At 71.7% G+C, this 47,076-nt stretch carries 38 protein-coding genes and 2 pseudogenes (1 of these 40 cut by a window edge); 12 read left to right on the plus strand and 28 right to left on the minus strand.

Annotated elements, in window-relative coordinates:
- Positions 1 to 163, minus strand: partial view of a hypothetical protein gene (locus tag IE124_RS27065; RefSeq protein ID WP_189511289.1) — the 5' portion only. The gene continues 419 nt to the left of window position 1, outside the view; 163 of the gene's 582 nt are visible here — the first part of the coding sequence; its start codon is at positions 161 to 163; the stop codon falls past the left edge of the window.
- Complete coding sequence (locus IE124_RS27070; protein ID WP_189511291.1) at positions 160 to 1,119, minus strand: hypothetical protein; 960 nt, start codon at positions 1,117 to 1,119, stop codon at positions 160 to 162. The genes IE124_RS27065 and IE124_RS27070 overlap by 4 nt, the downstream gene beginning before the upstream one ends.
- Before the next feature lie 489 nt (positions 1,120 to 1,608).
- On the opposite strand from IE124_RS27070, the gene IE124_RS27075 reads away from it, so the two are divergent.
- The 3 genes from IE124_RS27075 (at position 1,609) to IE124_RS27085 (ending at position 5,518) form a co-directional block, all read left to right on the plus strand.
- A complete protein-coding gene (locus IE124_RS27075; protein ID WP_189511293.1) occupies positions 1,609 to 2,280 on the plus strand; it encodes a response regulator transcription factor in 672 nt (223 codons plus the stop codon).
- Positions 2,277 to 3,671 (plus strand): sensor histidine kinase, encoded by a 1,395-nt coding sequence (locus IE124_RS27080; protein WP_229832907.1) that lies wholly within the window; start codon positions 2,277 to 2,279, stop codon positions 3,669 to 3,671. Before IE124_RS27075 ends, IE124_RS27080 begins: the two co-directional genes overlap by 4 nt.
- Before the next feature lie 146 nt (positions 3,672 to 3,817).
- Positions 3,818 to 5,518 carry an alpha/beta hydrolase gene (locus IE124_RS27085; RefSeq protein WP_229832908.1) on the plus strand — a complete coding sequence of 567 codons (1,701 nt, stop codon included), beginning with the start codon at positions 3,818 to 3,820 and terminating at the stop codon, positions 5,516 to 5,518.
- A 3-nt stretch (positions 5,519 to 5,521) separates the two neighbouring features.
- Here the strand turns inward: IE124_RS27085 and IE124_RS27090 are convergent, their stop codons facing one another.
- The 3 genes from IE124_RS27090 to IE124_RS27100 form a co-directional block, all read right to left on the minus strand.
- Entirely contained in the window at positions 5,522 to 6,880 is a 1,359-nt protein-coding gene (locus IE124_RS27090) for a wax ester/triacylglycerol synthase family O-acyltransferase (protein WP_229832910.1), read from the minus strand.
- Positions 6,881 to 7,116: 236 nt separating this feature from the next.
- Positions 7,117 to 9,114 (minus strand): SpoIIE family protein phosphatase, encoded by a 1,998-nt coding sequence (locus tag IE124_RS27095; protein ID WP_229832920.1) that lies wholly within the window; start codon positions 9,112 to 9,114, stop codon positions 7,117 to 7,119.
- A 147-nt stretch (positions 9,115 to 9,261) separates the two neighbouring features.
- The gene (locus IE124_RS27100; protein WP_189511298.1) at positions 9,262 to 10,488 is read right to left on the minus strand and encodes a DUF6777 domain-containing protein; all 1,227 of its coding nucleotides are present in this window, start codon (positions 10,486 to 10,488) and stop codon (positions 9,262 to 9,264) included.
- Positions 10,489 to 10,718: 230 nt separating this feature from the next.
- Here IE124_RS27100 and IE124_RS27105 point away from each other — a divergent pair.
- From IE124_RS27105 to IE124_RS27115, 3 genes and pseudogenes are all read left to right on the plus strand, one after another.
- Positions 10,719 to 11,564, plus strand: a pseudogene (locus IE124_RS27105) (YndJ family protein); the annotation flags it as partial.
- A gap of 140 nt (positions 11,565 to 11,704) precedes the next feature.
- On the plus strand, positions 11,705 to 12,256 hold the full coding sequence (locus tag IE124_RS27110) for a DUF1990 domain-containing protein (RefSeq protein WP_189511300.1): 552 nt from the start codon (positions 11,705 to 11,707) through the stop codon (positions 12,254 to 12,256).
- 22 nt (positions 12,257 to 12,278) lie between these two features.
- Entirely contained in the window at positions 12,279 to 13,700 is a 1,422-nt protein-coding gene (locus IE124_RS27115; protein ID WP_189511302.1) for a lipase maturation factor family protein, read from the plus strand.
- A gap of 103 nt (positions 13,701 to 13,803) precedes the next feature.
- Here the strand turns inward: IE124_RS27115 and IE124_RS27120 are convergent, their stop codons facing one another.
- From IE124_RS27120 to IE124_RS27130, 3 genes are all read right to left on the minus strand, one after another.
- Complete coding sequence (locus tag IE124_RS27120; protein ID WP_189511304.1) at positions 13,804 to 13,974, minus strand: hypothetical protein; 171 nt, start codon at positions 13,972 to 13,974, stop codon at positions 13,804 to 13,806.
- 437 nt (positions 13,975 to 14,411) lie between these two features.
- Positions 14,412 to 15,896 carry an SDR family NAD(P)-dependent oxidoreductase gene (locus IE124_RS27125; RefSeq protein WP_189511306.1) on the minus strand — a complete coding sequence of 495 codons (1,485 nt, stop codon included), beginning with the start codon at positions 15,894 to 15,896 and terminating at the stop codon, positions 14,412 to 14,414.
- A gap of 60 nt (positions 15,897 to 15,956) precedes the next feature.
- Positions 15,957 to 16,670: a (2Fe-2S)-binding protein gene (locus tag IE124_RS27130; RefSeq protein WP_189511379.1), complete on the minus strand. Its 714-nt coding sequence runs from the start codon at positions 16,668 to 16,670 to the stop codon at positions 15,957 to 15,959.
- A gap of 269 nt (positions 16,671 to 16,939) precedes the next feature.
- Between IE124_RS27130 and IE124_RS27135 the strand changes: the two genes are divergently transcribed.
- A complete protein-coding gene (locus IE124_RS27135) occupies positions 16,940 to 18,049 on the plus strand; it encodes a DMT family transporter (protein ID WP_189511308.1) in 1,110 nt (369 codons plus the stop codon).
- Here IE124_RS27135 and IE124_RS27140 read toward each other — a convergent pair.
- The 5 genes from IE124_RS27140 to IE124_RS27160 all read right to left on the minus strand — a co-directional run bounded on the left by IE124_RS27140 (position 17,930) and on the right by IE124_RS27160 (position 23,388).
- Positions 17,930 to 19,342 carry a transglycosylase family protein gene (locus IE124_RS27140; protein ID WP_189511310.1) on the minus strand — a complete coding sequence of 471 codons (1,413 nt, stop codon included), beginning with the start codon at positions 19,340 to 19,342 and terminating at the stop codon, positions 17,930 to 17,932. The two genes, IE124_RS27135 and IE124_RS27140, sit on opposite strands and share 120 nt — an antisense overlap.
- Before the next feature lie 385 nt (positions 19,343 to 19,727).
- A complete protein-coding gene (locus tag IE124_RS27145; protein WP_189511312.1) occupies positions 19,728 to 20,072 on the minus strand; it encodes a GNAT family N-acetyltransferase in 345 nt (114 codons plus the stop codon).
- A 19-nt stretch (positions 20,073 to 20,091) separates the two neighbouring features.
- Positions 20,092 to 20,517 (minus strand): aspartate 1-decarboxylase, encoded by a 426-nt coding sequence (gene panD, locus IE124_RS27150; RefSeq protein ID WP_189511313.1) that lies wholly within the window; start codon positions 20,515 to 20,517, stop codon positions 20,092 to 20,094.
- Positions 20,518 to 21,704: 1,187 nt separating this feature from the next.
- The gene (locus IE124_RS27155; protein ID WP_189511321.1) at positions 21,705 to 22,154 is read right to left on the minus strand and encodes a CBS domain-containing protein; all 450 of its coding nucleotides are present in this window, start codon (positions 22,152 to 22,154) and stop codon (positions 21,705 to 21,707) included.
- Entirely contained in the window at positions 22,141 to 23,388 is a 1,248-nt protein-coding gene (locus IE124_RS27160) for a cation:proton antiporter (protein ID WP_189511323.1), read from the minus strand. Before IE124_RS27160 ends, IE124_RS27155 begins: the two co-directional genes overlap by 14 nt.
- Before the next feature lie 363 nt (positions 23,389 to 23,751).
- Here IE124_RS27160 and IE124_RS27165 point away from each other — a divergent pair, with 363 nt between their 5' ends.
- Entirely contained in the window at positions 23,752 to 24,057 is a 306-nt protein-coding gene (locus tag IE124_RS27165) for an STAS domain-containing protein (RefSeq protein ID WP_189511325.1), read from the plus strand.
- On the opposite strand, the gene IE124_RS27170 is transcribed toward IE124_RS27165, so the two are convergent.
- The 9 genes from IE124_RS27170 to IE124_RS27210 all read right to left on the minus strand — a co-directional run bounded on the left by IE124_RS27170 (position 24,027) and on the right by IE124_RS27210 (position 38,300).
- Positions 24,027 to 26,348, minus strand: coding sequence for a hypothetical protein (locus IE124_RS27170; RefSeq protein WP_189511327.1), 2,322 nt, complete (start codon positions 26,346 to 26,348; stop codon positions 24,027 to 24,029). The two genes, IE124_RS27165 and IE124_RS27170, sit on opposite strands and share 31 nt — an antisense overlap.
- Positions 26,349 to 26,455: 107 nt before the next feature.
- Positions 26,456 to 26,758, minus strand: a complete 303-nt coding sequence (locus IE124_RS27175; protein ID WP_189511329.1) for a hypothetical protein — start codon at positions 26,756 to 26,758, stop codon at positions 26,456 to 26,458.
- 6 nt (positions 26,759 to 26,764) lie between these two features.
- On the minus strand, positions 26,765 to 27,034 hold the full coding sequence (locus IE124_RS27180; protein ID WP_229832914.1) for a hypothetical protein: 270 nt from the start codon (positions 27,032 to 27,034) through the stop codon (positions 26,765 to 26,767).
- Positions 27,031 to 28,329, minus strand: a complete 1,299-nt coding sequence (gene nhaA, locus IE124_RS27185) for a Na+/H+ antiporter NhaA (RefSeq protein WP_189511331.1) — start codon at positions 28,327 to 28,329, stop codon at positions 27,031 to 27,033. The genes IE124_RS27180 and nhaA overlap by 4 nt, the downstream gene beginning before the upstream one ends.
- Positions 28,330 to 28,558: 229 nt before the next feature.
- Complete coding sequence (locus IE124_RS27190) at positions 28,559 to 30,100, minus strand: alanine/glycine:cation symporter family protein (protein WP_189511332.1); 1,542 nt, start codon at positions 30,098 to 30,100, stop codon at positions 28,559 to 28,561.
- A 519-nt stretch (positions 30,101 to 30,619) separates the two neighbouring features.
- Positions 30,620 to 30,844 (minus strand): hypothetical protein, encoded by a 225-nt coding sequence (locus IE124_RS27195; protein ID WP_189511335.1) that lies wholly within the window; start codon positions 30,842 to 30,844, stop codon positions 30,620 to 30,622.
- 24 nt (positions 30,845 to 30,868) lie between these two features.
- Positions 30,869 to 35,725 (minus strand): DNA repair ATPase, encoded by a 4,857-nt coding sequence (locus tag IE124_RS27200; RefSeq protein WP_189511336.1) that lies wholly within the window; start codon positions 35,723 to 35,725, stop codon positions 30,869 to 30,871.
- 97 nt (positions 35,726 to 35,822) lie between these two features.
- Positions 35,823 to 37,847, minus strand: a complete 2,025-nt coding sequence (locus IE124_RS27205; protein ID WP_229832915.1) for a flotillin family protein — start codon at positions 37,845 to 37,847, stop codon at positions 35,823 to 35,825.
- Between the two features lie 51 nt (positions 37,848 to 37,898).
- Positions 37,899 to 38,300, minus strand: a complete 402-nt coding sequence (locus IE124_RS27210) for a hypothetical protein (RefSeq protein WP_189511338.1) — start codon at positions 38,298 to 38,300, stop codon at positions 37,899 to 37,901.
- A 213-nt stretch (positions 38,301 to 38,513) separates the two neighbouring features.
- Here IE124_RS27210 and IE124_RS27215 point away from each other — a divergent pair, with 213 nt between their 5' ends.
- Positions 38,514 to 39,590 carry a PucR family transcriptional regulator gene (locus tag IE124_RS27215; RefSeq protein WP_189511339.1) on the plus strand — a complete coding sequence of 359 codons (1,077 nt, stop codon included), beginning with the start codon at positions 38,514 to 38,516 and terminating at the stop codon, positions 39,588 to 39,590.
- Between the two features lie 277 nt (positions 39,591 to 39,867).
- Here IE124_RS27215 and IE124_RS27220 read toward each other — a convergent pair whose 3' ends face one another.
- Positions 39,868 to 40,635, minus strand: coding sequence for an ABC transporter permease (locus tag IE124_RS27220; protein WP_189511341.1), 768 nt, complete (start codon positions 40,633 to 40,635; stop codon positions 39,868 to 39,870).
- Positions 40,636 to 40,665: 30 nt separating this feature from the next.
- A complete protein-coding gene (locus IE124_RS27225) occupies positions 40,666 to 41,595 on the minus strand; it encodes an ABC transporter ATP-binding protein (RefSeq protein ID WP_189511343.1) in 930 nt (309 codons plus the stop codon).
- 92 nt (positions 41,596 to 41,687) lie between these two features.
- On the opposite strand from IE124_RS27225, the gene IE124_RS27230 reads away from it, so the two are divergent.
- Positions 41,688 to 42,167 carry a GbsR/MarR family transcriptional regulator gene (locus IE124_RS27230; protein ID WP_229832917.1) on the plus strand — a complete coding sequence of 160 codons (480 nt, stop codon included), beginning with the start codon at positions 41,688 to 41,690 and terminating at the stop codon, positions 42,165 to 42,167.
- Positions 42,168 to 42,507: 340 nt separating this feature from the next.
- Here IE124_RS27230 and IE124_RS27235 read toward each other — a convergent pair whose 3' ends face one another.
- The 4 genes from IE124_RS27235 to IE124_RS27250 form a co-directional block, all read right to left on the minus strand.
- A complete protein-coding gene (locus IE124_RS27235; protein WP_189511345.1) occupies positions 42,508 to 42,819 on the minus strand; it encodes a hypothetical protein in 312 nt (103 codons plus the stop codon).
- Positions 42,816 to 43,112, minus strand: a complete 297-nt coding sequence (locus IE124_RS27240) for a hypothetical protein (RefSeq protein ID WP_189511348.1) — start codon at positions 43,110 to 43,112, stop codon at positions 42,816 to 42,818. The genes IE124_RS27235 and IE124_RS27240 overlap by 4 nt, the downstream gene beginning before the upstream one ends.
- A gap of 74 nt (positions 43,113 to 43,186) precedes the next feature.
- Positions 43,187 to 43,906, minus strand: coding sequence for a potassium channel family protein (locus IE124_RS27245; RefSeq protein ID WP_189511350.1), 720 nt, complete (start codon positions 43,904 to 43,906; stop codon positions 43,187 to 43,189).
- Positions 43,899 to 45,272 (minus strand): TrkH family potassium uptake protein, encoded by a 1,374-nt coding sequence (locus tag IE124_RS27250; protein WP_229832918.1) that lies wholly within the window; start codon positions 45,270 to 45,272, stop codon positions 43,899 to 43,901. The genes IE124_RS27245 and IE124_RS27250 overlap by 8 nt, the downstream gene beginning before the upstream one ends.
- A 130-nt stretch (positions 45,273 to 45,402) precedes the next feature.
- On the opposite strand from IE124_RS27250, the gene IE124_RS27255 reads away from it, so the two are divergent.
- Together IE124_RS27255 and IE124_RS27260 are read left to right on the plus strand one after the other, a co-directional pair.
- Complete coding sequence (locus IE124_RS27255; RefSeq protein ID WP_189511352.1) at positions 45,403 to 46,281, plus strand: alpha/beta fold hydrolase; 879 nt, start codon at positions 45,403 to 45,405, stop codon at positions 46,279 to 46,281.
- Positions 46,282 to 46,383: 102 nt separating this feature from the next.
- Positions 46,384 to 46,891 (plus strand): annotated as a pseudogene (locus tag IE124_RS27260) (NfeD C-terminal domain-containing protein).
- Positions 46,892 to 47,076: the final 185 nt, after the last annotated feature.

A 47,076-nucleotide genomic window follows, 5' to 3' on the forward strand; every position in this document is an offset into this window, starting at 1 on the left:
GGACCAGCTGGACGATCTCGATTCCCACCCAGCCGACCCCCACCGTGACGTGGAGGGTCAGGATCGCCTTGCGCCATCGCGGGGGCAGGCGCCGGCCCCTTCCTGTGGCGGGGGCGGGGGCGGGGGCGGGCTCGGGGTGCTTCGTGATCGCGGTGTGCGTCATGCGTCGAGCCTCCGGTCGTCGTCCGGGCCGCCGACGGGGGCGGCCTGGTGCGGTCCGTGGGTGGGTACCTGATCGATGGACGTGGTGGAAGCGGGGCTCTCCCGTACGGCCCGACGTGCGCCGAACGCCCAGAACACCAGCGCGGGGGCCGTCGTGACGCCCGCGCTCACCGCGGCCGTGGTGGCCGGACCGGCGAAGGTGAGGCCGACGGCGGCCGCGGTGGTGACCAGCGCGGCGCCGACGGCGTACACGGCGACGGTGAAGCGGAGCAGACGGAGCCGTTCCGCCTCCGGCCGCCGGGTGCGGCTCAGGAGCCAGGCCAGGGAGGGCAGCAGCAGGACGGCATGCATGGTGACGGCATGGGCCGGGCGCAGGAAGCCCGCCGACCGGTAGGCCTCGGCCACTCGGCCGGCGCCCTCCAGCGTCAGCCCGTAGGCGATCATGACCGCTCCCGCCGCCATGGAGCCGGTGAGCGCCACGAGTCCGGCGCGGAGCGCGAGCCGCATGCTGGGGGCGACTGTCGGCTGGGGGCGCAGGGCGGCGACGGTGAGTGCGACGACGACGGCGATGAGGGTGACGCCGCCGGCCGCGAGGGCCCGGGTGACGAAGGTGTCGAAGGGGGTCTCGGTGTTGAAGTGCGAGGGGACGCCTCGCCACGCCTGAAGGGTGATCAGACCGGTCTCCAGCAGGGACGCCGCGGTGAACGCGCTCAGGAGGAGGGCGCGGGTCCGCGCGGGGAGGGCGAGGAGCCGGCAGATCCAGGTGACGGTCAGGACGCTGACTCCGAAGGACAGCCCGAAGGTGATCGGCTTCCGCCAGGAGACGGGGGCGTCCCACGGGCCGCCGTCGAGCGCGAGGACGAGCGTGTGGGAGGCGGCGGACGCGAGCAGCAGAAGGGCCGCGCCGACGGGGATCCGCCGGACCGCGCGCGACCGTGCGGTCGGGGCGGTGGTCACGGGTTCACGACTCCGGTCGGTCGGGCCAGGGTGTCGCCTCGGAACGAGGTGACGCGGGAGTCCAATTGTGAGGTGACCATGACATCTCCAGTGGTATCGGCGAAGTGGGTGCGTCGAGGCGTCGCGCCGGGCGGTGCGGGCGGCGATCCCCGGCGTGCGACAGCCAGAATGCCGCCGCGTGGCGCCAGGGTCGTCCCGCGACGGGAGGCGGTGCCCCTACTCCACCGGGAGTACGGGTGCGGACGCGAACTCGTGGGCAGCGACCGGTTCGTCTCCCTGCGCACCGGACCTCACGGTCGACCCCATCGTGGCCACGGCAGACAGCCCCGCCATCCGCGCACTGGCCGAGACCGCCGCCGACGCCGGCCCCCGCTCCCCGCTCCCCGCTCCCCGCTCCCCGCTCCCCGCTCCCCGCTCCCCGCTCCCCGCTCCCCGCGACGGTGTCGCCGCCCGGACTCCGCGTGAACACGCGAGGCTAGGGTGTGTGACGTGCGCGTACTGCTCGTCGAGGACGACGAAGACCTCCGGTTCGGGGTGGCCGCCGCTCTGCGGGCCGCCGGGCTCGCCGTCGACGAGGCCGCCGATCTGCCCCGGGCCGACGAGGCGCTGTTCGTCACCGCGTACGACTGCGCGGTCTTCGACCGGATGCTGCCTTCGGGGGATGCCGCCGCCTACGTCGAGGAGCTGCGACGCGGCGGGCGCGACGTGCCCGTGCTGTTCCTGACGGCGCGCGACACCGTCGCGGACAGAGTGGAGGGCTTCGCGAGCGGGGGCGACGACTACCTCGTCAAGCCGTTCGCCGTCCCCGAACTGGTCGCGCGGGTGCGCAGCCTGTGCCGCCGCGCCGCCGCCGTGCGCCCGCCGGTGCACCACGTCGCCGACCTGGAGGTCGACACCGCCCGCCGGCACGTCCGGCGGGCCGGGGTGCTGCTCTCCCTCACCACCAGGGAGTTCGCCGTCCTCGAAGTCCTCGCGGCCCGCGGCGACCAGGCGGTCTCCCGCGCCGAGCTGATCGAGAGCTGCTGGGACGAGATGGCCGAACCGCAGTCGAACGTCCTGGAGGTGCTCGTCTCCCAGCTCCGCCGCAAGCTCGGAGCCCCGCCGCTGATCCACACCGTGCGCGGCGTCGGCTACCGGCTCGCGGCCGACGACGCCCGGTGAGGCCCGCGCACCGGCTCCGGAGGCTCACGCGCGGGGCGCGCGGGGCGCGGCCGCTCACGCCGACCGCGCGGGTGCTGCGGCTGCGCCGGCGGATCAGTCTGCTGTTCGCGCTGACGAGCGCCGTGGGACTGATCGCGATGGCCGTGCTCGCCGTGCGGAGCGACAGCGCCCGCTGGCGGGAGCAGCTCGACCACTCGATGGACGCGGACACCAGCTGGGCCCTCGGTCTCCTGGAGACCGACGAGAACGGGCGGCTGGCCACCGACGTCCTCGCGGACACGGTGAACACCGGCTGCCCGCCGCTGACCGTGCTCCTCGTGGCCGGCGACGGACCGGACGGCACGGGCGAGGCCCCGGGCCGCACCGGCGACGAACCGGGCCGTACGGACGGTGGCCTGACCGTCCAGCACGTGCCGTCCGCGCCGTGCCTGTCGGTGAGCCCTGGTGTGGTCCTGGAGGCCGGTCGCGCGGCGGTGCGGACCGGGGAGGCGCGCGGCTTCGACCGTCGTACGACGAACGGTGGGCCGGTACGGGTGTTCGCGCTGCCCTTCTACGCGCCGGAGGCGGCGGAGGACGAGGGTCCGCAGGGCGTCCTGGTGACGACGGCCGACGCGACGGCCGAACGGGACGACCACCGGAGGCTCGTATGGATCGTGACGGGCGGCTGCGCGCTGCTCGTTCTGCTGTCCGCCGCCGTCGGGCACGTGCTGTCGGGGCGTGCGGTCCGGCCCGCGCTCGCCGCGCTCGGTCAGCAGGAGGCATTCCTCGCGGACGCGGCGCACGACCTGCGGACCCCGGCCGCCTCGCTCCGGACGCTCGCGGAGACGGCGCTGCGCGGCGAGACCGACAGTACGGAGGTGCACCGGCGCACGCTGCGCCTCGCGGAGGGCATGGGCAGGCTGGTCGACGGGCTGCTCACCCGGGCCCGGCTGATGTCCGGCACGGCCATGCCGACCCGCCAGCCGCTGCGCCTGGACCAGTTGGCAGAGGCGGTCGTCGAGGAGGCCGCCGAGGGGGCCGCGGCGGGCCACCGCGTCCGCGTCGAGGCCGAGGAGACCGTCGTGGTCGCCGACCCGGACCTGGTGCGCCGGGCGGTCGGGAACCTCCTGGGCAACGCGCTCGCCCACGGCCACGCGCCCGGGGTTCCGGCGGACGTGCTGGTCACGGTGGCCCGGGACGGCACGCTGACGGTCGAGGACGCGGGTCCCGGCCTGCCGCCGGAGGTCGCCGACGCCCTGTTCGAGCGCTTCCGCAGCGGATCCGGGTCCACGGGCCTCGGCCTGTCCATCGCCTCCTGGGTCGCCCACGCCCACGGCGGCACGCTCACTGCCGGGCGCGGGCAGCTCGGCGGCGCCCGATTCGTCCTGCGGCTCCCGACGTCCGCGAACTGAGCCCCACCGCAAGCCCCGCCGCACGCCCGCCGCAAGCCCGCCGCCCACCGCCTCTCCGCTCCCGCTCCCAGCCCCAGCCCCGGCCCCAGCCCCGGACCCGGCCCCGGACCCTGCCGCGGCCCTCAGCAAATCCTCAGCATCCGCGCGTGATCCTTCCCTGGACCGACCACCCATGGGAGTACTCCGTGTTCACCGCCCCCACCCGCCGCCGCGCCCTCGTCCTCGCTCTCGCCGTGCTCGGCACCACCTCCCTCGCCGCCTGTACGGCCGGCGCCGGGCCGGACGGGAAGCGGCCGGGAAGTTCCGCCTCCGCCCCGGCCGACCCCGCCTCCCGCCCCGACCTGCGGCGCTTCTACGGCCAGAAGCTCGACTGGCGGCCCTGCGGAGCCCACCGGTGCGCCTCGCTCACGGTCCCTAGGGACTACTCCCGCCCCGGCGACGGCAAGACCTTCGTGCTGCCGGTGGCGAAGGCCGCCACCGCGGTCGCCGGGAAGCGTGTCGGCTCGCTCGTGCTCAACCCCGGTGGACCGGGCGAGCGCGGAGAGCGGCTGATCAGGGACGGCGTCGCCGAGGACATCGGCCGGAGCGTGCGCGAGCGGTTCGACATCGTGTCCTTCGACCCGCGCGGTGTCGGCGAGAGCAAGCCCGCGCTGACGTGCACGGTCGCGGCCGACTCCGATTCCGGCTCCGCCGAGGCCCCGGAGGAGGAAGAGGCCGGCGCCGCCGTGCCCCTCCACCCCCGGACCGCGTCCGAACGCGCCGACGCCCTCGCGAGCGCCCGGGCGACGGCCGCCGGCTGCCGCGCGGCAAGCGGTCCGCTGCTCCCCCACGTCGGGACGGACGACGCCGCCCGCGACCTGGACGTGCTGCGGGCGGCCCTCGGCGAGCGACGGCTGACGTACGTCGGCTGGTCGTACGGCACGAGCCTGGGCACCTCGTACGCCGAGCAGTTCCCACGCCGCGTACGGGCGATGGTCCTGGACGGGGCCGTCGACCCCTCGCTCGACTGGCGCCAGCGCATGACGGGCCAGGCCACGGGGTTCCGGAAGGCCGTGGAGGAGTACGCCGCGTCCTGCGCCGAAGCGGTCGGTGACGCCTGCCCCGGCTCGACGCCCCAGGAGATACGCGCGCTGATCGACCGTCTCCTGGAGCGGACCGGCCGCGAGCCGCTGCCCGTCGACGGCTCCGCGTACGGTCTCGACGCCCCCGCCCTGGTCTCGGCGCTCAGTCTGTCCATGTACACCCCGGAGGCGCAGTGGCAGGCCCTGTCCGAGGCGCTCGTCGCGGCCGGCGAAGGGGACGGGACGCGGCTGGCGGCCCTGGCGGCGGGCGAGGAGGAGAGCGAGGAACCCGGCGCTGAGGAATCCGGGGACCCCACAGGGACCGACGCGTCCGAGGGAGCGGCCGAGAGCGGTACGGACGGCGTGCCCGAGGACAACACCGACGCGGCCCTGATCGCGATCAACTGCCTGGACGTCCCCCATCCGCGAGACGCCAAGGCCTACTGGGACGCCCTCGCCCCCGCGGAGAGGGCGGCGGGGGCCTACGGCACCACGGGCGTGACGAGCGAACTGGTCTGTGCAGACCTGCCGCCCGGTGCCGGGCGCCCGCACCGGGTGAAGGCCGAGGGCGTGCCGCCGGTGCTGGTCGTGGGGACGGCGGGCGACCCGGCCACGCCGTACGGGGAGGCCGTGAGCCTGGCGCGCCAGTTCCCCGGCGGGATGCTGCTGTCGTTCGACGCCCCCGGTCACACCGGTTACGGCCGCAGCGAGTGTGTCGACAGGAAGGTCGAGGCGTACCTGATCTCGCTCACGAAGGTCCTGCCCGGCACGACATGCACCGCGTGACGTTCACGGGTCCAGCAGGTCGAGTTCGGCGGTGAACGCGGCGGCGAGCGCGTCGAGGTCGGGGACGGCCTCGCCGTCGGCGACGAGACCGATGTAAACCTGGCCCCCGTAGGGGGACATGGCGACGGCGAGGGACTGGCCGCGCGCGAGCGGCGCCATGGGGAAGAGCGCGCGCAGCGGGGCGCCGCCGAGGGAGAGCGCGGAGCGGGGCAGCGGCACCTGGGTGACGAGGAGGTCGAAGAGGAGCCGGGCGGCGCCGGAGGCCAGGGGCGCGCCGAAGCGGTGCGCGAGCGGAGGGAGCCGGTCGGCCAGGAGGGCGACGGCGCCCGCGCCCCTGGAGGGGCCGGCGGCCTTGTTCCGGTCCATCGCCAGCCGTACGGCGGCGAGTCGGGCCTCCGGGTCGGGTTCGGTGACGGGCAGGTCGAGGAGGTAACCGGAGAGGCTGTTGCCGGGTCCGGAGCCGGGTGTGCCGGGGCGGCGGCGGGAGACGGGCACGAGCGCCCGGGGGTCGGTGCCGGGCAGCGGCAGGCCGCGCCCGTCGAACCAGCGGCGCAGGGCTCCGGCGGCGACCGCGAGGAGGACGTCGTTGGCGGTGCCGCCCGTGGTGCGGCGGATCCGGTGGACGCGGTCGAGGGGCAGGGTCGCGGTCGCGAGCCGGCGCGTACCGCTGGATTCGGCGGTGAGTACGGCGGCGGGGTCGTCGAGGCGGCCGGCGCGGGCGACGGAGGAGCCGAGGACCGAGGCCCCGACCTCGACGGCCCGGCCGAGGTCCCCGAGCCGGGCCCGGGCGAGGCCGAGGAGGCTGCCGGGGTCGGGGAGCCAGGAGCGCGGGGGTACGGGGCGGGGGCGGCGCGCGGGGCGGCGGCCGGCGGCGATCTCGTCGAAGATCCCGGCACCGATGGCGACGGCCCGCATGCCGTCGGCGAGGGCGTGGTGGAGCTTGACGAGGACGGCGAAGGAGCCGTCGGGGGCGCCGGTGAGCAGGTACATCTCCCAGGGAGGCAGGCCGCGTTCGACGGGGCTCTCCATGAGTTCGGCGGCGATCCGGGTGGCCTCGGCGGGGAAGTCGGCGCCGGGGAGGGTGATCTCGCGGACGTGGCGGCTCACGTCGAAGTCCGGGTCGGCGCTCCAGGCGGCGCCGCCGACGGGGAGCAGGACGTCGCGCACGCGCATCCGGAGCCGCGGGACGGCGGCGGCGCGGCGGGCGAGCAGGTCCAGGACGTCCAGCGGCGGCTCGTGGCCCGGACCGCCGGGGACGGGCCCGAAGTGGGCGAGGGCGCCGAGGTGCAGGGGGTGGGTGGGCGATTCCAGATGCCAGAAGGCCAGGTCCAGGGGTGCCAGTAGCTCGGTGCTGCTGCTCAAGGGTGTCCTCACGTCCTGCGCGGAGAGGCGGGAGAACGAAGTCAATCGCGTACCGACAGTTACGGTCAAGTACGATCACTTCACGCTAAGTTAACATCTTCGGTTCGCCGTCTGTCGGCAGGCTCACCTCGCGGGGTTCACCCAGGCCGTTCATTCACCCAGACCGTTCGTTCAATCAGGCTTTCGCTCAATCAGGCCTTCGCTCAATCAGGCCTTCGTTCACTCAAGCCGTTCGTTCACTCAGGCCGTTCCGTTCGGTCCGGCACCTTGAACTCGCACCAGACGCACTTGCCGCCGCCCCTCGACTCGACGCCCCACGCGTCCGAGAGCTGGTCGACCAGGAGCAGTCCCCGCCCGGAGACGCCCGCCTCCCCCGCCTCGCGGCGCCGGGGCAGCGCGCTGGACCGGTCCTCGACCTCCACGCGCAGCCGCCGCTCGGGGCCGTTCAGCGCCCGCAGGGTCACGATCGCGCCGCCGTCGGTGTGCATCAGCGCGTTGGTCATCAGCTCGTCGGCGACCAGCTCGATCTCGTCGGCGCGCTCCCCCGCGCCCCAGGCCCGCACGGCGGCCCTGATCATGTGCCGGGCCGAGCTGAGCGCCTCCGGGTCGCTCTGGGCCACGTGCTGCTGGAACCGCCCGGCTCCGTGGGGGGCGAAGGCCGCCTGACGGCGCAGCAGCAGGATCGCCACATCATCCTCGCCGCCGCGGTCGGCGACCACGTCGCACAGGTGGTCGGCGAGCTGCTGGAGGTCGGCGGGGCCGCGCCGGACGAGGGAGGTCAGCCACTGGAAGCCCTCGTCGAGGTCGGCGCCCGGCTTCTCCACCAGCCCGTCGGTGTAGAGCATCAGGGTCTGTCCGGGGTCGAGCTCCAGCGCGGTCACGGGGTAGTCGAGCCGGCCGAACTCCGCGGAGAGCCCGAGCGGCAGCCCGCCCTCGACGGGGAGTCTGCGGCACCTGCCGTCGGTCTCCCTGACCAGCGGGTCGACATGGCCCGCGCGGACGATCTGGACGACGCCGGTGCCGAGGTCGACCTCGGCGTACGTGCAGGTGGCGAAGCGTTCGGTGTCGAGCTCGTGCAGGAAGACCGAGGCCCTGGCCATGACGGTGGCCGGGGGATGACCCTCGGCGGCGTAGGCGCGCAGCACGATCCGCAGCTGGCCCATGACGGCGGCCGCGTGGGTGTCATGGCCCTGGACGTCGCCGATGACCGCGCCGACGCGTCCGCCGGGGAGCGCGATGATGTCGTACCAGTCGCCGCCGATGTCCCGGCCGAGGCGGGCCGAGCGGTAGCGGACGGCCGTCTGCGCCCCGGGCACCTCGGGGATCCGGCGGGGCAGCATCGCCTGTTGGAGCCCCTCGGCGAGGTCGTGCTCCTGCTCGTACAGCATGGCCCGCTGGAGGCTCTGGGCGATGCTGCTGCCGAGGGCGACGAGCAGGGTCCGCTCGTCCTCGCTGAAGCCCGTCTTGTCGCTGTAGAGCAGGCCGAGCGCACCGATGGGCCGGGCCTGGGCGATGAGCGGCAGATAGGCGGCGGCCGTGATGCCGAGCCCGCTGATGTGCGGCCAGAGCACGGGGTAGGAGTCGGCGAAGTCCCGGGCCGAGTCGATGAACCGGGGCCGCAGCGTCCTGATCACCTCGCTCATCGGATACGGCTCGTCCACCCGGGTGAAGCGGGTGCCCGGCACGAAGGCGCCGTTGGGCCCTTCGGCGACGAGATGGATGCGCCCCGCTTCGAGGAGGCCCATGACGAGGCTGGCGGCACCGAAGTGTTCGAGGGCGTGCGAGTCGTTGAGCAGGTCGATGACGTCCTGCACGGTCCGCGCGTAGGCGAGGGCGGCCGTGGTGCCCTCGACGACGCCGGCACGCTGCCGGCGCCCCTCGTCGAGGCCGAGCCGGGCGGCGGACTCGGTCAGCTCGTGGGTGGCGTCGCGGATGACGCCCACGATGCGCACCGGACGGCCCGTGCCGTCCCGCTCGACCAGGCCCTGGGTGTGGGTCCACTGGTGGCTGCCGTCGCGGCGGCGGATCCGGAAGTACGCGCCGTACTGGTCGCTGCCCTCCTTGAGCGCCTGGGCCACCAGAGTGTCGAGGCGGCGGCCCTCGTCGGGCAGGACGCGGGAGCCGAGTCCCTCGGGCCGGCCGTCGTAGTCGGCCCGGTCCATGTCGAAGACCTCGAGGGCGGCGTCGTCCATGCTCATCGTCCCCGTGAGCAGGTCCCAGTCGAATCCGCCCATCCGGAAGGCCGAGCCGAAGTCGTGCAGGATCCGGGCTCCGGCCCTCTCGGCCGCCTCCCCGCCCCCTCTACCCGCGTTCATGGGGCCACGCTAGGCGCAGCTCCGCTCCCGCGCACTACGAAGATCCGTTTCACCCCTTCGCCCCCTTCATCCTTCGAAGGTCTCGGGCTGCTCCTGCCCCGTATCGGGCGGGAAGAGCTCCGGCGGCAGCTCCCCTTCCGGGGCGTCGGGCGGGGAGACGGGGGGCTCGGCGTACGGGTCGACATGGGGATCGGCGTACGGGTCGCTGTAGGGGTCCGCGTACGGGCCGGAGTCCGGTTCCTCGCGGGGCTCGGCGTACGGGTCGGAGGGCGGATCGACGGGGGGATCGGCGAACGGGTCGCCGGTCGGCCCGTCGGGCTGGTCAGGGGTCGGATCCCCGGACGGGGCGGTGTCCGGCCAGGAGGGCGTGACCGCGTCGGGCCGCGACGGCTCGGGGGTCGCGGGAGCGGGCGTCCCGGAATCCGGGGTGGCGGAGTCCGGGGTCGCCGGCGCCTCCGGGCCGACGGTGCCGGTGAGGTGGCACGCGTCAGGGTCGCAGTCCGGCTCCACGGCGGGCTTCCGGTCCTCGGCCCCGTCGCTGCCGGTCCGGCGCTCGATCCAGCTCCTGTCGGCGGCGTTCACGATGACGAGGCTGGCGACGACGGTGGTGGTCGGCCGGACGACGATCACGTACTCGGGGTCGAAGCCCTCCCAGGGCTCGCCCTGGTGCACGCCTCCCGGGGCCACGACCGGGCTGCGGAGCGGATTGCCGCAGGCGCAGCGGACGCGCGGGGAGCCGTACTGGTCGACGAGGACCGCCGTGCCGGACTGGAGGACGGACTGGAAGGGGGCGGCGCGCGCGCCCCGGTATCCGTGGTTGGTGACCCGGGTGTCCGCGCGCAGGACGACGGGAGTCAGTCCGCGCAGCCAGCCGGGGACGTTCGCCTCGGGGATGCCCGCGGCCTCGGCGAAGGCGCGCGTCCTCGCCTGGTCGCCGGAGAGGAAGGAGACCTGCTGCTCGACGTCGCAGCTGGCTTCCGAGCGGGTGCCGCCGTAGAGGCCTGGGGTGGAGCCGGTGATCTCGCGGACCCGCTGGACGGAGGCGGCGGCCGGGTCCCGCTCCGGGACGGCCACCCGGCCGGTGATCCGGGCGGTGGACGCGGTAAAGGGGTCGGGGCCCCGTGCGGTGACCGGCTGGAGGTGGACCTCGTGGGCGGCGGCGGCCGCGGGCTGCTCGCCGTGGCTGCCGCCCTGCTCGTCGGAGGTGCAGCCGGCGACGAGGAGAGCGGAGGCGAGTGTCGCCGTGATCGCGGTGGGGGTTCGCCGCGTCCGGCGCCGCTGAGGTGTGCGCACCTGGTTCTCCCGATGTCTTCGATCGTCGTCTCGACCCGGGGCCCGGCGCCCGGTTTCCGGCCAGTCCCTCATGTCTGTCGCAGCGCACGCGGCCCCGCAAGCGGAGGAAGGCCGACCGGGTCGGTCGGCACCCGCCCGGCCGAACACCTCACTTGAACACGTTCAAGAAAGGCCCTAGGCTCGACCCGACAGTTGAACGCGTTCAAGTCGGGGGGTGTCCGGTGTCCACGCTGTCGATCCTGGTGAACCCGGTCGTGATGATCGGCATGTTCTGGGTCGTACCGACGGGGCTCGCGCTCCTGGACGGCCCGAGGCCACCGGGCCTCGACCCGCTCCGGCGCGCCTGGCCGCTGCTCGCCGCCCCCGGAGCCCTCGCCCTGTGGCTGCCCCGCTCCGGGGTCGCGGCCGGACTGGCCGGCGTCTACGCCCTGGCCACCGTGGCGCTGGCCCTCCAGGCGCCGGCCCGCCTCGTGCTCACCCGCTCGCTGCGGCCCAGGGAGATCGCCGTGCTCAGCGCGCTGGCCGCCCCCTCCGTCGCCGGCCTGGCGCTCGTCGCCGAGCGGGCCTCGTACCCGCTCTTCGGCTTCGACCTGGACCTCCTCGCGCTGACCGTCCCGCACTTCCACTTCGCGGGCTTCGCCGCGGCCCTGGTCGCCGGCCTCGTCTGCCGCGCCGACGACGGCCCCACCGCCCGCTTCGCCGCGCTCAGCGTCCCGGCGGGCACGCTGCTGGTCCTGGCCGGCTACTTCGTCGACGACTGGGCCGAGCTCGCCGGGGCGGTCGTCCTGACGGCCGGGATGGCGGGGGTCGCCGTCCTGACCCTGCGCGAGCGCCGCGAGCTCGCGACAGGCCGGTTCACCCGCACGCTTCTCGCCGTCTCGGCCCTGGTCCTCGTCGTCACGATGCTGCTCGCGCTGAGCTGGGCGCTCGGCGAGGCCACCGGCCTGCCGCACCTCGGCCTGACGTGGACGGCCGCGACACACGGCCTGGGCAACGCCCTCGGTTTCACGGTCTGCGCCCTCCTCGCCCGCCGCCGCCTCCAAACCGACCACACCAGCCACACCGAACGCACGAGCCGCACAAGCCACACCGAACACACGGAACGCATGAACCTCACCAGCCCCATCAACCCCATCAAACGCACCAGCCCTACCGGCCCCACCGTCAACCAGCCGGCAGCACCCCTCCCGGCCCACCCGCGAACGGAGCTCCCGGCATGACCCGCCTCACGCACAGCCTCTCCCGCACCACCCGTCCCCGCCCGGGCCTCACCTACCGCGAGGTCGGCGCCACCCGCTCCCCCGAGGACCTCCCCGAGGGATACCACCACCTGCGGTACAGCGTGGTCGTCGGCCACGGCCGCGCCGCCTTCGAGGCCGCCGGTGCCGCCGTCACCACCTGGCGCACACACCGGGCCTCCGGGGCGACCGTGCGCAGCGAAGCGGTCCGCGCCGAGCCGGGTGTCCGCCTGGAGGTGTCGGTGGGCATGGGCCGCGTGCGGCTCGGCGTCCCCTGCGCGGTGATCTGGACGGCGTACGAGGAGAACCGGACCGGCTTCGCTTACGGCACCCTCAGCGGGCACGCGGAGTGCGGTGAGGAGTCCTTCGTCGTCGACCTCGCACCCGACGGCACGGTCCGGTTCACGGTCACCGCGTTCAGCCGGCCCGCCGCCTGGTACACCCGGCTCGCCGGCCCGCTGGTCCCCGTGCTCCAGCGGGCGTACGCCCGCCACCTCGGCCGGACGCTCCGGCGTCTCGTCAGGGCGTGATCCCGGGCCGATACTGGAAGCGATGGAGTGGTTCACCGCGCCCGACCTCTGGCTGAGCCGGATCGTGTTCCAGCGGGGCCTCGCCGGGCTGTACTGCGTGGCCTTCCTGTCGGCCGCCCTCCAGTTCCGGGCGCTGATGGGCGAGCGCGGCATGCTCCCCGTGCCGGAGTACGTGCGCCGGACCCGGCCCCGCCACTCCCCCTCGCTCTTCCACTGGCGCTACTCCGACACGCTGTTCGCGACCGTCGCGTGGACCGGGGCCGTGATCGCCCTGGCCCTCGTGGCGGGCGCCGGTGACATGGTGCCGCTGCCGGTGTCGATGCTGCTGTGGTTCGTGCTCTGGGTGCTCTACCTGTCGATCGTGAACGTGGGCCAGACCTGGTACTCCTTCGGCTGGGAGTCGTTGCTGCTGGAGACCGGGTTCCTCGCGGTCTTCCTCGGCAACGACGACACGGGACCGCCCGTGCTCGTCCTCCTCCTGCTGAGCTGGCTGCTCTTCCGGGTCGAGTTCGGCGCGGGTCTCATCAAGATCCGGGGCGACCGCTGCTGGCGGAACCTGACCTGTCTCTACCACCACCACGAGACCCAGCCGATGCCCGGCCCGCTGAGCTGGTTCTTCCACCACCTCCCGCGCCCCCTGCACCGGGTCGAGGCGGGGGCCAACCACGTCGTCCAGCTGTTCGTGCCGTTCCTGCTCTTCACCCCGCAGCCGGTGGCCACGGTCGCCGCCTGCCTCATGATCGCGACGCAGCTGTGGCTGGTGCTCTCCGGGAACTTCGCCTGGCTGAACTGGCTGACCATCGTGCTCGCCGTCTCGGTCGTGGACGCCTCCTCGCTCACCGGGGCGCACCCTCAGCCGGATCCGCCGCTCTGGTACGTGGTCGTGGTCGTCGCGCTGACCGCCTTCGTCCTGTACCGGAGCTACCGCCCCGTGCGGAACCTGCTCTCCCGTGACCAGTCCATGAACCGGTCGTACGACCCGTTCCACCTGGTCAACACGTACGGCGCGTTCGGCACGGTCGGCCGGGTGAGGGACGAGATCGTCGTCGAGGGCACCGACGACCCGGCACCGGACGCGGGCACGGTGTGGCGGGAGTACGGCTTCCGGGGCAAACCCGGCGATCCACGCAGGCTGCCGCGTCAGTTCGCCCCGTACCACCTCCGCCTGGACTGGCTGATGTGGTTCGCCGCGCTCTCCCCCGGGTACGCGCGGGACTGGTTCGGGCCCTTCGTGGAGCGGCTGCTCGACGGCGACCGCGACACGCTGCGGCTGCTCGCCCACAACCCGTTCCCCGACGCGCCGCCGACGCACGTCCGCGCCCGGCTGTACCGCTACCGGTACTCGACCTGGCGCGAGCTGCGGGCGACCGGGGCCTGGTGGCACCGCACGCTGCTGCGGGAGTACCTGCCGCCGATCAGGCTCCGGGACCGCGCGGACCGGTGACGGGCGCGTCCCCGCACGGAACGCACCGGTGCCCCCGGCCGGAGGGCGGTCGGGGGCACCGGTGGAGCAAGGGTCACGTCCAGGCGGTCAGGGCACCGGAGGCTCAGTCGATACCGGGCAGGATGTGGGGCTCTGCGAGGTCGTCCTCGTAGCCCGCCAGCCGGATCGGGGCCGCGTGGGCCCACACTTCGAGGCTCCCGAGCTCGCCGTTCCGGCGGGGCCGGTCCTGGGGTTCGGCCGGTCTCGGTTCCTGCTTCGTCAGTTCGGTTGTCACCGCGCACTCCCTTGTGTCGCGTCCAGTGGGACTTGCCGTCGGTCGCGGTGGCGCCGTTCATCGGGCGGGACCGCGGCCTTGGTGGGAGGCCAGTCCCCGGACCGGCCGTGAGGAAGTGGTGTCTCCTCGGTGGCCGACCGTGGACATCAGAGTAACCAAATGAGCGCGTCCGCGCTCTACCGGGCTCACAAGTGTGATGCGATCGAGTGAATGAGACCGAAAAGAGCGCTCTACCAGGGGGTAGAGCGCTCTTTCCGGAACGGCGCATGGCCGCGGAACGGCCGGGGGCGGGAGCCGCCCAGAGCCGAGGAACGGCCGGGGGCGGGAGCCGCCCAGGGCCGAGGAACGGCCGGGGGCGGGAGCCGCCCAGGGCCGAGGAACGGCCGGGGGCGGGAGCCGCCCAGGGCCGAGGAACGGCCGGGGGCGGGAGCCGCCGCCTACCAGTTGGCGGGGGCGTAGTCCTTCAGGAAGCAGCCGTAGAGGTCCTCGCCGGCCTCGCCGCGCACGACCGGGTCGTAGACCCGGGCGGCGCCGTCGACCAGGTCGAGCGGGGCGTGGAAGCCCTCCTCGGCCAGGCGCAGCTTGTCGAAGTGCGGACGCTCGTCGGTGATCCAGCCGGTGTCGACCGAGGTCATGAGGATGCCGTCGGTCTGGAACATCTCCTGGCCGCTGGTCCGCGTCACCATGTTCATCGCGGCCTTCGCCGCGTTGGTGTTCGGGTGCCCGGCGCCCTTGTATCCGCGGCTGAATACGCCCTCCATCGCCGAGACGTTGACGACGTAGGCGCGCCCGCTGGCCGCCTTCTTGGCGGCCTCGGCCATCGCCGGGCGGAGCTTGCTGATCAGGATGAACGGCGCCGTGTAGTTGCAGAGCTGGGTCTCCAGGAGCTCCACCGGGGAGATCTGCTCGATGCTCTGCACCCACGTGTTGCTCTCGACAACGTCCGGAACCAGGCCGCCGGCGTCGATCGCGGTGCCGTCGAGGTGCTTGGCGATGGTGGCGTTGCCCGCGACGAGCGCGAGGTCCGCGACCTGCTGGGCCTCCAGGCCGCGCACGCCCGCGGGCAGCGACGAGCCGCCGACGAGCTCGCCGACCGCGCCGGAGTTGAAGGCGCCGATGACGTGGTGGGCGGGGAGCTCGCCCGCGGGCAGCGGGGCGTTCTCGCCGTCGACCAGGGCGGCGTAGGCGGAGGGCAGGCGGCGCACGGTCTGCGTCGCGTTGTTGATGAGGATGTCCAGGGGCCCCGCCTCGGCCATCTGGTCGGCGAGGGCCACGGCCTGCGCCGGGTCGCGCAGGTCGATGCCGACGACCTCCAGGCGGTGCATCCAGTCCGCGGAGTCGTCCATGGCCTTGAAGCGGCGGATGGCGTCCTTCGGGAAGCGGGTGGTGATCGTCGTGTGGGCACCGTCGCGGAGCAGCCGCAGCGCGATGTACATGCCGATCTTGGCCCGGCCGCCGGTGAGCAGCGCGCGCTTGCCGGTGAGGTCCGCGCTCGCCTCGCGCTTGGCCCGGTTGAGCGTCGCGCACGGCTGGCAGAGCTGGTGGTAGAAGTAGTCGACCTCGACGAAGCGCGTCTTGCAGACGTAGCAGGAGCGCGGACGCTGGAGTATCCCCGCGATCCGCCCCTCCTCCGTGATCGAGGAGGGCAGGATGCCCTCGGTCTCGTCGTCGATGCGCTGCGCGGAGCCGGTGGCCGTGGCCTCGGTGACCGCCTTGTCGTTGGCGGTCTTGGCGGCCCGGCGCTCCTGGCGGCGGCGCTGCTTCACGGTCCGGTAGATGCCGGCGGTGGCGCGCCGGACCATGATCGCGTCCGGGTGGTCGACGTCCAGCGTGTCGAGCTCGTCGAGGACGCTCAGGCAGACGGCCAGGCGCTCGGGGTCGACGCCCGGCCCGTAGTCCTGGGTTTCTTCGGTCACCGTCATGGCCTTCGGGATCCTCGTTCGCTCGTACGTCGCCGTTCGCGGGCTTTCAAAGACCCAACTTTACGGAGCGGGGGGCCGCCCCTCCAAACCCGTTCGGGGGGCGTGGTCGAAGACACAGTCCCCGCACAGTCCGCCGCCGGGACACCGGTAGTAGAGGCAGCAGCTGGAGCGGCGCAGCCGGGAGCCGCGGACCGTGCCGGCGAGGTCCGGGTGGTCGAGGAGCCCGGAGACGAGGACGGCGGCCCGCTCGGCGACCTCCGGCCGGTCCCTGGCGCGCGCCCAGCGGGTCAGCTCACGCAGGGCTCCGGCGAGGGCGGAGCCGGCGTTCCCCCAGAGGAGCCGGGGCGAGATCCGGCCGTCGCGGCGCAGCGCAGCGTGCAGCGGGACGAGGTGGGCCTCCAGGACGGCCTCGCGGAGGGCGTCGACGGTGCCGGGACGGGTCTCCGAACCGGACCACCACAGGTCGTCGGGTGAGGTCAGGGCCCCGTCCCAGTGCAGCTCGCCGGGGGCGAGGCCGGGGAAGGCGCCGTACAGCGCGGCCGGCCCGAGCGCGGTCGACCAGAGCCTGGCCGCGAGCCCGAGGTGGGCGACGGAGGCCCCGACCCGCCGCTCGGGGGCCCTCAGCCGGGCGGCGACCCGGTCCACGCGCGCGGAGAGGGGCCCGTCCTCCCCCGCGTACACCAGGGCGAGCGGCCGGTGCTCCCCTCCGGCCCCCGGCGCGGCGGTCCGCAGCGCGAAGAATCCGCCCACGGATCCGCTCTCGACGAGATCCAGCTCTGCTCCCACGCGTCTGCCCCCGGCTTCCTCGTCTTCGTGTCCCGGTGTACCCGTGTCCCGGTGTCCCGGGGGCGGGTCCTGCCCGCCCGTCCATGATTCTTCCGCACCGAGAACCGGGTGCCGGAATGATCCCGTTCCACCCCTTCCGACCTGCGGGTGCGTACATCTCCGGTCGTACGCGCACGCCGTGTACTGCGACGGCGGTACCACTCGAAGCGTTCCCTGGTACGACGCCGAATCCGCCCGGAAGAGAGATCGTGGAAGGTATGAGCCCACTCCTGCTGTCCGTGCTCCTGTCCCTGGTCTCGGCGGTCGCCTACGCTGCCGCCGCGATCGTGCAGGAGCGGGTCGCGGCCTCCGCCGCCGGTCCGCGCTACGCGCCGCTGCGCAGCCCGGCGTGGTGGGTGTCCGTCCTGCTCAACGGTCTCGGCGCGACCCTGCACGTGGCCGCGCTCGCTTACGGTCCGCTGAGCCTGGTCCAGCCGCTGGGCGCGCTCACGATCGTCTTCGCACTGCCCATGGCTGCCCTCTTCGTCGGCCGCAAGGCGGGGCGGCGGGCCTGGCGGGGCGCCCTCATGGCCGCGGTCGGCCTCGCCGGCCTGCTGAGCCTGACGAACGGCTCCGACGCGCAGTCGCTCGCCGACGGGGAGCGGTGGCTGCTCGCGGCCGGCACGGCCGTCGTGGTGGCCGTCCTGTTCACGGCGGCGCACCTGGTGGGCCGGTCCGTGCTGCGCAGCGTGATCCTGGCCGCCGCGGCCGGCGTCTCCTTCGGCATGGCCTCGGTCTTCACCAAGTCCGTGGCCGAGGAGTGGACCTCCGGTGCGCCCCTCGCCGAATGGACGGGCCTGCTCGTGCTCTCGGCGCTCGCCGTGACCGGACTGCTCCTCTCGCAGGCCTCGTACCGGGGCGCGGGGCTGGCAGCCCCGCTCGCCACGGTCACCGTGGTGAACCCGGTGGTCGCGGCGGCCGTGGGCCTCACGCTCTTCGGCGAGAGCTTCCGCTACGGCACGGCGGGCACCGTCGCCGCGCTGATCTGCGGCGCGGTAGCGGCCGGCGGGCTGGTCCAGCTCACCCTCGACCGCATGACGGTCCCGCCGGAGACCCTGCCGGTGTCGGATCCGGAGTCATCGGCCCCGCCGCGCTCCTCGGCGCAGGCGCAGACGCCGGCGCCGAGGAAGTTGAAGGCGAGGTCGGCCCCGCCGCGCTCCTCGGCGCAGACGCCGGCGCCGACCTCGCCTTCAACTTCGAAGTCGCCGTCAGATGGAGACGCCCCGCGCCCTGAGGTAGGCCAGCGGATCGATGTCGGAGCCGTACCCGGGACCCGTCCGCACCTCGAAGTGGAGATGCGGTCCCGAGCTGTTGCCGGTCGACCCTGAGCGTCCGATGCGCTGGCCGCCCTGGACCCGCTGCCCCTCGCGGACGGCGAGCGCGGAGAGGTGCGCGTACTGGCTGTAGCGGCCGTCCTCGTGGCGCAGGACGACCTGGTAGCCGTACGCGCCGCCCCAGCCCGCGGAGACGACCCGCGCGTCGGCGACGGCCTTGACGGAGGTGCCGGTGGGGACGGGGAAGTCGACTCCGGTGTGGTAGCCGCTGGACCAGGAGGAGCCGCGGGTGCCGTAGCTGGTGCCGATGCCGGCGGCGATGGGAGCGGAGTACCGGTCCTTGTCCGGCGCGGCGGCGGGCCGTGGCTTGGACGCGGGCCGGCTGACGGGCTTGGCCTTGGTCTTGGCGGGCGGTTTGGCCGCGGGCTTGGCGGGAGGCTTGGTGACCGGCTTGGGCGCGGCTTCGGGGACGGCCGTGCTCCGGGAGGCCGGAGGTTTGGTGGCCGGGGCCTTGGTGGCCGGGGCCTTCGCCGCGGGAGTCTTCACGGGAGGCGCCTTCACGACCGGGCGCTTCGAAGGGGCGGCCTTCACCGGCGGCTTGGCGGCCTGCGCGACGCGCGGAGGCGCCTCGGCGGCCTTGGTCGGCTCGGCCGCCGGCTTCTTCGGTGCGGCGATGCGCAGGGTGAGCCGCTGGCCGGGGTGGATCAGGTCGGGGTCGTCGCCGATGACCGGCCGGTTCGACTCGTACAGCCGCTTCCAGCCGCCCTGGACGCGCTCCTCGCGGGCGATCTTCGAGAGGGAGTCGCCGGGCGTGACCGTGTACATCTCGCGGATCGTCGGCACGGTGGTGGGATCGGCACGTCGGGTGGGAGCCTTCTCGGGTAAGGCGCGCTGGCCCGGCAGGGAGGCGGTCCGTGGCGCGTTCGCGCCGGTGGACGAGCTCTTCGCCGTGATGGCAGGGGCCTCACCGCCCAGGGCGAGGCCGGCGCGCGGCCCGCACGAGGGCCAGGCGCCGGGCCCCTGGCCCTTGAGGACGCGCTCGGCGATCGCGATCTGCTGGTCCTTGGAGGCGAGGTCGGCGCGCGGCGCGAAGTGCGTGCCGCCGTAGCTCTCCCAGGTTGACTGGCTGAACTGGAGGCCGCCGAAGTAGCCGTTCCCGGTGTTGATGTGCCAGCTGGAGGAGGATTCGCAGGCCGCGACCTTCTCCCAGACGTCCAGCGAGGCGGCCTGCACGGCTCCCGCGCCGATCAGCGGGAGCGCCATGCCGGCGCCTCCGGCGGTGACGGTGAGCGAGGCACGGTTGATCCGGCTCGGCTGGTGGCGGCGGTGACGTCCGCGTACGGCCATGGGCCCCCCTTGGAACACAGCGACAGCCGTCCAAGTTAGGGGTGGCGCACGCTCCGTGACAAGGGCGCGGGCGGAACCTCAAGCCCCTTCTGTCACCTTGCCGTTGACGGCGGGCGGTGCCCGGCGGGGCCCGGCTGGGGCTGAGGCTCTGGTTCCGGAACGGGTCCGCCGGGTTCGGGCACCGGGCTGGGCACGGGGTCCGGGGGCGCCGGTACGGGGTTGGGCGGGGGTACCGGCGGCGGGGAGGGCACGGGGGGCGGTACGGGCGAGGGCTGCGGGTCGGGGAAGGGGTGCGTCATCACGGACCTCTCGGTCGTCGGGATCCTCCCTCCCCAGGGTGACCCGGCGGACGGGCTCGCGCCCGCCGGATCCCCTCTTTCGGGGGTCACCAGAGCTCGGGCGTGGCCTTGAGCTGGAGCTTCGCGGCGCGGGTGACGTCCGCCGGGGGAACGGGGGCCTCGTCCGGATGGCGCTCGGCCCACTTGGCGGCGTACGGGCAGAGCGGCACGACGGGCACGCCCTCGCCGGCGGCGATCGTGTAGAACTCGCGCACGAGCGCTCCGGCGATGCCCTTGCCCTCGTGCCCGTCCTCGACGATGGTGTGGACCGCCACGAGGGCGTGGGGTTCGGCATCGAGGACGAAGTAGACGACGACACCGACGTAGGTGTCCCCCTCGAACGCCTCCAGGCGCCCCTTCGACCGGTCGTCGCGGATCTTCAGCTCGGCCATGCGGTGCTTCTCCCTCGGCTCAGACCTGTGCGGGCACGGCGTGCGGGGCGCGGACCGTGTCACTCCCGGGAACGGGCGCGGAGGCGTCCTCCCCGAGCTCCACGATGCGGTTGTCCGCGTCGACGTGCACGACGCGGGGCGTGAACGAGCGCGCTTCGGCGTCCTCGACCTGGGCGTAACTGATGAGGATCACGAGGTCGCCGGGGTGCACGAGGTGCGCGGCGGCGCCGTTGATCCCGATGACCCCGGAGCCGCGCTCGCCCTCGATGACGTAGGTCTCCAGCCGGGCCCCGTTGTCGATGTCGACGATGTGCACGAGCTCACCGGGCAGAAGATCGGCCGCCTCCATCAACTCGACGTCGACGGTGACCGACCCGACGTAGTGGAGATCGGCCTGGGTCACGGTGGCCCGGTGGATCTTGGACTTGAACATTGTACGTATCATCGAGGCACTCCTGGACATAGGCTCCCTGCCTGCGTTTTTGCAGGTCAAGGGCTGTTTCCACACCCTATAACGAGTCGCAGGTTCGGGCAGCTGTCCCCAGGTTTTTCAGGACTCATGCTGACCACTTGCTGACTTTCCTGACGCATCATCAGGTAGCTGCGGAAGGTGTCGCCGCCCTCCAGAACGCCACCGAGACGACTTCGCAAGCCTACGCAGCACTCCCCCGCGCGTATCCGTGATCACCGTCACTCCGACGAACTGCCAGCGGGTCCATGCCTGCCTACTTCCACGGGGAAGGCCTCCTGAGCATGACGGGGCTCGACGCGGCGTGGCGACGTAGCAGCGAGTCACGGCTCAGCAAAGCCAACGATTCTCATGACCATGGCCTCAGCCCGACCGGTGACCCTTCGGAACGACCCGCGGCGGGCGTCAAGGATCTTCGAAATCCGGCCAGAGCAGAGCGCAGCCCCACCCAGCGATCAGCCTCGGGCCAGCCTCAAGGAGCCCTCTTGCCCATGGAACCGCAGCCACACTCCACCGAAGGCCGCACTGACAACAACCGATCACGCAGGCGCCAGCCCGTCGAGCCTGTCCTCATGGAAACTTCCGAAGTGGCCGCCATGCTCAGCATGTCCACCAGCTGGGTCTACCGGGAAGCATCGAAACTAGGCCTCAAGGGGTACAAGCTCGGCCGGGGCAGGAACGCCAAGGTCCTGTACAAGAGGGCCGAGGTATGCAGGTGGCTGGAACAACAGAAGATCCATTAAGGGACCATCTCCGCAGCTGCCAGAAACAGCTTTCTTGAACGTACCAGCGACAGAAAGGCACCGTTAGAGGCTGGACTTCATGGCTTTGATGCACGCGGCGCGCGCGGCGACGGAGCGCTCTCGGGAGTACGCCTGCCCCAGGTTCATGCCGTCGTCATTCTGGATAGGTGGCTGCATCCATGCTTCGCTCATGTGCATGCCGGCCTCGGAACGAGCGGCCGTAGGGCTCGGCGACCGCGGATGCCTCGATCTGGAGCCAGGCGTGGTGGAAAGCCATGCGAGCGAGGAGGCAACTGACCTGGTCGGTGAGTTCCCGACGGGCATCGGGACGGGCTCGTCACGGTTCATCGCCTGCGGCTCCTTTCATGAGGGGCGGACATTCCGGTCGTCGCACCGTTGAGTGCAGAGCGGGTGCGCTGGTCAGAGGTAGTGCTGGAGCAGGGTGGCCGCGTCGACGGTGCCGAGCAGGTGGGGCTTGTCCCCGTCGTAGTCGACGACCAGGACGACAGGGCGGCCGGCACGTTCCATGAGCGAGGCCATCTGGACCGGTGAGGCGTCGGGGCTGACGACGGCCGGCGCGGGCAGGCGCTTGGGCAGTACGTCGGCAAGGCGGAGCGAGGCGGCGCGTGCGCGGACGTCGGCGTCGAGCGACTCGCCCACGACGGCGGCGAGGAGCGGGTCGTCCCGTACGGCGTCGGGCAGGGCCGCCGCCAGGACTCGTGTTGCGGGGACGAGGGCCAAGGGGTGTCCGTCCTCGCTCACGACGACGAGTGCCGGGGCACGTTCGCGGACCAGGAGTTCGGCTGCTTCGCGCAGGGTGGTGTCCAGGCGGACCGGGGTGCAGGGCCAGGTCAGGTCACGTGCGCGCATGGGGAAGTGCCTTGCTCGTCAAGGTGCCGTCGGTGTGCGTCTGGGGTGCGGAGCCGGTGTCGACGAGGTCGTCGACGTGGAAGAGGCGGGCGATGGGTACATCGGTGCTGCTGTGGGCGACGATCGAGAAGGCGATGCACACCGCGATCAGGGTGTACGCCTCCTGGCCCTGCGGGATTCCGGCCTGGAGGACGAGGAGGCCGTAGACGACGGAGGCGAACCCCTTGGGGCCGAACCAGGCGGCGACGAGCTTCTCCCGACGGTCGATACGGGTGCCCCACAGGGAGAGAAGCAGGGACGCGGGCCGGATGAGGACGATCGCCAGGACCACGGCGACGTAGCCGCCGAGGGACAGGTCTCCGAAGAGCTGCGGGGTGAGGAGGGCACCGAAGACGAGGAGGGCGGCGAACTTGGCGAGTTCGGCGAGCGACTCGCCCAGGGGCTCGAACGCCTTGTGGGACTCCGGGGAGACGGCCGTGAGGACGGCGCCGGCGGAGAACGCGGCGAGGTAGGGGTTGGCGTGGGTGAGGTGGCAGGCGGCGTAAAGGATGATCCCGGTGGCCAGCGGCAGCAGCGGCTGGAGCTTGGGCTCGGCGCCCAGCAGCCGGAACCGTACGAGCCCGGTGACGAGCAGCGGGAGCAGGGCGCCGAAGGCGAGGCCGAGGCCGAGTTCCAGGGCGATGTTCCCGTACGACGCCTCGGCGCCTGCCGCGGTCGGTCCGGCGGCGGCGATGAGGATCAGGACCACCGGCAGCGCGAGTCCGTCGTTGATGCCGCTCTCGACGTTCAGCAGCTCGCGCAGCCGGGACGGGACTTCCTTGCGGCCCACGATGGCGGAGGCGAAGACCGGGTCGGTCGGCGCGAGGACCGCGCCGACGAGGAACGACGTCGTCCAGTCCAGGCCGACCAGGTAGTGCGTGATCAGCGCCATGCCGACGCATGCGAGCGGCATACCGAGACCGAGAGCGCGGGCGGGGTTGCGCCAGTTGGCCCGCAGCTTGGCGAAGGACACGTGCATGCCGTCGGTGAACAGCACGGCGAACAGGGCGAGGTCGGCGGTGACCGACACGATCTCGCTCTGCGGTGAGATGTGGATCAGGCCGAGGAACCCGTCGCTGACGAGCGCCCCGCCGAGGAGGAAGAGCAGCGAGGTCGACAGGACGGTGCGGGCTGCGAGCCCGGACAGCAGGACCGCGACGAGCAGCGCGGCCCCGAAGACGGCGACGAGCACCATGACAGAAATCCCCGATCGGCAGAAAGACACGTGTCCCTTGTTCGCCGACCAGACTTCCCGGCACTCCGCAACGGACCTTACAGGTTCCATACGCGGCATTGACAGGTCCTTGATGGGCAGTCGGAGCGCAGTGAGATTGCCGAGAGTCGGCATGTACACGTGGCCTGACGCTGTGCCGTCGTGACACCGCCCGAATGCCTGATTGCGCCATCGGGCAGGGGGGGTTGGTCCGCGCGTAGTCTGCCCCTCAGGTGCGCCGGGAAGTCTGGTCGGCAGAGGATTCCGCCTGCCCCGGAGCCGTTGATGCCGCCTCTGTTCTCACCTACCGGCCCGCTCAGACGCGGCGCGCGTACCTTGCTGCGTGTGCTGTATCCCCGCCGGGAGAGGTCGGTGGTCCGCTTGAAGGGCGATCTCGGCACCGCATCCGTGGAGCACACCAGCCGTGTGCTCCGCTCGGCGCTGCGTGGCAGGCCGAGCGTGCTTGAGGTGGACTTCTCCCGCGTCACTCATCTGTCGCCGGAGGCCGTGTTGCCGCTGTTCCTGGCCGCGCGTGGGGCGCGCGGCCAGGGGACGCGGTTCGCCATCGTCCGCGCGCATGGTCAGCCGGCGGTGATGGTGCGCAGGATGGGTCTGGAGCGCTATCTGTCCGCGGGACGTTCCAGCCGGTAGTCCGTGGTGTTGGGGGTGCCGAGTGTGACACCCGGGGGAACAAGGTCGGTCACGTACTGGGTGAACGCCTCGCGTTCCTCCTCGTCGGTGAGGTCCGTCAGAGGATTCATCGGCCACACGGGCCGTCCCTCGACGAAGGCCACGGCCGCGGCAGGGTCTTCGGCGGTGCTCCGCAGCTGGGTGGTGCCTTGGTGGGGCAGGTGTACCGTGCCCGGTTCGACGTCCATGAGTGCGATCGGCCGGTCGGCCCCGGACTCGAAGAGGACCAGCTTGGGTGCCTCGGAGGCCGGCTCCTCACCGCCCGGCAGGACCAGGTAATCGAGAGTGCGTGCTTCAGGCGACCGGGCGGCGCGCAGCACGCGGCGCAGGGTCCAGCCGGTGCGGGCCGCGCACCAGGCCAGGCGGCCGATCGCCAGCGCCGCGACCGTCCCGCTCACCCACAGGCCGCGTCTGGAGCCGGGATCCCCCGGGATGCGCGCGGCGGAAGGTAGGCCGGCGGCGTATTCGATCCCGACCGTGTCGCCTTCGGCAGGGGCGGGGTCGGCGACGACTACGTCGGTCACGATGCGGCGGCCGTCCGCGGTGACGAAGCTCATCTCCGCCTCCGAGGGCAGCAGCCAGGGCTCCAGGGGAAGTTCGTCGTACAGCAGCTCGACGGTGGCAATCGCTGTCACCGGTCGGTCCGTGGAGAGGCGGACGGCCGTCACCCACCACCATCCCGACAGCAGGCAGGTGAGGGCGAGCACGATGAGGGCGCCCCAGGCGATGCCAGAGGCCAGGGTGATGCGACGGAGCACCGGCGATCGCCACCACGGGCCGGTGCTCGGGTCGGGTTCGGGGCGCCGCTCCCTGACGCCGGGGGCGAAGGCGGATCTCGCGTGGAGGAGCCGGGACACGGCCGTCAGGTGGGACCTGTCGAGCACGTCGCCGGCCTCGGCCGGGTCTCCCGCCGAGGGCTTCTCCGGCGCGGCGGCAGGCGGCATCTGAGTGGGAAGGGCCACGGCCGTGAGGGGGACGCCGGCGCGTGCGCGGCGGGTGTGGATCCCGATACCTGCCAAAGCGGCGGCGATGCCGAGCGCCGTGACGAAGCCGAGGGCGACCGGGGTGAAGTCACGGTCGAACGCCTCGCCCCGCAGCGGCCACGACAGGGCGCTGACCTCCAGGGTGTCGCCGCGGTCCACCTGATCGCAGTCGACCTCCGCGGTCTGACGTGCCCCGTCCCAAGGGTCGGCCCACGCGACCGCGCAGCCGTACTCGGTCGTCCCCGTGACCTCCGCCCGCGCGATCTGCCCGAAGACGTAGGCGAAGGTCAGCAGACCGATGCCGGACAGACCCAGCACTCCGGCGGCCCAGCTCCACCAGGGCACGACCAGCCCCCGAGGGGACTGGCGGCGTGTCTGGCCACTGCCCCGGAGATGGTTCCGCAGCCGACGAAGCCGACGCGCATCGCTCGTCGTCCCCGCGATGACGCCGACAAGGCCGGCCGCCCCCGCGACGCTCACCCCGAAGACCGTCATGAACCAGGAGTCCTCCAGATCGGCCGCCTCCCCGCGGACCGGCCACGGCCTGGCGCTGATCCGCAACGCGTCTCCCGTCTGCTCCCCCTGATAGCAGTCCACTCGCGCGTGCCGGGTACGACTCGCTTCCCACGGGTCCTGCCACTCCACCTGGCACTCGGCATCCCGCACGCCAGTGACCTCCGCGGTGACGTCCCTTCCCAGGCCGAACGTATGCACGCCGAAGAGCCCCAGGGCGAGCGCGCCGGTCAGCAGCAGCGCGGCGAAGCCGGGCATCCGTACGTGGTTCCGCAGCGAGAACCGGAGGGCGTCGGCCGAGGTCCGCCGTGGCGTGGGCTCGCCGTCGCCAGGATCGCTGAGCGCCTTCGTCACGATCCCCGTCGACGGCCGTTCCACGGTGATCTCCAGTACGCGCCCCATCCCCGGCACCTCGTACACCACGGTGTCCCGATGAACGAACGACGGCCGCGTGAACCCGCCCGAACGCAGGGGAACGACATCCCTGACCCGCCCGCCGCGGGGCACCGCGAGCACAGCGGACTCCGCCACGAAGCGCATCGGCTCGTCGACGCGGTGGACGAGCCAGAGATCCCCCCGTGCGGGCCGGCCCTCGCCCCGGGTCCCGTCACCGGCCTGCCAGACCAACTCCGCAGGGACCCCCACAGCCCTGCCCGAGGCGAAGGCACGCCCGCGCGACCTCTCGCGCCAGTTACCCCAGAGGGCCGGCAACGCGCCGGCGAGGAAGCTGCACGCCAGGAAGAGAAGAAAGTTCACGAACGCACTCTCGGCTGGAGAAGGACGAAGGGACAGAGGGTTCCACCGCAGGATCGAGGCCGGGCGAGCTGCCGGTCACCGGCAAGGTGAGCCGGATTCCGCCGATGTCAGGACCGCTTGTCGCGGCGGTCCGCGAAGGAAGCCCACGTCATGAGAACCACGGCGGCGAGAACCAGGAGCGGGCCGCCGACTATCCGCAGCGGCAGGAGTTCGTCACCCGGTACTCCGACCAGGCTGAGGATCGCAGGGGTCAGGGAGCCGACGTAGAGGGTGAGGGCGGCGTTGCCCCGCGCTCGTGTGACACGCGCGTCGGAACTCGGTGACCAGCGTGGCGTCCACCCTCGCAGGAAGGCGACCCCGAGGGGCACCAGGATGGCCGTGGACAGCACGATCCACACGATCTGGAACACGGCCTGTCACCTTCCGCTCGTGGAGATTCGCGTGGCGAGGAGACCCGCGAGGACGGCCCAGGGGACAGCTGCCGGTCCGGTGAACGTCCACCCCACGGCTCCGAGGACCAGGACCGTGGCCGTGCCGATGACCAGGGAACGCCGGTCCCGGAGGCAGGCCCATTCGCGTCGGGCGCTTCCCGGTTCCCTGAGCTCCTGGACGGCGGTGCGGATGACCAGGATCGCCAGGACGACGGCCGCACCCAGGAGGGCGGTCAGTGCGTCCGTCGTGATCACCGGGCGGTTCCCGGAGCACCTGTCTGGTAGATGTCGGGGATGCCGTCGGCGTCGTCGTCGCGTTCCTCTTCCTCGTACAGCCGCTTGTAGAGGCGGTTGCGGCGGCGCAGGAGTACGGCGGCGAGGGCGGCCGCGGCGAGCGAGCCGATGAGGACGGCGGCCTTGACGTGGTCGGCCTCGGCTGCTGTCGGGAAGGCGAGTTCGCCGATGAGGAGGGAGACGGTGAATCCGATCCCGGCGAGGGCGGCGAGGCCGAGGACGTCGGCCCAGGCGAGGTCGGGGTTGAGCTGGGCACGGGTGAAGCGTGCGGCGAGGTAGGTGCCGAGGAAGACGCCGAGGATCTTGCCCGCCACCAGACCGATGAGGACGGCGAGCGGTTCCGGGTCGGTGAAGACGTGGGTCAAGGCCGCGCCGGACACGCTCACCCCTGCGGCGAAGAGAGCGAAGAGCGGGACGGCTACGCCGGCGGAGAAGGGGTGGACCAGGTGCGAGACGCGGGCCGCCGGACTGCGCTCCTCGCCCTTGTCGCGGGTGGTGCGCAGGATCAGGCCCATGGCAACGCCGGCAACGGTGGCGTGGACGCCGGAGTTGTACATCAGCGCCCAGATCGCGAGGCCGAGCGGCACGTACCACCACCAGCCGCGCACGCGGAGGCGCTGGAGGGCGTAGAAAGCAGCCAGACCTGCGAACGCCCCGCCGAGCGCCCAGAAGTTCAGGTCGGAGGTGAAGAAGACGGCGATGATCAGGATGGCGCCGAGGTCGTCGACGACCGCGAGGGTGAGCAGGAACGCCCGTAGCGCGGACGGCAGGTGGGTGCTGATGACCGCGAGGACCGCGAGGGCGAAGGCGATGTCGGTGGCCATCGGCACCGCCCAGCCGTCCAGGCTTCCACCGCCTGCTGCCGCGGTGAGTGCGTAGAGCGCGGCGGGCACGGCCATCCCGCAGAACGCCGCGACCACGGGCAACGCTGCCGTCGCGGGGGTGCGGAGCTCGCCGACGACGAGTTCGCGTTTCAGCTCGATGCCCGCGACGAGGAAGAAGACGGCGAGCAGGCCGTCGGCGGTCCAGTGGCCGACGGACAGGTCAAGGCCGAGGGCGGGTATGCCGAAGTGGAAGTCGCGGATGCTCGCGTATGCCTCACTCCAGGGGCTGTTCGCCCAGATGAGGGCGATGACAGCGGCGCCGAGGAGGACGAGACCGCCGACCGTCTCGGTACGCAGCGCCTCGCTGATCGCTTGGCGTTCGGGCCAGGGCAGCAGTCCGAGGACGACTTTGCGCGGGCGCGTCTGGGACATGGGAATTGCCTCCGGGGCGGTTGGCGAGCGGGCACACTGCCCCTCGGACGCCGACCAGACTTCCCGGCACACCAGCGCATCGCATTGACGCGTTCTTTACACCCTATCGGGCGCCGGGGGGCCTCGCCAGGGCGTCTCTCAGCTGTCGAGACGGGGTGAAGGGCCCTGCTTCTCACCAAGGCGCGAGGTGAGGGCAGGGCCCTTCGGGAGCCGGGCCGCCGGGGGGCGGTCAGACGGTGGTCTTCACCGGCTCCTGGTCCGGGTCGGCGTCGGAGATGTCGAGGCCGGCGTCGCGCTTCTTCACGAAGGCGAGGAAGGTGTTCAGTTCACGCTTGACGACGGGGGCGAGGAGGTAGAGGCCGATGATGTTGATGACGGCGAGCATGAAGAGCACCGCGTCGGCCATGTCGATCAGCGTCTGCAGGGTGAGCAGGGAGCCCGCGACGGCGAAGAGGGTGTAGAGGACCTTGAAGGTCAGTTCGCTGGTCCTGCTGCGGCCGAAGAGGTGGGTCCAGGCCTTCATGCAGTAGTAGCCCCAGGTCAGCACCGTGGAGATCGCGAACAGCATCACCGCGACGGTGAGGATGTACGGGAACCAGGGCATGACCGTGCCGAAGGCGTCGGAGGTGATGGTGACGCCGCCGATGGACTCACCGCCGTTACGGAGCTCGACATAGCTCGCGGGGTTGGCGATGACGATGGTCAGGGCGGTCATGGTGCAGATGACGACCGTGTCGATGAACGGCTCCAGGAGGGCGACCAGACCCTCGCTCGCGGGGTGCTTGGTCTTCACTGCGGAGTGGGCGATCGGGGCGGAGCCCAGACCGGCCTCGTTGGAGAACGCGGCCCGCTTGAAGCCGATGATCAGCGCGCCCAGGACACCGCCGGCGACGCCCTCGGGGTTGAACGCGCCCTCGATGATCGTGGAGACCGCGGAGGGGACGGCGCTCGCGTTGACGGCGATGACGACGAGGCAGGCGGCGATGTAGATGCCGGCCATCGCGGGGACGAGCTTGCTGGTGACGGAGGCGATGGAGCGGATGCCGCCGAGGAGCACGATGCCGACGAGGGCCGCGATCAGGATGCCGAAGAACAGCGCGCCGGCCGAGGAGCCCAGGGCGCCGTCCTCGCCGCCGGTGACGGAGACGAGCTGCGCGTAGGACTGGTTGACCTGGAAGAGGTTGCCGCCGAAGAGACCGAAGAACAGGATCATGAAGGAGGCGAGGACGGCGAGGACCTTGCCGAGCGTCTTGCCGTTCTTGCCGAAGCGTTCGGCCAGGCCCTTGGGCAGGTAGTGCATGGGGCCGCCGGAGACGGTGCCGTCGGCGTGCACCTCGCGGTACTTCACACCGAGGGTGACCTCGACGAACTTCGTCGCCATGCCGAGCAGGCCGCAGAGGATCATCCAGAACGTGGCGCCCGGGCCGCCGATGGAGACCGCGACGGCCACACCGGCGATGTTGCCGAGTCCGACCGTGCCGGAGACGGCGGCGGTCAGCGCCTGGAAGTGGTTGACCTCGCCGGCCGATCCCTTCTCGTCGTACTTGCCACGCACCACGTCCACGGCGAGCCGGAACTTGCGCAGCTGGACGAAGCCGAACCAGCCGGTGAAGACCAGGCCGGCGACGACGAGCCAGGCGACGATCAGGGGCAGCTGGGTGCCGCCGACGGGCACGGAGTAGAAGACGATCTCGCCGAGCCAGGTGGCTATCGGCTCGAAGAAGCCGCTGACCGCCTTGTCGACGGACTGGGTGAAGGAATCGAGTGACACGGTGGGGACCTCAGTACGCAGGACCGGCGAGCGGGAGGCAGCGCCGGTGGGGGTGCGGTCTTTGAGCGAACGCCGTTGTCCGGTCGGCGACCCGGGGAATCGACGTCCGCGGACTCGGAGCGTGATCACCTCGGTCGTGCTGCCGGTACGTGACCGGCGCTCCGCAGGACGGGCGAGGGGTGGTGCCACCTGCGGAGTTGCGCATTCCTACCACGACAACCCACCCCCGCAGCGTGACGCATGTCACCTCACTCACGGTGATCTACGAAAACCCCAGGAGCCGTGACGTGACCGTTATCCGAACAGGCGAGTCCGTTCACCGTGCACTTATTTCCGCCGGTCAGGAGCCTGTCGCAATTGACTCCTGTCCCTCGAAGGTCGAGGCGGTCGCGCGGCCACTCCGGCAGGTCTGCGCGGCCGACGCGCCGACCACGGCCGTGGCCCGAGCTCTCGTAAGACCTGGGCACCGGCGCCCCAGGGCCCGGTGACCGGTACGCGGATCTCCCGCCTCCCGACCACTCAACCCCTCTCCCGGAAGAGCCGGATGGCGCGGCCCGCGAACAGATGGACGTGTCCGCACACCAAGCAGATCAAGCCGGTCGCCGACTCGTTCGCCCACGCCAGGTCGAAGAGCTCCATCCCCGTGCTGTTCAGCTTCACCTCCCGCTTGCGGAACGTGGCGTTGTCGCAGATCAGACAGAGGACCCAGGTCTCCCCTATCGCCGCGCGCACGTACTTGGCCATGGTGCGTCTCCTTCCGTGCCTGCGTCAGGTCTGGCGGCGCGCGGGGGCGGGGACGTCATCGGACCGTGACGCGTGACGTCCCGCCGGGTGCGCCAGGAGGTGGCGTGGATCCGTGGCGCGGGTGATCGCCGCCTCGACGGCGGTGATGCGGTCGGCGAGCAGTCCCAGGGCGACGACCGCCCGGCCGAGCGAGTCGTCTCCGGAGCCGCCGAGCGTCTGGGTGCGTGTGTAAGCGGCGGTCACCTCGGTCCAGCGCTCGGCCTGCACCGGGGTGAGAGTGCCACGGAGTTCGGCCAGCTTGAGGAGGTTGGCCTCGGCCTCGGTGGTGAGGGTCTGGGCCTCGGCCGTGTAGTGGTCGTCGATCACGGCGGCGAGTTCGGCGTCGTTCATCGCGGACGTGATGCGGGCCGCGATCTTGTTCATGGTGCGGTACGAGCCCTGGAGCCGGAAGGGCGGTTCGGTTCGGGCGCTGTCGGTGCGGGCGGCCGAGTCGATGTACTCGGCGTTGACGGCCAGGACGGTCTCGCGGGCGGTGAGCAGGTGACGCAGGACGGCGAGGATCCGGTCCAGCTCGGCCGCGGCATACGGGTGGACGAGGCGGTCGCGGCGCGCGGTGGGGGCACCGGCCGCCAGCCGGGTCAGCAGCTCCAGGTCGGTCCGGTCGCGGCCGGCCAGCGGTGCCAGGTCGGGGTGAGAGGTGAGGGCGTTCTCGACGAAGCTCAGTGCGAAGGCCTCCTCCTTCCCGGTCAGCACGTCGCCGAGGTTCCACACGTCGGCCCGGTTGGCGAGCATGTCCGGGACACGGAAGGCCTGCCCCGACTCGGTGTACGGGTTGCCGGCCATGCAGACGGCGAAGCGCTTGCCCCGCAGGTCGTGCCCGTTCAGGGTCCGCGTGGCGTCGCAGAGCGGGATGAACTTCTGCAGGAACTCCGGCGAGGCGTGCTGGATGTCGTCGACATACAGAAGGACGTTGTTGCCCGCTGCCAGGGCGAAGGCGATCTTCTCCACCTCCCTGCGCGCGGTGGCGTCGGGTGCTTCGGCCGGGTCGAGGGAGGTCGTGCGCTGCCCGAGGGCGGGGCCGTCGACCTTGATCAGGAGCAGGCCGAGGCGCTCGGCGACGTACTCGATCAGCGTGGTCTTGCCGTAGCCGGGCGGAGAGAGGAGCAGGAGCAGGCCCTGGGAGTCACTCCGCTTGGCGTTCCCCGCAGCGCCGAGCTGCTTGGCGAGGTTGTCGCCGATCAGCGGGAGGTAGACGTCGTCGACGAGCCGGTTGCGAACGAAGGACGACATCACCCGGGGGCGGTACTCGTCCACGCGGAGCCGGGCGTGCTCGGCCGCGACGAGGTCCGCCCGCTGCCGCTGGTAGGCACGGAAGGCCGGCACGCCCCACTCGGCGAAGGCCCGTGTCCTGTCCAGGAACTCGTCCAGCCGCAGTTCCAGGGCGCGCCCCTCCACCCGGGGGTGGCTGCCCAGCAGACCGGTGACCGTCGCCGTCATCGGGGCAGCCACCTCGTACCGGTCGAGGCCTGGGCACAGCTCGACGGCGACGGCCTCGGCGACTACGTCCCCGTCGGGCAGTTCCCCGGAGGCCGAGGCGTAGGCGGTGAGCCATGCCTCGACGAGCTGGCGTCGTGCGTTCTGCTCCGTGAGTGCGGCAAGGGCGTCGTCGTACGCGGAGGAACCGACCGCGCGGCGGAACTTGTCGAGGAGTGTCCGCGCCGCGCCGGAGACGGCGAAGCCCGGCACGCCGGAGGCCAGTTCTTCGATCAGGTAAGCGGCGGCCGTCGCGTCACCGATCTCCTCGGCAAGCTCGTCCCGCAGGCCGTCGACGGCCGACTCCGCGCCGAACAGGTCACGGGCCCGGGTCAGGGCGTCCGCCCGGCAGGTCCACTGGTCACGGGCGTCGGCGGTGGCGGTGTGGCCCCAGAAGAGCTGGGCGGCCGCGCGTGCCGGGGCCGGGTACCTGAGCAGTCCGACCCTTCCGTGCAGCCGCAGGACGACCTCCAGGATCGCCGCCGCGTCGTGGTCGTGAACACCGCGCTCGTACCCCTCGTCGTACGCGGCCACGGCCGCCCTCCGTGTGAGTGCGCCGAGATCCGCGCCGGCCAGGCCGTCCGCTCCGTGCTCGGCCAACAGGCGCGCGGCAAGGTGTTCGGCACGGTATACCTGCTGCGACTCGGAGGGCAGCGTCCGGTCCCAGAACGGCCGGGTCGCGGCGAAGGCCGGGTCGGTCACGGGCACGCGGTAGTCGGTGCCGGTCAGGGCGAGGGCGAGAGTGTCCTCGTACGGGACGAGGGTCAGTTCGGGGGTCTGCCGGTTGACGGCGAAGCGGTGCCGGCCGAGCCGGATGGTGTCGCCTCCGTCGGAGAACAGCTCGGTGCGGTCGCGCAGCGCCCGCCCGGCCTCCTGGCGGGCGGTGCCGAGCCGGGCCTCCAGCTCCTCCGCCCGTACATGGTCACCGAGTTCCCGTAGTTCGCCGCCGGTGCGCCGGACCTTGACGACCATGGGGTCGGAGGCGAAGTAGGTGTGCACCTCGTCCAGATCGGCCAAGGTCGCCGCTCGCCGAGCGATCGCGTCCAGCACCCGGTCAGCCGACCTCGCGAGCTGCTCCGCGCGGCGGGCGCGGGCATCCTGGAGAGACTGCTTGCGCACCGTGAAGGCGTCGTAGACCTCTGTGCGCCTCTCGGCGATGTCGGCGAGGAAACCGTCGTGCTCGGCAAAGCGGGACTCCAGGTTCTCCAACTGGAGCAACAGCCAGCCGAGTTGTTCGTCGCAGCGGTCGGGGGTTTCGGCGGCTGCCAGCGCACCCGTGACGGCCTGTCCGAGCAGGGCGAGCTCGGCGGCGAACTCCGCCCGGCCCTCCTTGTCCAGGAGCTCGGTGCGGCGGGCGGCAAGGAGGGCGCGGGCGCGGTTCAGCGCGCCCAGGACGTCGGCGATGCGCTCCAGGATCGACGTACGTACGGTGGCGTCGCCGATGTCGAGTCCGGCGATGATCTCGCTGAGGGCCCGCAGACCGGCCGTGTGCGCGTCGAGCCGCTCGCCGACCGGGCCCGCGCCCGCCACCGTGGTGATGGCGCCGGCCTCCTCCTCCAGCTGTTCCGCGTCGGAGTGGTGGGCGGTGAAGGCGTCCGCGCGCCGGAGGTGGGCGACGGCCCTCCGGGCGGCCGAGGTGATGTCGGCCTCGACGTCGCCGGCGAGGGTGTCGATGCCTATCGTGTCGGCGTACCGCATCTCCTTCAGGGTCACCAAGTGCCCTTGCGCCTGGCGAAGTTCGGTGATCCGGGAGATCCACTCCTCGGCCGTGGCCGGCGCCTCACCCCGAACACGCCGGACCAGCCCGCTGATCCGTCGGGCCGACTCCGCCAGTGCCTCCGAAGCCTGCCGGGAGAGGGCCGTCACGGTCTCGAACTCGTCGAGGACCTGCACGAGCGTGCCACGGATCTCGGTCAGCGGAGCGCCCAGGTCTCCGACTTCCGGTTCTCCGAGCCAGTGGTGGACGTCCCCCGCACGCTCACACGCGGCGGCGAGTGCTGCGTACACCTCGCCGGCCGGTGTGAGCTCGGTCGCTTGCCGGACGATCGCCAGACAGTCGGCGATCCCCCGGACGAGATCCGCGTTGCCGATGCGGGCCAGCGGGCCGTCCCCCACGGACGTCGCGTAGGTGTCGGCCGTGTACGGCGTCCGCCACATCTGCACCGGATGGACACGGCCGGGCTCCGCGGAATCGCCGCGCAACACGGCCATGGTTCCGTCGTCGAGCAGCGCGTAGCCATGGCAGGAGACCGGGGTCGCGATCTCCTTGCGGATCAGGTTGTACGGGAGGAGCAGGCTGCGGCCCTCGGTCCGGGTGCGGAAGACGAAGAGGAAGTCCTCCCCGTCGGGCGAGCGGACCAGTCGGTCGAAGGTCAGCCCGGACGCGTCGGTGTCGAAGGTCTTCACGGCGCCGGAGGCCAGACAGTAGCCTCCCGGGAACACGATCCCCTCGTCCTCGGGCAGCCGCAGACACGACTGGCCGATGCCGTCGAGCCTGACCACGCTCCCGGTCAGTGCGTTGAACACGAGGTGACGGGGGGCCTCCTCCTTGTACGGGCGGACGCGCACGAGAGTCAGGGCGCCCACCACCGCGTAGGCCACCTCCGCGTCGGCCAGCGACTGCAACGGCTCCTCGACCGGCTCCGTGTGGACACCCTCGGTCGTCTCGGTGTCGTTCTGCGTCTTGACCGTCAACGCCCCGCCGACCGTGGAGACGAAGACCCGGCCGTCGAGCGCGATGTGCGGGTGGCGGCCCAGGACGTGGTCGTCGCGGGTCGTGGCCACCCAGTCGACGTCGTGGGCGGGCGGAAAGACGTGGTCGCGCTCGCCCTGGGCGTCGAGGAATCGCGTCCCTCCGGCCGGATCGACGGACCAGCGCAGGACACGGAGGTCGGCGTCCTGCTCCCCGGTCCGGAAGACGGCGAGGAGCCGGCCCTCCACCCGGCGCAGCCGCAGCAGCCGCGCACCACGGAAGTAGCGGTGCAGCGCGGAGAACTCCCGCACGAAGCCGGGGTCGTCGAGCAGACCGGGCACCGCGTCCTGGGGCAGCGCGTTCAGGTCGCGGTCGTAGAGGGTGAAGACATCGGCGACCGCCGTCTCGGAAGATCCCGTGGACGGCGTGTGGGAGCCGAGGAGCAACAGGTCGTCGCCGACGGCGACGACGTCGCGGGGGACGCAGGCGCGCTCGGTACGCACCCGGCCGGTGCCGGTCAGGCCGAGCTCGCCGGAACCGAAGGCCGCGATCCGTGCCTCGTTGAGGGCCCCGGCACGCCTGCCCAGCTCCGCCGCCTGCCCGGCGAGCCGGTCCCGGAGTACCGCGTACGTGTCCTGGTCGATTCCCGCGCTCATCCCGTCCCGCTCCTTGTACCGTGGTGGATACGGGTCCGGCGCCGACAACCCCCGTATGCCGGCACCGGACCCTCTGTGACCGCTCCCCCCGGGGCGGTCAGTTCGTGACCGCGCCGTTCAGCGCGGCGGTCTCGGCCGGGACCGCGGTGGCCGGGCCGGGGGCGTGCGCGTCGAGGACACCGGACTTCATGACCTTCGCCAGCAGCGCGGAGACGCTGAGGTTCTGGACGTCGCCGCTGGAGAGCGAGCCGAGCACCTTGGTGAGGTCCTCGGTGAAGGAACCCTCGCCGTCGAGCCAGGGCCCGGCGAGTGCCTGCGCGGTCCGGGAGTGGTCCACGAAGCCGTCGACGGACTTGCCGAGCGCGATGGACTGCACGAGACGGTCGAGGAAGACGGACTCCCCGCCGACGATGTTGATGTCGGCGTTCTCCAGGCCGGTCGCGAGCACGGTGGCCTGGGCTTCCGCGACCTGTCGCTGCACGTCGAGGCCGGCGAGCCGGATCTCCTTCTCCGCCTCCAGGCGCAGCCGGTACTCCTCGTGCGTTCGGGACGCCTCGTCGAATGCTGCGACGGCGATCGCCTTCTGGTTGAGCCCCTCGGCCTCCGCCTTCAGCTTCTCGCCGATCGCCGTGGCCTCGGCGAGCGCCTTGGCCCGCAGCCCTTCGGCCTCGGCTCGCAGTCGCGCCTCGGTGGCCTCGGCCTCGGCGCGGCCGGTCTTCTGGATCGCGTCGGCCTCCTTCTCCCGTACCTGCGCGGCCGCGAGGCCTTCGGCGGCCGCTTCGGCCTGTACGCCCTCGGCGAGGCGGATCTTGGCGTGGGCATCCATGTCGGCGGCCTTGTTGCGGGCCTCGGCCAGGGTGAGCTCCTCGGCGGCCCGGTGCACGGCGGCCTGCTCGGCCGCCTCCGCCGCCTTGATGTCCTTGACCAGCCTCTCCTGCGCCTCCGCCTCGGCGGCGATGACGACGGCCTGGCGGGTCCGCTCGGCCTCCTCGACCGTACGCAGCCGCTTGATGGACTCCTCCTGCTCGGCGACCGTACGGTCCACCGCGATCCGCTCACGGATCACCTCGGCGATGTCCCGGCGCTCCGACTCCACCTCCTTCTGGGCGGAGATACGGGTCAGTTCCGTCTCTCTGTCCCGGGCGATGACCTCCAGAAGGCGGTCCTTCTCGATCCGCTCGTTCTCGATCGCGATGACCCGCTCACGGTTCTTCTGCGCGACGGCGACCTCGCGGGCCTGGTTCTCACGCTGGATTCCCAGCTGCTCCTCCGTCTTCAGGAAGGCGCTCTGGGCCCGCAGCCGCTCCTCCTCCACGACCCGCGCCGTCTCGGCCTCCTCACGCGCCCGTACAGTGTCGATCTCACGCCTCTGCTTGATCTCGGCGTCAGTCTGACGCCGCTCCAACTCCAGGATGGCCTCGCGGGCGTCGACGTTCTGCCGGGTGATCTCCTTCTGCTCGTGCTGACGCAGTTCGTTGGTCCGGACGTTCTCGACGGCCGTGAGTTCGGTGATCTTCCGGATGCCCTGAGCATCCAGGATGTTGCCGGCGTCCAGCTGGGCGAGCGGGGTCTGCTCCAGGTAGTCGATGGCCGCGTCCTCCAGGCTGTAGCCGTTGAGGTCGATGCCGATGATCTCGATGATCCGGAACCGCAGTTCCTCGCGCTTGGTGTACAGATCGGTGAAGTCGAGCTGCTTGCCGACAGTCTTCAGCGCCTCGGAGAACTTGGCGTTGAACAGCTCCTGCAGCGTCTCCTTGTCGCTCGCCCTCGCCGTACCGATCGCCTGCGCGACCTTGATGACGTCCTCGACGGTCTTGTTGACCCGGACGAAGAACGAGATCCGGATGTCGGCGCGGATGTTGTCCCGGCAGATCAGCCCGTCCCGACCGGTGCGGGAGATCTCGATCGTCTTCACCGAGATGTCCATGACCTCGGCCTTGTGCAGGACGGGGAGAACGACCTGTCCGGTGAAAGTGACGTCGACCTTCCGCATCTTCGAGACGATCAGCGCCTTGCCCTGTTCCACCTTGCGGAACAGTCGGCTGATCACGAAGAGCAGAGTGATGGTGAAAAGCAGGACAACGGCGACGAGCACGCCGATGCCCACGGTGAAGGCATCCATGAGAAACCCCGTGTCGATGGAAGTGATGGGGAGCCGCAGGCTCGGGTGGTGTTACGGGAGGGTGGCGGCGGACCGTCGGGACAGCCCGGGTTCATCGGGGAACAGCTTCGCCAGGGGACGTACGAGGCGTCGGGTCACCCACCAGGCGGCAGCGGGAGCGAGCACCATGAGGGCGAGCGAGAGCAGGGAGGCCGAGGAACGCGACAGATCGGCGAGGTCGCGCCACAGGGCTCCGGTGAGACTCAGGAGCCAGCCGGCCAAGAGGAACACGGAGGCCGCCACGGAGACGGGAACCCGTCCCAGGCGCAGCGCCTGCGTGTCCACGTCGGAGTCGAAGGCGCCGCGCTCTACGACACCGCACAGCACCAGCAGCCAGAACCCCACGGCAGCGACGACGGCCGCGCTGAACAGCAGCACGGGGAAGCCGAAGGCGGCGCTCAGAAGCTCATCCATGGCTGTCCCCCCTCAGACGATGATTTCTGTCTCCCGGCATCGGGGCGACGCCGATGTCCTGCCGCAGCGCCATTCTGAGGCATCGACAATCCCTTCGGCATTGCCGTAACCAGGCAAACTTTGACGCCTCCTTGATGCCGGTGAGGAGCCCCTGCCGAGCGACGTGTCACTCTTGTCCCCACGCGTCAGGAACTCGTCAAGGACGCGTCAGGAATGCCGGGAGGGGCAGTGACGGAGCTGGAGACGGCCGTGGAGTATCTGGAGGGGTACGCCGAGGTCCTGGCGGGCGTGTGTGCGACCGGCCGCAGGCTCACCCGGGAGGAGCGGGAGGCGCTGCGCTCCCGTGGGGAGCGTGCGGCGGAGGCCGGCATCGGGCTGCGCGCCCTCGTCCGGGCCCACCTCGCCGAGGCTCAACGGGTCCACTCCGAGCTGCAGGTGGCAACTGCGGATCACCTCCTGAGCGCGGTCGAGCAGGCCGTCGACGCCTTCGCCGAAGGACATGAGCGGGCGCAGCACCTGTTGATGCGTCAGGAGGAGGCTGCGAGACGTGAGTTCATCGACGACCTGCTCTACGGCCGCAGCGATCTCGGCCGGATAGCCGAGCGCGCCGAGCGCTTCGGACTGCTCCTGTCCCACGCCCACGCCGTCGCCGTCGCCCAGGGCCCGGAGCCGTACAGCGACGGCTACGAGGTGACCCGTAGCGTCGAATCGTCGCTCGTCGCCCGCTTCGGCAACCGCCGGATCCTGCTCACCACCAAGGACGGGCGACTGATCTGCGTCGCGCCCGCCGACGAAACCGAAGTACTCGCCCACTTCGCCAAACAGGCCCACGCGGCGACCGACGGCGGTCAGGTCGCCGTCGGCAGGGCGCATCCCGGCACCAGCGGCGTCGTCCACTCCTACGAGGAAGCCCTCAACGCCCTCGAGCTCGCCGCCCGCATGGACCTGGACGACCCAGTTCTGTACGCCGCGGACCTCCTCGTCTACCCGGTCCTCACCCGTGACCGGCAGGCCATGGCCGATCTCGTCCAGACCGTCCTCGGCCCGCTCCAGCAGGCCCGCGGCGGCGCGAAGCCCCTGCTCGACACCCTCACGGCGTACTTCGACACGGGCTGCGTCACCGCGCAGGCGGCCCGCCGCCTCAGCCTCAGCGTGCGGGCCATGACGTACCGCCTCGACCGCATCCACCGTCTGACAGGGTCGGATCCCGGCGATCCCGTCCAGCGCTACACCCTGCAGACAGCCGTCGTCGGCGCGCGCCTCCTTGACTGGCCCGACCAGGTGCTGTGACCGTGAAGGGGTGGGTGCGAGGCAGGGCGGGCACGCTCTGAGTTCCCGGAGATATCCGCGCAGCCAGAGGCCGCCCGATCCGTCCGCCGCAGCCGTCGGGTCGTGGCCGCCGTGGCGCTGTCCGTCATCGTGGTGCCGGCCTCGATTCTCACGGCCGTTCCGGGTGCCCCGCCCAATCCGCCCACGGGGGAAGACGGGTCACCCGCGTCACGCCCTGCCGCCATGGCCGTGCACCCCGCGCCGTGATCAAGCACCTGGCGGCCGTCCACCTGCCGGATCAGCCGACGTCCCGGCGGTTGAAGCGCATAACGCCTACAGCCAGGACAGTGACGGCAGTGACGGCCAGGACCGCACCATCGCCCCACTGGAAGCCGTTCTTCAGCGGCTCACCGCCGATGTAGTAGTGGAACGGGGACGCGTAGGCGAGCCAGTCCGCGCCGATTTGACCGGCGACCGCGTAGGCGGTGTACGAGAGCACGCCGACGGTCGCGGTTGTGGCCAGGACGACGGTCCTGCGGCCGAGTGCAGCGCCGAGCCCGAGGGCGAGGGCACCGAAGACGACGGCGAGAAGTGCCAGGTTGACGCATTGGGCGAGAAACTCGGCAGGGGTGACGCTGGTGAGCCCGGCGCTGTCGCGGATGGCGAGCATGGCCAGCCAGACGAGGAGTGAGATCGCGCCCGCGCCCACGGTCAGCGCGCAGAACCGCTGCAGGGCCAGGCTGGTGCGGGTCACGGGATGGGCCAGGAGCAGGTCGAGCCGGCCGGACTCCTCGTCACCGGCGAGGGCGCGGGAGCCGGTGGAGACCCCGTAGATCATGGCGAGCAGCGGCAGGATGACGCCGAAGACGCTGGCGTGCAGATAGCCGGCCGCTGTGGCGTCGATGTGCAGCGCCTCACGTAGCGCCTCGGGAAGGCTCGCCGTGTTGTCCCGTTGGGAGGGGTAGGTGCTCGCGTAGGTCATGCCTACGGCCGCGGTGCCGAGCGCCCAGCCGGCGAGTGCGCGGCGGCTGTCGGTGAGCGACTTGGTGAAGACGGCGGTGTTCATGGTGGGCCTTTCCGGTGTCGCGCGGATGGCTCAGGCCGCGGTGGAAGGAGAGGTTCGGGGGGCCGCCTCCGCACCGGCGTAATAGGAGTGGAAGACCTCCTCAAGGGCGGGCTCGGTCGCGCGCAGGCCGGTCACCGAGTAGCCGGCGAGCGCCTTGATCAGGGCGTCGGGGCTGCCGACCACCTGGCCGCTCAGGGTGGTGCGGGTGATGTCGAGGCCGAGCCGGTCGGCGCCTGGCAGGTCGGCGAACGCGTGCTGAGGCACCGGCGTCTCGAAGGTGACCTCGACGTCTCTGACGGCTCCGGCCCGCAGATGGGCCACGGTGTCGAGTGCGGCGAGGCGCCCGTCGCGGATGATGCCGACACGGTCGGCGACCGCTTCGACCTCGCTCATGACGTGGCTGGACATGAAGACCGTCCGGCCGTCCGCCGCCGTCTCGGTGACCAGGTCGAGAAAGGTCTGCTGCACCAACGGGTCCAGGCCGGTGGTCGGCTCGTCCAGGACGAGGAGCTCGGGCCGGTGCATGAACGCCTGGACGAGGCCGACCTTCTGCCTGTTGCCTTTGGACAGCTTCCGGATCCGGGTGTTCTGGTCCAGGCCGAGACGGTCGGCGAGGTCGTCGATGTGCTGCTGTGGCACACCACCACGCAGCGCGCCGAGGAAGCGGAGGTACCCGCGGACGTTCTGGCGCCCGTCACAGACGAAATCGCCCGCCAGGTATCCCGTCCTGGCCCGAAGTTCCGTCCCCTGGGCACGTGGTGACAACCCGAGCACCGTGGCGGTGCCACTGGTGGGCCGGATCAGGTCAAGCAGGAGGCGAATGGTCGTCGACTTGCCCGCGCCATTGGGGCCGAGGAAGCCGAAGACCTCACCCGTCCGCACCTCGAGCGTCAGGCCGGCCAGTCCCCGTCGGGCGCCGTATCGCTTGGTGAGCTCGCGGAGCTCGATCACGTTCTCCATAACTCCGAACGTATCGAGTGTTCAGAGATCTGTAAACAGTCTGAGTGTTGCGAGAGCTGACTATGCTGAGGCGGCGGCGTCAAGGAGGAACGATGGACGAGAAAGACGTACGGCTGCGCGAAGCGGCCGAGAAGCTTGCGCTCACCCTCGCTCAGGGCGGGATGCAGAAGACCACGGCCCGCGTGATGACCGCGCTGCTGTTCAGCCAGGACGACACGATGACGGCCGCGGACCTCTGCGAGGTCTTGCAGATCAGCTCGGGCGCGGTCTCCGGCGCCGTCAAGCAGCTCATCCCTACCGGCATGATCGAACGCGTCCCGGCCCCGGGCAGCCGCCGGGACCACTACCGGTTCCGCGAGCACGCCTGGGCCACTCTGATGGGCAGCCAGAACGTGCTGCTGGCCACCATGGTGGACGCTGCAGCCGAGGGCATCAAGTCGGCGGGGCGGGACAGTACCGTCGGACGACGGCTCGACGAGATGGAGGACTTCTACGCCTTCATGCAGAGGGAGATGGCCACCCTGATCGGCACGTGGCGGAAGCAGTACGACGCACGGCATCCAAGGGCCTGAGAACTGCGGCCCGCCTGCCGTGGCGCTGGGCGGGGCGAATTCCGGCAGGCGTGACCACGGCTCCGTACGCTTGGCCTCGACCGAAGGAGACAGCCGTATGCCGCAGCCCGGGCGACGCGAAGCCCATACCGGACCGTCCGCCCCGCTTCTGGCCTGCGGCTCAGTGCTCACAGCCGCCGGGAGCGTGATGTACCTCTTGCCTCATCTGCAGTCTCCGCTGTGCGGGATCGGCGCACTGGCGCTCGCGTTCACCGCTGCCGTGGCGGTCTCCGCCAGGACGCGGCACTGAGCGGCTGGGGCTCCCGCGCAGGCTCATCGCGACGTCCTGCCGCGCGGTCCATCAGCGGCTTCTTCGTCGTGAGGGCTCTGCCAAAAAGTCGTAGAGGGCCACGAGGACGATCGCGCACCCGATCAGCCCCAGCGCGATGTACGAGCACGCTTTCGGTACGCCGCTCGGCGCCTCTGCGAGCCGCGCCACCTCGCTCGTCAGCACCGCCCCGTACAGCACGACGCCTGCGGCACCGAGCAGACGGGTGGGCGCGCCCCTCCGCGCAAGCCGGCTCGGCCTCCAGCCCAGAAGAACGGCGATGCTCGGTGCCAGGAGCAGCACCGCACCACCGGTCAGCAGGACCCAGCTCACCCAGGTAGTCACGCCAGGTCTCCGGAGTTGTCCGGGCGGGAGGAACGTGCCCGGTGGCGGCGAATCTCGCACAGGCAGATCCCAGCAGTGGTCACGTAGAGGGGGAATGCGAGCGCCTCGGCGATGGTGGTGGTCCCGGCGGACCGGCTGAGACTGGCCGCGAGCCCGGCGCACAGCAGCAGCCCGGGCAGTGCCCGTCGCCAGCGGGGCAGACTGCTGATCCGCCAGACCCAGAAGCTGACGACGGTGTTGAACGTCAGGAAGGCGAGCGCCCACAGGGCGAGTACGACAAGGGCGAGAGGCATGGCCGGGGGCTCCAGGGCAGGCGGAAGACTGTGCCGACCAGGCTTCCCGGCTCACCTATGGCTGATTCTAGTTGTCAGGGCAGTTCGGTGAAGGTCTCCACGGCGCTGGTCTTGCCGGTGACGACGATGATGTCGCCCTGTTCGACGACCGTGTCGGCGGTGGCGTATGTGAAGTCCTCGCCGGGGCGCTTGATGCCGACGACGGTGATGCCGTACTCGCTGCGCACTCTGGACTGGCCGAGGGGCTGTCCGGTGGCGGCCTTGGGAGCGACGGTCTTGACGAGGGCGTAGTCGTCGTCGAATTCGATGAAGTCGAGCATGCGGCCGGTGACGAGGTGGGCGACGCGCTCGCCCATCTCGTGCTCGGGAAGCACGACGTGGTGCACGCCGAGGCGTTCGAGGATCTTGCCGTGCTGGCGGCTGATGGCCTTGGCCCAGATGTTGGGGACGCCTGCTTCGAGGAGGTTGGAGCTGATGAGGATGCTCGCCTCGATGTCGCTGCCGATGCCCACGACGGCGCTGGAGAAGTCGTGGACGCCGAGCTGATTCAGGACGTCGGGATCGGTGCAGTCCGCCGTGGCGGCGTGGGTGAGACTGTCGCTGTACTTCTGGACCAGTCGGGCGTCGGTGTCGATGCCCAGGACGTCCCAGCCCCGGCGCATCAGCTCGTTGGCCAGCGAGCTGCCGAAGCGCCCGAGGCCGATGACGGCGACGCGCTGGTCGCCGGTGGGCGGGTGCTGTTCGGTGAGCCGTTGGCGGCGCCGCTTGCGGAGGTTGTGGAGGTAGTTAGCCAATGACGGGTCGCTCCTCGGGCAGTTCGTACCGTCGTGTGCGCTCACGTAGCGCGAGCGCGGAGACCAGGGTGATGGGGCCGATGCGGCCGATGAACATCAGGACGACGAGGATGAGCTGTCCGGCGGCGGGCAGGTCGGCGGTGATGCCCGTGGACAGGCCCACGGTCGCGAAGGCGGACACGACCTCGAACAGCACGGCTTCGAACGACGCCGTGCTCACCGAGAGCAGGGCGAGCGTGGCACTCATGACAAGACCCACTCCGAGAAGTGCCACCGTCAGGGCCTGACGCAGCACATGCGGCGCGAGGCGGCGGCCGAGCACTACGGAGTTCGGCTCGCCGCGCACCTCGGCGAGGATCGCGGCGGCCAGGACGGCGAACGTGGTGACCTTGATGCCGCCGGCGGTCCCCGCGCTGCCGCCGCCGATGAACATGAGCATGCACGTCATCAGGAGGGTGGAGGCGTGCAGGGCGCCGATGTCGAGGGAGTTGAAGCCCGCGGTGCGGCTCATCGCCGAGTAGAAGAAGCTGTTGAGGAACTTGCCCCAGACGTCATGCGCGCCGAGCGTGGCCGGGTTGGTCCACTCCAGCAGCCCCGTGAGTACCGTGCCGACGACCAGCAGCACCACGGTGGTGATGACGGTGAGTCTGGTGTGCAGGGTCCAGTTCTTCCGGCCGGTGGTGCGGGCGCGGTTGCGGTGGCGCAGCATCTCAAGGAGGACCGGGAAACCGATGCCGCCCAGGATGACGGCGACGGCGATCGGCAGGGTGACCCACGGGTCCTGGGCGTAGCGGGTGAGGCTGTCCGCGTGGAGACCGAAGCCGGCGTTGTTGAACGCGGACACGGCGTGGAAGAAACCGAGGTAAGCGGCTTCCCCGATCCCGCTTCCGTACCCGAAGCGGAACCGCAGCGCCAGGCAGGCGGCCACGGCCAGCTCGACCATCAGCGTGGTGCCGGCGACGCCGAGCAGGACGCGGCGTACGTCCCCGATGCCCAGGCTCTTCGTCTCGGCCTGCGCCGTCAGCTGCATCCGCAGCCGCAGCCGACCCGAGACCAGCAGGGCGAGGAGGGAGGCCATGGCCATGATGCCGAAGCCGCCGACCTGGATCAGAATCAGGATGACGCCCTCACCGAAGCCGCTCCAGTACGTGCCCGTGTCCACGACCGCGAGACCCGTCACACAGACGGCGGAGGTCGAGGTGAACAGCGCGGTCAGCACACCGGGGGCGCCACCGTCCTCGGTGGCGAGCGGCAGCATCAACAGGACGGTGCCGATCACCACGACGCCGGCGAAGGCAAGGACCACGGTGCGGGCCGGATGCGCCGAGAAGAACGAGCGCGCACGGTGCCCTGCGACGGTGGCCACGGTTCCGACGCCCCCTCTCCTGTGGATACGTCACGTCTTGTGCAGGTGACGCGTCAGCGACGCGTCAAGAACGGCCGCCACCATACCCGCGCCTCTGCTGCCCGGACGGCAGGGTGCCTACGATGCGGCCATGCCGTCGTCGATCTACCGCAGTCCGGCCGCGCGGGAACGGGTACGGGACTGGTGCGAGGCGCGCCTGGCCGCCTGGCCGGTCCCTCACGACCGATGGCAGGTCGAGACGTCCGCCGGCCTGACGAACGTGGTCCGGACCGGGCCCGACCCGAAGCCGGGGCGGGGGGCGCTCGTGCTGCTACCCGGGACGAACATGAACGCGGCCGTGTCCCTGGGCTTCGCGGAAGCGCTGTCGCGGGTCGCATCCCTGATCGTCCTCGACGTGCCGGGCCAGCCCGGCCTCAGCGCCGGTGAACGCCCGCGCCGCCGGCGCATGGACCGGTACGGGCGGTGGCTCACCGAAATCCTGCCGCAGGTGACGTCCGAACCGGCCGTGGTCGTGGGACATTCGCTCGGCGGCGCGATCGCCCTCGCCTCCGGCTCCGACCTGATCTCCGGTCGTGTGCTCGTGTCGACGGCCGGGCTGGTACGACTGCGGGTCGGCGCCTCCGTGCTGGGCGCGACGGTGCCCTGGTTGCTCCGCCCCTCCGTACCGCGGGCCGAGCGGCTCGTGCGGCACATGTCGTCGTCCGGTGCGTCGGTATCGGACGAGCTCAGCCGGTGGATGGCGCTGGTGGGCAGTTGCTGCCGCAGCAGCCTCGCTCCCGCGCCTCTGCCGTCGTCCGTCCTGGCGCACGCCCGGAGCGTGGCGAACATGGTGGTGACGGGATCGCGCGACGTCTTCCTGCCCCCGGCCCGCCTGGGGCCCGCGGCCGAGCAGCGGCTCGGCACCCATCTGCGCGTTCTCGACGGCGCCGGGCATCTCCTGCCGGAGGAGTCCCCCGAGCGACTCGCCGTCCTCGTGGCCGAGTTCATAGAAGCCCGCAGGCGGCATTAAGAGCGCGTAAAGACTGCCGGAACCAGGCAGTGAACAACCCCGCCGCCCCGTGGAACCATCCTGGAACAACGGGAGAAGCAAGGCACGGGGCAGGTGGCGCACATGAGCTGGTTTCTCGGTCTCGGCATCGCGGGTCTCGTGCTCCTCGTCCTCTCGCTGGTCTTCGACGGGGTGCTGGAGGGGGTCCTCGACTCGATCGGCGGAGGTCTGGACGGGTTCCTGTCGTTGCCGGTGATCGCCGGGTTCGTCTCGGCGCTCGGCTTCACGGGGGCGATCGTCCTCGGGACGACCGCCACGGGGGCGGGGGTCGCCGCCGGTGCGGGCGCGGTCGCGGGGGGGCGTCGTGGGGTGGGGGACCTGGCGGTTCGGCCGGGTGCTCCTCCGCGACGGCTCCGCGTCCGCACCCCGGGAAGACGACCTGGCCGGTACGAACGGGTCGGTGGTGACGGCCATCCCCGTGGACGGTTACGGCGAGGTGCTGCTGTACCTCGCGGGCCAGCCGGTGAAGTACGCGGCGAAGGCCGGCGTGCCCGTCGCGCGCGGCATCGAGGTGTGGGTCGACTCCGTGCTCTCACCGACGTCCGTCTCCGTCCGCCCGGTCGAACGCTGACCGGGCGAACCCGTCTGTCTTCCAACTCTGGCTTTTTCTTCTGATCGAAGGGGGTTCCTCATGGGCCCTGTCCTCACCGCCGTGGTGGGCATCGTCGTTCTCCTGGTGCTGCTCGGCCTCGTCGTCATCACCCGTTACAAGGTCGCCGGGCCCAGCGAGGCGTTCATCATCACGGGCCGGCGCGG

The sequence above is a fragment of the Streptomyces narbonensis genome, from assembly GCF_014649015.1.
In the GTDB taxonomy this organism is placed as follows: Bacteria; Actinomycetota; Actinomycetes; order Streptomycetales; family Streptomycetaceae; genus Streptomyces; species Streptomyces narbonensis.

Bases quoted from the DNA above. Each gene is read 5' to 3' on its own strand.
- IE124_RS27140 (WP_189511310.1), bottom strand. From the start codon at position 19,342: ATGGCCGTACGCGGACGTCACCGCCGCCACCAGCCGAGCCGGATCAAC.
- IE124_RS27205 (WP_229832915.1), bottom strand. From the start codon at position 37,847: ATGGATGCCTTCACCGTGGGCATCGGCGTGCTCGTCGCCGTTGTCCTG.
- IE124_RS27095 (WP_229832920.1), bottom strand. From the start codon at position 9,114: ATGGGCGGATTCGACTGGGACCTGCTCACGGGGACGATGAGCATGGAC.
- IE124_RS27125 (WP_189511306.1), bottom strand. From the start codon at position 15,896: ATGACGGTGACCGAAGAAACCCAGGACTACGGGCCGGGCGTCGACCCC.
- IE124_RS27155 (WP_189511321.1), bottom strand. From the start codon at position 22,154: ATGCGCGCACGTGACCTGACCTGGCCCTGCACCCCGGTCCGCCTGGAC.
- IE124_RS27210 (WP_189511338.1), bottom strand. From the start codon at position 38,300: ATGGATGAGCTTCTGAGCGCCGCCTTCGGCTTCCCCGTGCTGCTGTTC.
- IE124_RS27135 (WP_189511308.1), top strand. From the start codon at position 16,940: ATGAGCCCACTCCTGCTGTCCGTGCTCCTGTCCCTGGTCTCGGCGGTC.
- IE124_RS27215 (WP_189511339.1), top strand. From the start codon at position 38,514: ATGCCGGGAGGGGCAGTGACGGAGCTGGAGACGGCCGTGGAGTATCTG.
- IE124_RS27195 (WP_189511335.1), bottom strand. From the start codon at position 30,844: ATGGCCAAGTACGTGCGCGCGGCGATAGGGGAGACCTGGGTCCTCTGT.
- IE124_RS27200 (WP_189511336.1), bottom strand. From the start codon at position 35,725: ATGAGCGCGGGAATCGACCAGGACACGTACGCGGTACTCCGGGACCGG.
- IE124_RS27225 (WP_189511343.1), bottom strand. From the start codon at position 41,595: ATGGAGAACGTGATCGAGCTCCGCGAGCTCACCAAGCGATACGGCGCC.
- IE124_RS27145 (WP_189511312.1), bottom strand. From the start codon at position 20,072: ATGGCCGAGCTGAAGATCCGCGACGACCGGTCGAAGGGGCGCCTGGAG.
- IE124_RS27240 (WP_189511348.1), bottom strand. From the start codon at position 43,112: ATGCCTCTCGCCCTTGTCGTACTCGCCCTGTGGGCGCTCGCCTTCCTG.
- nhaA (WP_189511331.1), bottom strand. From the start codon at position 28,329: ATGTCCCAGACGCGCCCGCGCAAAGTCGTCCTCGGACTGCTGCCCTGG.
- panD (WP_189511313.1), bottom strand. From the start codon at position 20,517: ATGATACGTACAATGTTCAAGTCCAAGATCCACCGGGCCACCGTGACC.
- IE124_RS27160 (WP_189511323.1), bottom strand. From the start codon at position 23,388: ATGGTGCTCGTCGCCGTCTTCGGGGCCGCGCTGCTCGTCGCGGTCCTG.
- IE124_RS27110 (WP_189511300.1), top strand. From the start codon at position 11,705: ATGACCCGCCTCACGCACAGCCTCTCCCGCACCACCCGTCCCCGCCCG.
- IE124_RS27220 (WP_189511341.1), bottom strand. From the start codon at position 40,635: ATGAACACCGCCGTCTTCACCAAGTCGCTCACCGACAGCCGCCGCGCA.
- IE124_RS27255 (WP_189511352.1), top strand. From the start codon at position 45,403: ATGCCGTCGTCGATCTACCGCAGTCCGGCCGCGCGGGAACGGGTACGG.
- IE124_RS27230 (WP_229832917.1), top strand. From the start codon at position 41,688: ATGGACGAGAAAGACGTACGGCTGCGCGAAGCGGCCGAGAAGCTTGCG.
- IE124_RS27115 (WP_189511302.1), top strand. From the start codon at position 12,279: ATGGAGTGGTTCACCGCGCCCGACCTCTGGCTGAGCCGGATCGTGTTC.